Source organism: Burkholderia sp. WTPI3 (assembly GCF_021483755.1).
In the GTDB taxonomy this organism is placed as follows: domain Bacteria; phylum Pseudomonadota; class Gammaproteobacteria; order Burkholderiales; family Burkholderiaceae; genus Burkholderia.
Window position 1 is genome coordinate 115,343 of sequence record NZ_JAGIXF010000005.1, and the last position, 55,895, is coordinate 171,237.

Sequence of the window (55,895 nt, forward strand, 5' to 3'; positions counted from 1 at the left end):
CGCGACGCGCGCACCTGCCTGGGCGGCAAGCTGGATCGCGAACGTGCCGACCGCGCCCGCGCCGCCGTGAATGAGCACCGTCTGCCCGGCGCGCAGCCCGCCGTCATCGAACAGGCCAGCCCACGCGGCCAGCGCGGGCGTCGGCGTGGCGGCCGCTTCCGCGAAGCCGACTGCGTCGGGCAGGCACACGACCGAGTCGTGGCGCACCGCGACGTATTCCGCATAGGAACCCCAGCGCCCGGCGCCGACGTCGGTCTGCGCGAACACGCGCATCCCGGGCGTGAAGCCTTCGACACCCTCGCCGACCGCTTCGACCACGCCGGCGGCATCGAAGCCGATCACGAACGGGAACGCGATCTGCATGAACGCGCCGAGATAGCCTTCCCGGCATTTCCAGTCGGCGGGATTCACGCCCGCGTACGCAACGCGGATCAGCACGTCGCCGGGGCCCGGCTTCGGCACGGGAACGTCGGCCAGTCGCAGCGCGTCGGAATGGCCGACGCGGTCGATCAGCAAGGCTCGCATGGTGGTGTCTCCTGTATTGATACTTGATATGGCGTATGGATCGGGATCGGTCGCCGCGCGTCACGCCGCCGTATCGGCCAGCAGGCTCGACGCGAGCGGACAGAACGCGTGCGAGATCGCATCGACGGTCCACTCGGGGCTTTCGGCGTCGAACCGACGGTCGACCCAGCCCCAGTGGTATGGATGCAGCAGATATTCGCCGAGCAGATCGCCGACGTGCGCGAATTCCTGTTGCCAGACATGCGTCCACGCGCCCGGCGTCACGATCCGGCTCAACCGCCAGTTGCGGATGCCGGGCATGAACGCGGGCATGCGCAGCAGTTCGCGCTCGAGAGCGGCAACCTGCGTGTCGTCGGCCTGTGGCCGCACGCGCAGCATCAGCGTGCGCCAGACGCCGTCGCGCAGCGCCGGTTCGCGCAGGCCGCCGCCGATCGCGCGGCACCCGGCGCCGTCGATCCGCACGACGCCCGGCAGCCCGGCCAGCGCGGTGAAATCCGTCGCGTGACCGATTGCTCGTCCGTCGCGCAGCACGTCGAGCGTGTAGTCGCCCGCGCCCCAGCATCCGTCGAGATTGCGCTCGAGCGACACACGGGTGGCGCCGTGCAGCGCGTGCGCCGCATCGCGCAGCGCGCGCTCGGTTGCGCCGGTGTCGGCAGTGGCGGAAACGAATACCTGCGCCGTGTCATGCCGCATGGTCGACCTCCGTCAGGGCCGGCAGCGGCGCGTCGGCGTCCGTCATCACGTGGCGGCGGCGCGCGTCGCACAGCGCATCGACGGTGATCCAGAACGCAACCACGTCGGCATCGGTCAGGGCGCGCATCCGGTAGTACGCGGACGCATCGGCAACCTGCCATGTCAGCCACAGCGTGCTCGACTGCCCCGGCACCGCGACGGGCGGCGACACCCAGCGGCCGGCCGCCGTCAGTCCGCGCGCCGCGTGGCCCGGTAAATAGCGGTCGCGCAGCAGTGCAAGCACGTCGGGAATGCGCTCGGGCGCGAGCGTGATTTCGTCTACGATCTGGATCATTCGCGTGTCGTCTCGGGTGGTTCGTGGCGGAATGCGATGCCGGCCGCCTACGCCGTTCCGGCGAGGCCGGAAGCGGCCGGCGTGGATAGCATTCTTGCGTGGCGACGGTCGGCGAGCCCCTATCGGTCCGCTCACCGGCCCCTGTCGCAACGCTCAGATCGGGAGGCAAATGAAACAGCGCGCATTGCCGGCACGCGGCCGCGTGCTGCCGGGCCTCGGCGCACGCCTGCTCGACGAACTGATGCGCAGCGGCGCGCCGTCGGCGCAACCGCACACGTTGCCCGCCGTCGCGGTTGCCGCCGCGACGCCCGGCGGCTTTGTCGCGCTATACCGAGACGCGATCGAACGGCTCGAAGCGCAGGTCGCGCGCGGCAACGGTCATCCGCCGATGCGCAAGCAGGAAGTCGACCTGATGTGTCGTTGCCTGCTCAGCTGTGCAACGCTCGCCGATGCGATCCGCTGCGCGGCCGAGTTCTGCGAGATGCTGAGACCGCGTGCCGGCATGCTGTCGCTCGCGGTGCGCGACGGCCGCGCGACGTTCCGGATGGATTCGCTGCGTCGCACCCGCAGCCCGGCCGCGTGTCTCGTCGACCTGACCGGCCTGTTCTGCTATCTGCAACTGTTCGGCTGGCTCATCGGGCAGCCGCTGCGGCCTGACGAAGTGTGGCTCGGCCATCCGCGCCGCGACGACGCGATGCCGCTGCTCGGGCTGTTCAATGCACCGGTCGACGTCGGCCGCAAAACCTACGGCTTCGCGTTCGACGCAGCGCGGCTCGATGCGCGTGTGATCCGGCAGCCGGGCGACCTCGACGCATTTCTTGTCGACTTTCCGTTTCGTCTGATCGATGCGGCACCTGCCGTCGTGTCATGGGCGCAGCAGGTACGCGGCTTTCTCGACGCGGCGCTCGCGCGCGAGCAGACGGTGCCGGCGCTCGCGGAGCTGGCGACGTGGCTCGGCGTCAGCTCCGCCACGCTACGGCGGCGGCTGGCGGCCGAAGGCAGCGGCTATCACGTGTTGCGCGAGCAATGCCTAGCCGATGTCGCGCGGCGCTGCCTGCGCGAGTCGGACTGGCCGATCGCGCGGATTGCCGCGCATCTCGGCTTCGGTGGCGAGGAAGCGTTCCGGCGCGCGTTCGTGCGGTGGACGGGTGTGGCGCCGAGCCGGTTCCGGCGCATTTGCGTCGCCGCCGACATGCCGTTTCACCAGACGTGAAGCCCGATTCGCGCGCTCCGGGAGAAAGGATTTTGAAAGAACAAGGCAGAGAGTGACGTTTTTTCGCATCCTCCTTCGCACCGGCAATTGACGCGCCGGAGCGCGCGCCATTACGCTTGCGCGCTGATGGTTCCCGGAGACGGGATCAAAAGGGAACGCAGGAGAGGCCGCGCCTCGAATCTGCGGCTGCCCCCGCAACTGTAAGCGGCGAATCCGCGCCACCGCATGCCACTGGGTAAACCGGGAAGGCCGGCGCGAATGACGACCCGCGAGCCAGGAGACCTGCCATCGACCCGAGGTCCAAGCAGCCGCACCGGGCGGGGTGTCCCGATGCGCCACGCGCCGCCTTTGGCGGTCGCTCGTTGCATGGACGGCCCGACCTCAGGACCCATCCGATGTCCCATCTTCCCGAATCCGCTTCCATGCCGGAAGCGTCGCGCCGACATGCCACCGGCATGCGCGGCGTGTCCGCGCACGTCTGCCGCGTCGTCCTGCGCGACGACCGGCCACGCTGTCCGGTCTCGCGATAAACCCACAAGATCGAACGCGGTACTCGCCGCGCCCCGCTTACGCTCGCTGTACGCAACACCATCACGCTCGCTGCCTTATGAACCTTCGCCACCTCCTTGCCACGTCCGCCGCCACGGCGCTGCTCTCCCCGATCGCCCACGCCGCCGGCGACACGGCGACCCCGCAGCCGCCGCAGACCACGGACGGCGCCGACCTGCCGTCGATCAGCGTGACCGACACGCGCCATCTGCCCGAGTCGTTCGACCAGCGTTATGCATCGACGCAGGTGCTCACGCGCACCGACCTCGACCGGCTGTCGCCGAGCGATCCGAGCATCACGCAGGCGCTCGCGACACTGCCGGGCGTCACCGTCTCGCAGAACGGCGGCCCGGGCTCGTCCGCGTCGGTCAGCATCCGCGGCTCGTCGGCCAGCCAGGTCGCAGTGTTCATCGACGGCATCCGGATCGGCTCGCCGACCACCGGCATCGCGCCGTGGGCGGACCTGCCGACCGAGGCATTCGAGCGCGTCGAAGTGATTTCGGGGCCGGCCGCCGCGTCGTTCGGCGCGAACGCGATGGGTGGCGTCGTGCAACTGTTCACGCGCCGCGCGGCCAACCAGCCGAACCAGACCACCGTGTCGTTCGGCGGTGGCTCGAACAAGACGTTCGACACGCAGCTGCGCACGTCGGGCACCGTGCCGTCGACCGGCCCGCTCGCGGCACTGGGCGGCCTCACGTATTCGCTCGGGCTGCACGACTACAACACGGCCGGCATCGACGCGACGCGGCCCGTGTTGCCGTACCACGAGGACGGCCGCAATCCGTATCACGCGCAGGACCTCGATGCGCGCCTCGGCTACGCGCGCGACAACTGGTCGATCTCGACGTTTGCGCTGTATCACCGCTCCGACCTGTCCTATGACAACGCCGGCTATGCGAACCGCCAGCTCGATCATCAGCTGACGACCGGCATCGCATTCCATCTCGACATCACGCCCGATACGCAATTCGACCAGTCGTTCGCTTATGCGAACGACCGCCAGTTCCTGTACGCGAGCGCCCCGACCATCCCGACCGACCAGATCAACTCGCAGCGCATCACTTCGTCGACGTCGCTGACCCGTCAGGAGCACGGGTTCCAGCTGTTCGGCCTGCCGCTGTCGGGCGAGACGAAGCTCGCCTACGACTTCACGCGCGAACAGGCGTTCCTGCCGATCGATATTCCGGACGGCGTACCGACGCGCAACGACTCCGCGTTCTCGCTGCATCAGTCGGCAACGCTCGGCAACGTGACGATGTTCGTCGCGGGCCGTCATGAAATCATCGCCGGCCAGTCGGTAAACACCGGCAACGCGGCCCTGTCGTGGGCGATCACGCCGGTGTACACGGCGCGGGTGTCGTACGGCAACGCGTTCCGCCTGCCGGCCTTCAACGACCTGTACTACCCCGGCTACGGCAATCCGGACCTGAGCCCGGAGCGCAGCGATTCGATCGAGGCCGCGCTCGACGCGAATACGTCGTACGGCACGTTCACCGCCGCGATCTACGACACGCGGGTGCACAACCTGATCGCGTACAACCCCGCGACGTTCTCGCCGATGAACATCGGCCGCTCGCATATCCGCGGCATTGACCTGTCGTACAAGGGGACGATTGGCCGCTACACGCCGGTCAGCATCGCGATCGGCCTGCTGGACCCGCAGGACGAGACCAACGACAGCTGGCTCAACCGCCGGCCGCGCCAGACGGTCAGCGTGAGCGTCGACCACACGTGGGACGAACTGCACCTGCACGCGCTGAGCACGGGCGCGTCGCTGAACTACGGCGGCACGACGTTCGACGACCCGGTGAACACGACCTACCTGCCGTCGTACCTGACGGTGAACCTGCGCGCGTCGTACAGGATCAACGCGCACCTGACGGTATCGGCGACGCTGTCGAACCTGTTCGACCGCCAGTACATGACCGCGTACGGCTACAACACGCTCGGCCGCACCGCGTTCGGCAAGGTCAGCTACACGTTCTGACGCCCGGCTGCCCACGCATCGGCGCCCGCGATCACGGACGCCGATGCGGAGCCGTTCAGATGGATCGAATGCGTTCGCAGCGAACCGCAGTCGACCTTCACGACGCCACGACGCCGCGCACGCCCGCAATCAACTGGATCGCGCCGAACCCCGCGATCACGACGGCCGACACACGCGACAGCCCGTGCATGAACGCGCCGGACATCTTCGTGCGTAACGCGGCGGTCGCACCGCTCAGACACAGCCACCACGCCGCCGACCCAGCGAACACGCCGGCGACCATCGGCGCGACGGACATCCGCATCGCGCCTTCCCGAGCCGCCGACAGCGGCCCAAGCGCCGCGAAAATCCCGATGAACGACACGATCGTCATCGGGTTCGACAACGTCAGGCCGAACGTCGTCAGGAAGTCGCGCAGCACGGTCGTACGCGGCCCGTCGCGCTGCACGGCCGCCACGGCCGGTGGCTGACGCGCGATGGACCACGCCAGCCACACGAGGAACGCGCCGCCGCCGATTTTCAGCGCGACGGTCAGCATCGGGAACGCCGTGGCGATGCCCGCGACACCCAGCGCGCCGAGCAGCCCGTAGATCGCATCCGCGCAGGCGGCCCCGATGCCGGTGGCGAACCCTGCGCGAAAGCCGCGGGTCAGGCTGCGCTGGATGCACAGCATGCCGATCGGGCCGACCGGCACCGCGATCGACAAGCCGATCACGACGGACTTGATGAACAGCATGGCCGACTCCTCGTGTCAGGCAAGGGGGATACCGGCATCGTAGGGAAAGTCCGATCGCCGCTGAAGCCGGTTTTTAAGGAAAAATGGCTGTTTTACCTTAAAAACTCCACCGCCATGGACGATCTGGACTGGAAGATACTTGCGCTGCTGCAGGCCAACGGCCGCATCAGCTACACGGAGCTGGCACGTCAGGTTCATCTGTCGGTGCCGGCGGTGACCGAACGCGTGAAGCGCCTCGAATCGATCGGGGTGATCGACGGCTACACGGCGCGGGTCAATCCGGCCGCGGCCGGCTACGCGGTGAGCGCGCTGATCGGCATCACGGTGCCGCAGCCGGCCAAGGCGAAATTCCTGACGCTGCTGGAGACGATTCCCGAAGTGGTCGAGTGCCATCACGTGACCGGCGCGGATTCCTACGTGATGCGGTTCGTGGCCACGGGCATGGCGCACCTCGAACAGCTGATCGAGCGCATCAACCTGTACGGCGAAACCCGCACGTCGATCGTGATGTCGACGCCGCTGCCGGCCCGCGGGCTCGCGCGCCCGGCTGCGGCGATCAAAGGGATTCGGGGGTGACAGGACACCCCGCGCTACGCGATGCTGTGCAATGCCCCCTTGCACGAACCGGACAACCTGCCATGTCAGTCATCGGACTCGATCATTACAACCTGCGCGCCGATCGGGCGACGCTCGATACGCTGCGCGATTTCTACGTGAACGTCGTGGGCCTCGAACCCGGCTATCGGCCACCGTTCCAGAGCGACGGCTACTGGCTCTACGCGGGGGCGCAAGCGATTCTCCACCTGTCGGAAACGCGGCCCGGCGAGGTGCGGCCAGCGCACGTCGTCAATACGTTCGACCATATGGCGTTTTCCTGCGCGAACGCCGCCGACATGGAGCGGCGCCTCGACAACGCGCAGGTCCGGTACGCGCGCCGATACGTGCCGCTCACGCGCCAGCTCCAGATCTTTTTCAGCGATCCGGCCGGCAACGGTGTCGAATTGAATTTCTCCGAACCCGACTGCGATTCCGGCAACGGACCGGGTTAGCACGCGGTGTTCGGGCCGGCGATTCGTTCGCGCCGGCCGGGCGCGCTGACGATCAGTGCGGATCCGTCACTTGCCGGCCGCTGCGCCGAGCAAGCCGCCGACGAGCGACGTGACCGGCGCGAGCGGATTGCTCGTACCGCCCGACGTTGCCCCGCCACTCGTACCGGTGCCGGGACCGTTGTGCACGGTTGCCGGTATCCCGCCGACCACGCTCGTCACCAGGCCCGAAATCGGCACGGCGCCGTTTGCGCCGTTCGGATTCACGAGGCCGCCGGCGTTGGTAACAGTATTGCCGACCGCCCGAACCAGTTGCCCGAGATCGCCGACGACCGGCTGCGACGAGGCGGCCGACACCTTGGTTCCGGCCGACGTAATCGCCCCGCCGACCTGTCCAAGCAGGCCGGCGACCGGCTGACCGAGACCGGTCGCCGTGCCGACCTGTTGGGTCAGGCTGCCGGCCGTCGTCACGAGAGGCGTGATCGCCGACCCGGCCAACTGGGTCGCCTGCTGCACCGGCCCCGACGACACGGTCGAGCCGACCGTAGCGCCCGCGGACTGCAGCCCCTGGGCTACCGTGTCGAGCAGGCCGCCAACCGGCGTCGTGATGGGGGCGAGCGGCGACAGCGGGCCCGCGCCGAGCGCCTTCACGGTCTCGGCAAGGCCCAGGACGGGATTGCCCGTCGAGCTGACGACGGTGCCGAGCCCGGTGACCGTTTTGCCGACCGGGTCCGGCGTGATGCCGATCTGGCCGATCCCCGCGCTCACCGCGTTCGCCGAGTCGCGGATGATCGAGCCCACGCCGGTGATCGTGGCGCCCGGGCCCGCGGTCACGCTCTTGCCGACACCCGGCAGACTCACTCCGCCGAGCGAGGTGCCGGCGTCCATCACGACCTGGCCAACCGTGCTGACGATGCCGTTCGTGCCGGGCGCGCCGCTGGTACCCCAACCGCCGCTCGTCGTTCCGCTGGTCCCGCTGGTCCCGCTGGTCCCGCTGGTTCCGCTGGTTCCGCTGGTTCCGCTGGTTCCGCTGGTTCCGCTCGTACTCGTGCCGATGTTATTGCCGGCCACGGTCGGCGCGGTGATGTCGCCGCCGCCGCACGCGGCCAGCATACAAGCCGCGGCGATCGCGGCGAGCGCAACGCCGGTTCTGGTGAAATGGTGATACATGGATGCCCCCGTCGGTTTTTCAGATCAATGCATTCGACAAGCATCACCCGTGCCACCAAGGTCGCCATCGATGCAATCCCGCGATCGCCGCGCACCGGGCCCCGCCGGCGGCCGTCCCCACGCGGGACGTACGGCATGCGATCGGAAACCCGCCGGTTCGGCGGGCCCCACGCCGCTCCCGGCGTTCACGTAACACGGGGGCACGTTACGTAGCACCGGCACGGAACGGTGACGACACCCGCAATGGCGTCGCGTTGATCGTCACGGGCTCGACGGTCATTCACGTGACGAATCGGGGCGGCGCAACGTTCGCGCTCGCGAAAGTGTCGTCACGCCCGCGGTTTCCACTGAGCGCGTGACGGCAGCGTCATCGCCGCCACGCCCGCGACGGCACATCCGAGCCCCAGCCACGCCAATGCGGACAGCGATTCGCCGAGCAGCGCGATGCTGATCGCCACGCCGACCGGAACGCGCAGATACGCTTGCGCCGTCGTCCCGACCGAGCCGAGCGTCCGGACCAGCCGGAAGGAGACGACGAACGCGAACGCGGTCGACAGGACGGCGAGCGGCTGCCACGACGGCTCGAGCGTCCGTGGTCGGTCGACCGCGATGCTGGCGGGCACCAGCGGCGTCGCTGCCGACCACGAGCGAGCCGACGGCCGGCGCGGCCGGCGACAGTCCGTTGAACGACCGGCCGTAGATCGCAGCACCGGCATAGCACACCGTCGCGGCGACGATCGCCGCCGGAAACCGCTGCGGGATTCGAGCGTCACTGCCGCTTCACGAGCCGCACGATCGTCAGCGTGCCGTTCACGCGCTCGACCCGAACCCTAACCTTGTCGCCCACGCGAAGCGACTCGATCATGGCCGGATCGCCGGCCTTGAACGTCATCGTCATCGGCGCCATCCCGACGTTCCGGAGCGCGCCGTGCTTCAGCGTCACCATCCCGTGCGCGGCATCGATACGCTTCACTTCGGCATCGGTCAGTGCGGTATCCGGCGCCGACAGCTTCGTGTCGCCCATGTTCATGTCCGACATGCCGCCGGCCGCGCAAGCCGGCATCGCAACAGCCGTCAGTGCACCGACGGCGGCGGCAGCAACGCATCGGATCTTCATCGACAATCTCCAGGACGCACCGCGGATGCCTTCGTGTCTACCGGAGCCAGCACCTGCACCTGCGTCGCAGCATGAACGTCCCCGCTACACGAGCAGCGTCGCGACGGCCCACGCCATCAGCACGACACCCAGCGCGCGGCCGATACGCTCGCCGCCCGGCAGCACCTTTTCCGCAAGCACGAACAGCGACAACGCGATGATCCACACGACGTTCATCACGCCGCCGACGAACAACAGCGCCATCAACAGCCAGCAACACCCGACGCAATATGCGCCGTGGCGTACGCCGAGCAGGAAACTGCCGGACACGCCGGGGCGCCAGTACGTGGTAAGAAAGCGCACCGGCGACCGGCATTGCCGCAGGCATGCCTGTTTCAGCGGCGAGAACTGATAGATGCCAGCCAACGCGAGGACGAACGCGGACAGCGCGGCGCTCTTCGACCACAGCATCATCCCCGAGATCAGGCCGGCGGGCTGCAGCAGCATCTGAAGCACGGCCGCGCCGACCGAAAACGCGAGCCAGGCGACCAGGTAGCCGGCCAGCAGAAACGCCGACGTGAGCGCCGAACCCGCGCCCTGCGCGCCGTGATGCCGCAGCACGCGCCGGTACAGCAGCACGAGCGGCGCCGCACCGGGCGTCATCATCGCGATCATCATCACCCACCACATCAGGATCACGGTCGGCAGCGACGGATCCATGGCGCCCATGTCGTCGGCCAGCCGATGCGGGAACAGCGCGAGCGTCGTCATGTCCAGCGCCGACATGCCGGTCCCGGCGCCCGTCCACAGGTAGGCCCAGCACGCGCCGACGAGCGCGGCCATGCCGAGCAGCGTGACGACGCGCTCACGCGCGAGAAAATCGCCGACGGGGTTCATGCCGTCGCGCGATGCCGGACCACCCCGTGATTGTTCAGGTGCAGCCGTGCGAACTGCGCATAGGTCCGCTCGAAGTCCAGTTCGATGTGACCGTGCGAGTGGCCGGTGCCCGAGCCGATCTCGGCCAGCTCGTACTCGAAACCGTCGGGCAGGTCGATCCGCACGCGGTGTTCGGCGCCCGTCACCGGATTGACAATCGGTTCGCCGACGACATCGAGCACGCCGTCCACGTGAATCCGGCCGCGCCTCGCATCGACATCGACGTCGAAATCGATCTTCGCGAAGATCGGGTCGAATGCCTGCTCGAGCGTCGACGCGAACACCGAGAACATCGTCGCGAACGGATCGGTATCCTGACCGGTCATGATCTTCAGCACGGCGTCGCACTGCGCCGGATCGGCGCGCTCGTCGACGATCGGCTGACACTTGCCGTGGCCCTCGTGCACCGCGCCCGGCCACTTGAACACCACCGCGATCCTGACGCCGTCGAGCACCACGTCGCCATAGTGACCGCTGTCGATCGAAATCGCACCCATCGCCTGGCAATGGCCGTTCGTCGGCAGCGCATTGAACTGGCACGGGCAACCGTACGAGCAATTGCAGTTCATCAGCTCGGTTCCCTGAATCTCCCACGGCGTCATGGCGTCACCTCGCGCGGTCGGCGATACATATCACGCTTCGAATCTAGTGCACCGCGCGGGGAAAGCAAGGCGGCACGAGCCGCGAAACCAGGCCACCGGCATCGCGCCGCGACACGCGCAGCATGCGCTGGATGCGTTGCCTGAAGCAACCGTGATCCGACGAATGCCGACGGCCCCGCCGTGCCGCGTAAATGCGGGAATCCCGCACCGGTCCTGGTTCATACTGTCTGGCAATCGCCGATTCTCCGACCGTCACTGCTGCCCGGATGCCCGCCATGCGCGTTCACGGTGCGTTGCTGTTCCTCGTCGGCACCCTGCTTACCGCGGGCGGGTACGGTGCAACCTTCCTGTTGTCGACGCGATTTCGCGCGATCGGCGGCAGCGATCTCGATACCGGCGCCGCGCTGGCCGCCGCCACGGTCGGCACCTTTGCCGGCCTGGCGGTGGTCGGCTGGTTCTCGCGGCAGGTCGGCGCCGCGCGGATCGCCGCGCTGTCGTCGCTGTGCATCGGCGCCGGCATCGCCGGCTTCGCGCTCGTCGGTCACCCGCCGTTCGCCGATCTGCCATCCGGCTTCCTGGTGGGGTTCGGCTGGGGCGCGTTTCATCTGGCCGCGCCGATGTCACTGGCCGAACGGACCAGCGGCGCCGATCGCGGCATCTGGTTCTTTCGGGCGGCGACCTTCCAGATGACGGGGATCGGCGCGGCGCCGGCGTTCGCGGCATATGCAATGCGCCTGCTCCACTGGTCGATCGCCGACACGCTATACGCGCTCGGCGCGCTGTGCGCGCTCGCGTCGTTGATGCTGGAGATCTTCGGCCGCATGTGTCCGTGCCCGCCCGCATCCGCGGCCGGCGGCCGATGGGTGCGCGATATCGGCGCCATCTCGCGCACGCGCGCGGCCGCGCCGATCGCGATGATCGCGCTCGGCACCTGCGTGTTCTCCGGGCTGATGACGTTTCAGATGTCGTTCGTGCAAGGCACGCAAGCGCACCCCGGCACGTTCTTCAGCCTGTACACGACGACGGTGGTGATCGCGCGCTGGCTGCTCGGCCGCTGGGTCAGAATGGCGCGCCCGGAAACCGCCATCAAGAGCTTGCTCGCGATGATGCTGCTCGGCACGCTCGCGATGTTCGGCGCGTCCGCGCATGCGTCGTTCCAGTCGGCCGCGGCCATGCTGCTCGGCGCCGGCTACGGTCTCGCGTATCCGGTCATCCAGGCGCAGGCGGTCAACGATTGCGCGGACGCGCAACGGCACGGCGTGCTGACGTGGTTCGTCGCGGCGTATTTCATCGGCGCATTCGGCTTCCCGTCGCTCGGCGGATGGGTGATGGTGCACGCGGGCAAGGGGGTACTGCTGATGCTGATCGCGGCGTGCGGTCTCGTGGCGCTATCGCTCGCGATCGTGCATGACAGGCCGGTGCCGGTGCGTACGCAATAGGCGTGCCGTTATCCGGTTTTCTTCGGCGAACGCGCGACGGTGAGCCATCCCATCACCGCACCCGCGACCCACGCGCAGGTCAGCATCAAGTCGAAGTCCATCATCCCTTCGAAATTCGCGCTGTTCTCGAAGCTGCAACGCTGACGGCCGAGGAATACGATGCAGCCGCTGACGACCCACTGGACATGCATGAATATGTGATAGACGGCGAAAGCCGACGTGATGATGGCGATGCGCAGGCGTATATTCGTTTTCATTCGGCGCCGGAGGCGGTAGGCTGGTCTGAAGCCGATCTTATGACAACGATGCCGCATCAGGCAATCGATCGCACACGGATCCAGCGGCCTGCGTGGGCGACACCGAATCGCCATTGGCATAAACCCCGAGAGAACCGATGACTGAACCGCACACGATCGCGCTGATCGTCGATCCGGAATGCGGCGAGCGGATTCGCGAAGTCGCCGCCGGCGCCCGGCACACGTGGGTCGTGACGAGCGACGCGAACGATGTGGTCGTCGAGCGGATCTGGCGCGAATCGCGCATTGCATGCACGTCCGGCGCCGAAGGCGGTGTCACGAGGTTCGATCGCCACGGCGACGACCCGGAAAGCTGGTGCGATTCGATACTCGATGCGATCGAGGACCACCACGGCAACCTTGCTCTGCAGCACGGATACACGGCGCTCGATGTCCATGGCGTTGCACTTTCGGCCCGGCTTCGCTCGGCGCTCGTCGAATGCGGCTTTTCCGTCTTCACACCGACGAACGAAGGCTTTGTCGCCGGCAAGTGACGACATGCCTGCGCTTACGCTTCGTCGATCTGCCTGAGCGTCTTCAGGCAATCCACCGCCAACTGCTGATACACCCGCGTACCGTTCGCCTTCGCGGCGATCTCCGCGTCGCTCAGCCGTCGCACCACGCGCCCCGGCACACCCGCGAGCAGCACCCCTGCCGGCACGTCGTAGCCGGCCTTCACGAATGCGCATGCAGCGACGATCGTCGTGGCCCCAATCGTCGCGCCATCCATCACGACCGCGTTCATCCCGATCATCGTGTCCGGTTCGAGCGTCGCGCCATGCACGATCGCGCCGTGGCCGATGTGGCTGTTCACGCCGAGCCGGCACGTCTCGCCGATGCCGACGTGCAGCACGCAGCCGTCCTGCACGTTGCTGCCCGCCTCGACGACGATCGCGCCGAAATCGCCGCGCAGGCTCGCATGCGGGCCGATGTAGCAGCCCGCGCCGATCGTCACGTCGCCGATCACGACCGCGCTCGGATGAACGTACGCGGACGGATCGACGCGCGGACGCATCCCGTTGAAGTCGAACAGCGGCATCGTCACAGCACCGCGGCCGCTTCGGGCACGAGCGTGAACAGGTCGCCGACGACGCCGTAATCGGCCACGCTGAAGATCGGCGCGTCCGGATCCTTGTTGATCGCAACGATCACCTTCGAATCCTTCATCCCGGCCAGGTGCTGGATCGCGCCTGAAATACCGACCGCGATATAAAGCTGCGGCGCGACGATCTTGCCGGTCTGGCCCACTTGATAGTCGTTCGGCACGTAGCCGGCGTCGACCGCGGCGCGCGACGCGCCGAGTGCCGCCTGAAGCTTGTCCGCCAGCGGCGCCAGCACCTTCGTGTAGTTTTCACCGCTGCCCAAGCCGCGGCCGCCCGACACGATGATGCTCGCCGACGTCAGCTCCGGACGGTCCAGCTTCGTCACTTCCCGGCCGATGAACTGCGATACGCGCGCATCGGCGGCCGCTTCGATCTTCTCGACGGTGGCGCTGCCGCCGTCTGCCGCCACCGGATCGAAACCCGTTGCACGTACGGTGATGACCTTGATCGGGTCGCTCGACTGCACCGTCGCGATCGCGTTGCCCGCGTAGATCGGGCGCTCGAACGTGTCGGCCGACACGACCGCCGTGATCTCGGAGATCTGCGCGACATCCAGCTTCGCAGCGATACGCGGTGCGATGTTCTTGCCATAGGCCGTGGCCGGCACGACGATGTGCGAGTAGTTTGCCGCGATGGTCAGCACGGTCGCTTCGACGTTCTCGGCAAGACCGTCTGCGAGTTGCGGCGCATCGGCCAGCAGCACCTTGCCGACACCCAAGATCTTCGCTGCCGCATCGGCTGCCGCCTTCGCGTCGTGGCCGGCCACCAGCACGTGAATGTCCCCGCCGACGAATTTGCCGACGTCGGCCGCCGCCGCCACCGTGTTCAACGTCGCGGCCTTGATCGGCGAAGCGCCGCCCGCCGATGCTGCGTCGTGCTCGGCAATTACCAGAATCGTCATGTCCTTGCGCTCCCTCTTACAGCACCTTGGCTTCGGTCTTCAGCTTCTCGACCAGCGTCTTCACGTCCGGCACCTTCACGCCGGCCGCGCGCTTCGGCGGCTCGACCACCTTCAGCGTCTTCAGACGCGGCGCAACGTCCACGCCCAGCTCTTCCGGCTTCACCGTTTCCAGCGGCTTCTTCTTCGCCTTCATGATGTTCGGCAGCGTCACGTAGCGCGGCTCGTTCAGGCGCAGATCGGTGGTCACGACTGCGGGCAGTTGAAGCGACAGCGTTTCCGCACCGCCATCGACTTCACGTGCAACAGTCGCACGGCCGTCGGCGATCGTCACCTTCGACGCGAACGTCGCTTGCGGCAGGCCCGCGAGCGCGGCCAGCATCTGGCCCGTCTGGTTCGAATCGTCGTCGATCGCCTGCTTGCCGAGAATCACCAGCTGCGGCTGCTCCTTGTCCACCAGCGCCTTCAGCACCTTCGCGACGCCGAGCGGCTCGACGCTGTCGTTCGATTCGACGAGGATCGCGCGATCCGCGCCGATCGCCAGCGCTGTGCGCAGCGTTTCCTGTGCCTGCGCGACACCGACCGACACGGCCACCACCTCCGTCACGACACCGGCCTCCTTCAGCCGCACGGCCTCTTCCACCGCGATTTCATCGAACGGGTTCATCGACATCTTCACGTTCGCGATGTCGACGCCCGTGCGGTCGGATGTCACGCCGACCTTCACGTTCGCATCGACCACGCGCTTCACTGCCACGAGCACTTTCAACTGCCTGTCTCCTGTTTCGTTGCAACGGCCGCGGCGTGTCAGCGCGCGGTATACCCGCCGTCGATCACCAGCTCCGCACCCGTCACGTAGCGGCCTGCCGGCGACACGAGATACAGGATGCCTGCCGCGATGTCGCGCGGGCTGCCGATCTTCGCCATCGGCACGTGGGTCTGCATGTACTCGAATGCGCGGTCGGGATCCTGGCCCATCTGGCGGAACGCATCCTCGAGCATCGGCGTGCGGATGTAGCCGGGATGCACCGAGTTCGCGCGGATGTTCTTCGCCGCATACAGCATCGCGTCGACCTTCGCCATCATGCGCACTGCCGCTTTCGATGCGTGATATGCGGGCACGTCGGGGCCGCCGACGATTCCGTACATCGACGACAGGTTCACGATCGAGCCGCCACCGGCCGCTTCGATGTGCGGAATCGCCGCACGCGTGCACAGGAACACGCCGTTGACGTTCACGTCCTGCACGCGCTGCCATTGCGCGAGCGTGAGCTCGTGCGTCGGCACGTTGTGCCCTTCGATTCCCGCGTTGTTCACGAGCACGTCGAGGCGTCCGAAGCGCGCGACGATCTCGCCGAACACGCGCGACACGTCGGCCTCGTGCGTGACGTCGAGCGACCAGAACGCCGCGTGGCCGCCCTGTGCGCGAATCTCCTCGACGAGCGCTTCCGCCGGTTGCGACAGCACGTCGAGAATCGCGACGCTCGCGCCGGCCGCGACCAGCGTGCGGGCCGTTTCGGCGCCGATGCCGCGCGCGCCGCCGGTGATCGCGGCCACCTTGCCGCGCAGGTCGAACAGTTCTTCGATGAGTTTCATCATGTCTCCGTGGATTCAGGCGGGCCGGCCGCGTTCGCGGCCGGCCGTCCGGGGCATCTCGCGTTATCGGACGTTTTTCGTCGCGAGGAAATCGATGCATTCCCGATTGAAATAGGCCGCGTGCTCCACCATGACCCAGTGGCCGCAGCGGTTCATCAGCACGACGCGCGCGTCGCGGCAGCGTTCGACGAACTTCAGCGCACCGCCGACCGGATTGAAGCGGTCGTCCGTGCCCCAGAAACCGAGCACCGGGCAGCGCAGGTCGGCGAGCGCGCCGGTCAGGTTCGGCACGCTCATCGTCGACAGCACTTCGGTCGGCTGCTCGACGCACACCTTCATCCGTTCGGCGACGAGCGCATCGGTGACGATCGCCGGATCGTGCACGAGCAGCGTCAGCAGTTCGCGCATGGTGTCGTCATTCATCTGGCGATTGGTGAAGAGCTTCACCATCCGCTGGATCCCTTCCATCCGGAAGTACGTCTCGCGATCCTCGACACCGCCCGGCGCCATCATGATCAGCCCGTCGACTGCGTCGGGATGGTCGAGTGCATATTTCAGCGCGATCGCGCCGCCAAGCGAGTTGCCAAGCAGCACGGCCGGCCCGATGCCGAGCGCGGTGAGCTGCGCGTGCAGCGCGCCGACGAAGAAGTCGAGCGTATAAGCGACGTCGGCCGGCTTCGACGACTGCCCGTAGCCCGGCAGGTCGACGACGATCGCGCGATGGCCGGCGGCCGCGAACGCGGCGTAGTTGTGCTTGAAATTGCTGAAACCGCTGGCGCCCGGGCCGCTGCCGTGGATGAACACGACCGGGCGGCCCTCGCCCGCCTCGAAATGATGCAGGCGCAGGCCGCCCGGTACGTCGGTGAAGATGCCGGCCGGCGGCGTGGTGGGGGTCGTCATCGCGGGTTGTCTCCTTCGTCGGTCGATGGATGCTTGCCACGATGATTGCGCCGCCGGCGCCGGCCGGCATCATCCTTTCAGACTACGAAGCCGCGCGCGCTTCTTCCTATCATCGGCCCACCGAAACGGAGGCAGACGATGAACGGATTCGACTACAGCGGCAAGACGGTGCTCGTGACGGGCGGCACCAAGGGCATCGGGCGGCGCATCGCCGAGCGGTTTCTCATGGCGGGCGCACGCGTGTTCGTCTGCGGGCGCAGCGCGCCCGCCACACCGCCTGCGGCCGGCGGCCGCACGGCGATCTTCGTCGCCGCCGACCTGCGCGACATCGAACAGGTCGACGCGATGCTCGCGACAATCCGCGCGGCGGCCGGCGGCCTCGACGTGCTCGTCAACAACGCGGGCGGCTCGCCGTTCGCACTCGCGGCCGATGCGTCGCCGCGCTTCACCGAATCGATCGTGCGGCTGAACCTGATCGCGCCGCTGCAGCTCGCGCAACGCGCGAACGCGATGATGCAGCCGCAGCCGCACGGCGGCGTGCTGCTGTTCATCGCGAGCGTCAGCGCATCGCGGCCATCGCCCGGCACCGCGGCCTACGGCGCCGCGAAGGCCGGCCTCGTCAACGCGGTCACGTCGCTCGCCGTCGAGTGGGCGCCGCGCGTGCGCGTGTGCGCGATCAGCCCGAGTCTCGTGCAGACGGAATCCGCGACCGAAGGCCACTACGGTGACGACGCTGCGCTCGATGCGATCCGCGCGACGATTCCGGCCGGGCGGCTCGCCACGCCCGACGACGTCGCTTCGGCGTGCCTGTTCCTCGCATCGCCCGATGCGTCGTACGCATCCGGCGCGAACCTGCGGCTCGACGGCGGCGGCGAACGGCCGGCGTTTCTTTCGGCGGCGCAGACGGACGCGCGATGACACACGCGACGCGAGCGGCAACGCACGTTCGCAAACCCGTTATGGGCGGGAACAGGTCCTAGGGAAGTCATCTAGTTCATTTTGACGATTCCCTGCTACCGCGATCTCCCTACTCTGCCTCTCACGACAACCACAGTCGACCGTCGTCGATACCCCAGAGGAGACACCATGCATCAACGGATTTCGCGCCGTACCGACAAGCGGGCCACCGCCACGCTGTCGACGCTGGCCGCCGCATTGCTGACGTGCGCCGTTCCCAGCGCGCACGCCGGCAGCACGATCGACCTAGGCGCCGACACGACGCTGGACTACACGTTCACGCTCAGCTACGGGCTCGGCATGCGCACGCGCGCGCCGAGCGGCAATCTGCTGACACCCGCGAACATCAACGGCGACGACGGCGACCGCAACTTCGCGAAGAACAAGCTGATCGAGAACCAGGTCAGCCTGCTCGGCGAAGTGAACCTGAAGCACGACGACTGGGGCGTGTTCGTCCGCGCGGACACGTTCTACGACCAGGCCTATCGCCGCCCGAACTACAACGACGCGCCGGGCACCGTGAACCAGTCTGGCCAGTACAACAACTTCACGAGCGATGCGCGCTACTGGTCGGGCGGCCACACGACGCTGCTCGCCGCGTATGCGTACAACACCTTCCGCATCGGCGCGACGAGCCTGAACGTGAAAGTCGGCGACCAGGTGGTCGCATGGGGCGAGAGCCTGTTCTTCGCGAACATCGCGGGCGCACAGGGGCCGGCCGACGCAACCAAGTCGTACATGGCGGGCGCCGAGGTGAAGGACATCCTGCTGCCGGTGCCGCAGATCTCGACGCAATGGCAGATCACGCCGAACTTCAGCGTGCTCGGCTACTACCAGTTCGCGTTCCAGCAGAACAAGCTGACGGCGCCCGGCACGTACTGGAGCTATTCCGACGTCACGGGTCCCGGCGCGCAATTCATCATCGGTCCGGGCGGCATGCTGATTCCGCGCGGACCCGACGAGAAGCCGAGCGCGAGCAACCAGTGGGGTATCGGCGCACGCTTTCGCGTGCTCGGCGACACCGAGCTCGGCCTGTACTACCTGCACTACAACGACATGAACCCGAGCGTCGTCACGACTTACTTCCCGACGCTCCAGTACCAGCAAACCTATTTCAGCAACATCAAGCTGACCGGCGCGAGCTTCTCGACGCAGGTCGGTCCTGTGAACGTCGCGGGCGAAGTGTCGTACCGCCAGGGCGCGGCCGTGCTGGTCAATACGCCGACCGGCCCGCAGTCGACTCGCGCGAACGTGCTGCAGACCAACCTGTCCGGCATCTACTCGATCGGGCCGAGCTTCCTCGCGAACTCGCAGTCGCTGATCGGCGAACTGACGTACGTGCATGCGGGCAGCATCTCCGAGCTGGACGGCTCGACGACGCTCGCCAACTCGCGCAACGCGCTAGCGATGGAGATCGCGTGGACGCTCAGCTACAAGAACGTGTTCAACGGCTGGGATCTCGACGTGCCGCTGACCTATACGCACGACCTGACCGGCACATCGCCGCTCGCGGGCGCGCTCGGCTCGCTGACGGGCCAGGGCGATCACCGTGTGACGGCCGGCGTGACCTTCACGCGACTGAGCAACCTGCAGCTGTCGCTCGTCTACGCCAAGTTCCTCGGTTCGCCCAACCCGGTCACGCGTCCGCTGGCGGATCGCGACTACGTGCTCGCCACGGCGACCTACCACTTCTGAGCGGCCCGGCCGCTCGTCACTCAGCAAGAAGAGGATTTGTCATGAAACGAACTCGTCTCCCCCTCCTGCGCGCGACCGTGATGGCCACGTGTGCGCTCGTTGCGACGGCATCGTTCCCGAAGGTCACGCCGGACGACCTGAAGGCACTCGACGGCCCACTCACGCCGATGGGCGCGGTACGCGCCGCGAGCAAGGACAGCGGCGTGCCGGAGTGGTCGGGTAAGTGGCTCGGCACGCCGCCCGACGTGCAGTACAAGCGCGGCGGCCGCTACCCCGATCCGTTCGCGAACGAGAAGCCGGTCGCGACGATCACCGCCGAAAACATGGCGCAGTATGCCGAGCACCTGACCGACGGCCAGAAGGCGATGTTCAAGCGCTACCCGGCCACGTTCAAGATCAACGTCTATCCGAGCCATCGCGACTTCCGCTACGCTGATTCGGTCTACAAGGACATCCGCACGTACGCGCCCGACTCGACGATGACGCCCGACGCGAACGGGCTGACCAACGCGCCGCCGCAGGTGCCTTATCCGATTCCGAAGACGGCCGCCGAGCTGCTGTGGAACCAGCGCTTCTCGTCGGCGATCGGCACCGAGCAGGCGACCTACGACCAGGCGGTCGTGTATTCCGACGGCAACATCGCGTGGGGCAAGGTGCGCTACGACATCTACTCGCCGCGCAACGTCGGCAAGTACGACGTGAAGAGCGACCTGAACAACCGCACGTTCTACCGCAACGCGACGGAGCTGCCGCTGTCCGACCGCGGCTCGCTGATCGTCGGCTTCACGAACTGGGACAAGGCCGGCGCGGACAACTCGTCGCGCACGTGGATGTACAACCCCGGCACGCGGCGCGTGCGCCAGGCGCCGGAATACGGCTATGACCAGCCGCAGGGCCCGGGCGGCTTCCGCACCGTCGACGACGACCGCCTGTACAACGGCCCCGGCGACCGCTACGACTGGAAGATCCTCGGCAAGCGCGAGATCTACGTGCCGTACGACGACTACAAGGCAATGGACAGCTCGGTGAAGTATGCGGACCTGTTGACCAAGGGACACGAGAACCCGGCGTACATCCGCTACGAGCTGCATCGCGTGTGGGTGCTGCAGGCGACGCTGAAGAGCGGCTATCGCCACCAGTATGCGAAGCGCGTGCTGTACATCGACGAGGATTCGTGGATGACGCTGCTCGCCGACAACTACGACGCGCGCGGCCAGCTGTGGCGCACCAACGTCGCGACGACGCTGTACGCGTATGACGCGAAGACGTTCTACCCGGGCGTCGTGTTCTTCCACGACCTGATCTCCGGCGCATACATGGCCGACCGCCTGACCAACGAAGGGCCGATGCCGAAGCTCGACAGCAGCCCGCAGTTCACCGAGGCGTACTTCTCGCCGGACGCGATCCGCAGTTCGGGTAACTGAGCGAGCGGCGCGGCACGCCCGCGCCCCACGCGCCGGAGCCTCGCTCCGGCGCACGACGCCGCCCGGTGCGGCGGCCTTTTCCATTCGAGGGCCCTACCATGTCCAACCGCTTGCACGCGACGCTCGGCGACGAGCTGTACGCCGCGTGGCATTCCCGCTCGCCGGTCGCGCCGCTGTCGGCGCGGCCGCGCCGGCTGTCCCTCGACGATGCGTACCGGATCCAGCAACGCTTCATCGAACGCCGCGTCGAGCGTGGCGAATCGGTGGTCGGCAAGAAGATCGGCGTGACGAGCCAGGCCGTGCAGGACATGCTGAACGTGCGTCAGCCCGATTTCGGCATCCTGCTGTCCGGCATGCACTACGCGGCCGGCGAGGCGATCTCCACCGCGTCGCTGATCGCGCCGCGCGCCGAAGGCGAGATCGCATTCATCCTGGCGCGCGACCTGCGCGGCCCCGGCATCGACCGCACCGACGTGATCGCCGCGACCGCCGCCGTCGCGCCCTGCTTCGAGATCGTCGACTCGCGCATCCGCGACTGGGCGATCCGCATCGAGGACACCGTCGCCGACAACGCGTCGTGCGGCGTATACGTGCTCGGCGACGCGCGTGTCGATCCGCGCACGCTCGACCTCGCCGCGTGCGAGATGACGATCGACAAGAACGGCGAGCGCGTCGCGCAAGGCCGTGGCGATGCCGCGCTCGGCCATCCCGCCGACGCGGTCGCGTGGCTCGCGAACACGCTCGCCGAATACGACGTGCCGCTGCTCGCCGGCGAGATCGTGCTGTCCGGCTCGCTCGCGAAACTGATTCCGGTCACGGCCGGCGACGCGCTGTCGATGCACATCGCCGGCATCGGCGGTTGCGACGTCCGCTTTATCTAAAGGAACGAACCTGATGAAGAAAATCAAATGCGCACTGATCGGGCCGGGCAACATCGGCACCGACCTGCTGTACAAGCTGCGCCGCTCGCCGGTGCTCGAACCCGTGTGGATGGTCGGCGTCGACCCGGCGTCCGACGGCCTCGCGCGCGCCCGCGAATTCGGCCTGAAGACCACCGACCGCGGCGTCGACGGACTGCTGCCGCATGTCGCCGACGACGAAATCCGCATCGCGTTCGACGCAACGTCGGCCTACGTGCATCGCGACAACTCCGACAAGCTCACCGCGCTCGGCGTGAAGATGATCGACCTGACGCCCGCGGCGATCGGGCCGTATTGCGTGCCGCCGGTGAACCTCGACGCGCACCTCGGCAGCGCGCAGATGAACGTGAACATGGTGACCTGCGGCGGCCAGGCGACGATCCCGATGGTGTACGCGGTGTCGCGCGTGCAGCCGGTCGCGTACGGCGAGATCGTCGCGACCGTGTCGTCGCGCTCGGTCGGCCCGGGCACGCGCAAGAACATCGACGAATTCACGCGCACGACGTCCGGCGCGATCGAACAGGTCGGCGGTGCACGCAAGGGCAAGGCGATCATCGTGATCAACCCGGCCGAGCCGCCGCTGATCATGCGCGACACGATCCACTGCCTGACCGACGGCCCCCCGGACGTCGATGCGATCACCGCGTCGGTGCATGCGATGGTCAAGGAAGTGCAGCGCTACGTGCCGGGCTACACGCTGAAGAACGGCCCGGTGTTCGACGGCAATCGCGTGTCGGTCTTCATGGAAGTCGAGGGGCTCGGCGACTACCTGCCGAAATACGCGGGCAACCTCGACATCATGACCGCCGCCGCGGCCGCCACGGCCGAGCGTTTCGCCGAACAGATGCTGGCCGCGACGGCCGCCACCGCTTGAGTCGAGGAGTCACACGATGTCACTTGCAGGCAAGAAGATCACCGTCCACGACATGTCGTTGCGCGACGGCATGCACCCGAAGCGTCACCAGATCACGCTCGACCAGATGCGCGACATCGCGCGCGGGCTCGATGCGGCCGGCGTGCCGTTGATCGAGGTCACGCACGGCGACGGGCTTGGCGGCGCTTCGGTCAACTACGGTTTTCCGGCGCATACCGACGAGGCGTACCTGAGCGCCGTGATTCCGGAGCTGAAGCAGGCGAAGGTGTCGGCGCTGCTGCTGCCCGGCATCGGCACCGTCGAGCATCTGCGCATGGCGCATGCGCTCGGCGTCGGCACGATCCGCGTCGCGACGCACTGCACCGAGGCCGACGTGTCGGAACAGCACATCGGTCTCGCGCGCACGCTCGGGCTCGATACGGTCGGCTTCCTGATGATGGCGCACATGTCGTCGCCCGAGCAGCTCGTCGTGCAGGCGAAGCTGATGGAATCGTACGGCGCGAACTGCATCTACATCACCGACTCGGCCGGCCACATGCTGCCCGACGACGTGACCGCGCGAATCGGCCAGGTGCGTGCCGCGCTGAAGCCGGAGACGGAACTCGGATTCCACGGCCACCACAACCTCGCGATGGGCGTCGCCAACTCGGTCGCGGCGGTCGCCGCCGGCGCGAACCGGATCGATGCGGCCGCGGCCGGCCTCGGCGCGGGCGCGGGCAATACGCCGATGGAAGTGTTCGTCGCGGTGTGCGACCGGATGGGGATCGAGACGGGTGTCGACGTGTTCGCGACTTCCGACGTCGCCGAGGATCTCGTCGTGCCGATCATGGATGCGCCGATCCGCCTCGACCGCGATGCGCTGACGCTCGGCTATGCGGGCGTCTACTCGTCGTTCCTGCTGTTTGCGAAGCGGGCGGAAGCGAAGTACGGGATTCCGGCGCGCGACATCCTCGTCGAACTGGGCCGGCAGCGGCTCGTCGGCGGGCAGGAGGACATGATCGAGGATGCGGCGCTGACGATGTCGCGGGCGCGAGCGGTGGCGGCTTGAGTTGAGTGCAGGAGTACGACGGTCTTTCCGGCCGTCGCAATGAAAAACGCGGAGCCTCGTGCTCCGCGTTTTCCTTTCCGACGCGCCTGGGAGTGCCTTGACGCGACGCTTCGCTCAGAACCGCTGCGACGGAATGTTGCCGCCGTCCACGACCAGCTCGGCGCCCGTCACGTAGCTCGCCTCCTCGGACATCAGGAACCGCGCCACGCGGCCGATCTCCGCCGGATCGCCGAGCCGGCCCAGCATGATCCGGCGCTCGAACGTGCCGGCCGGCAACGCATCGACGGTCGGCTGGATCATCGGCGTCAGGATCTGGCCCGGCGAGATCGCGTTCACCCGGATGCCGTCGTTGCCGAGGCTGTCAGCGAGCGAGCGAACCAGCGCGAGCACCCCGCCCTTCGACGCCGTGTAGGCCGGAATCAGTCCGTTGCCGAGCGTCGCGTTGATCGACGCGATCGCGACGACCGCCGAGCCTGACTGCGCACGCAGGTCCGGCAGCATCGCCTGCACGAGCAACGCCAGCGCACGCAGGTTCACGTCGAGCACGGCGTCCCAGCGTGCTTCGGTCAGCGCGTCGATGCCGGTCTGGTCGACCACGCCAGCCGCATGCACGAGGCCGCCGAGCGTCGGCAACGCACCGCGCGTCGCGGCGAGCGCGTCGTTCATCCGGCTGCCGTCGCGCAGGTCGACGCCGACGCCGAATGTCGGCACACCGTAGCGCTCGGCCAGCCGGCCGGCCACGTCGCGCGCCTTGTCGGCCTGGATGTCCCAGATCGCGACCGGGCGGCCGACCGCCGCGAGCGCTTCCGCACATGCGTGACCGATGCCCGATGCGCCGCCCGTCACGATGACGCCGGTGGAAGGTGCATCGAATGCGATGCGCGATACGTCGCCATGCGCGGAAGAGGTTTGATTCGTCATGCGTTGTCTCCTTATATCTTCGATTTGCTTCAAACTTCAGGGGTGGCGCGCCGTTTGACGCGCTGTGTTGTATGTCGTATGTCGACGATTCAGTCGTCGATGGTCGCACGTCACGTCGAATTGCGTACGGGCAATTCGCGCAACGTGTGCTTCAGTACCTTGCCCGATGCGTTCAGCGGCAGCGCATCGACGAACGCGATGCCGCGCGGCACCTTGTAGTTCGCCATCCGCGTGCGGCACCACGCGGCAAGCGTCGCTTCGTCCAGCGACGTGCCTGCGCACGGCACGACGAACGCGTGCCCCGCTTCGCCGAGCCGCGCGTCCGGCACGCCGATCACGGCGACCTGTGCGACGTCCGGATGCGCGGCGATCATGTTCTCGATTTCCGCCGGATAGCAATTGAAGCCGCCGACGATGTACATGTCCTTCAGGCGATCGGTGATGCGCAGGTAGCCATGCTCGTCGAGCACACCGACGTCGCCCGTATGCAGCCAGCCGTTCGCGTCGATCGTGTCGCGCGTCGCGGCGGCATCGTCGAGGTAGCCCTGCATCACGTTGAAGCCGCGGATCAGGATCTCGCCGGGCATGCCGGCCGGCACGTCGGCTCCCGCTGCGTCGATGCAACGCAGTTCGATCCCGGGCAGCGGACGGCCGCAGGTCGTCGCGGCAATGCGCTCGTCGTCGCCGGTGCGGCAGACCGTTGCGAGCCCGCAGCATTCGGTCAGTCCGTATGCGGTCAGCACCGACGCGAAGCCGAGCCGGTCGCGCATGCGCGAGATCAGGTCGGGCGCGACGTTCGCCGCGCCGGTAACCGCCACGCGCAACGACGACCGATCGAAGCGCTCGAGATCCGGACGCGCGAGCAGGCTCAGATAGAGCGTCGGCGATCCGGGCAGGAAGGTCACGCGTTCGTCCGCGATGCGGCGCAGCACCACATCGGCATCGAAGGTTGCCTGCGGCAGGATCGTCGCGCCGCGAATGAGCGCGGCCAGCCAGCCGGCCTTGTAGCCGAACGCGTGAAAGAACGGGTTGACGATCAGGTAGCGGTCGCCGGCCTGCAACCCGACCAGCGTCGACCACTCGTCGAACGCGGCCAGATTCTGCCCGTGCGCTGTCACGACGCCCTTCGGCCGGCCGGTCGTGCCGGACGTGAACAGCACGTCCGACGGCGTGTGCGGCGCGATCGCGGCGATCCGCTCGTCGAGCACAGCGTCTGGCGTCGCATCGGCCAGCGCGACGAATGCGTCCCAGCCCGCCGCGCCGGCCTGCGGATCGCGCAGCACGACCGTGTGCCGCAGCGACGGCAGCGCATGCCCGGCGAGCATGTCCGGATAGCGGGCGCCGAGAAACGAGCCGATCGAGAACAGCACGCGCGCGCGGCTGCGGCTCAGGATGTCCGCGGCTTCGTCGCCCTTGAGCCGGGTGTTCAGCGGCACCAGCGCGGCGCCCGCGAGATGGACGCCCAGCGCGGCGATGATCCACTCGTGCAGGTTCGGCGCCCAGATCGCGACGCGCTCGCCCGGCTGCACGTCGAGCGCGATCAGCGCACGCGCGGCACGCCGGGCCGCGTCGTACAGCGCCGCGTAGCCGATGGAACGGCCGTCGTCGACGATCGCCGTCTGCGTCGCGTAACGGCGCGCTGATTCGGCCAGCATCGCGGGGATCGTCGATGGTACGGGAAGCGTTGAGGTCACGGGGCACTCCGTTGGATGGAGGGACCGCCCGCGTCGGCCACGCGGAGCGGCGGATAGTCGGTGAAGCCGCGCTCACCGGGCGTGTACAGCGTCGCGCGGTCGAACGCGGCAAGCGGCGCGCCATCCCGCAAGCGGACGACGAGGTCCGGATTCGCGATGAAGTGCCGTGCGAACGACACGGCGTCTGCATGGCCGGCGGCAAGCACGCTCGTCGCGCTGTGCGCGTCGAATCCATCGTTCGCGATCAACGGACCGTGGAAATGACGGTGAGCCAGCGCGAATGCATCGAGTTGCCGGTCGGGCGAGCGGCTCACGTGCAGATATGCGAGTTCGAGCGGCGATACCGCGTCGAGCAGCGCACCGTACGTCGATGCGGGATCGTCGTCGTGCATGTCGTTGTACGGATTGCCGGGGCAGATGCGCAACCCGACCCGCTGTGCGCCGATCGCCCCGGCCATTGCTTCGAGCGCTTCGATCGTGAAACGCGCGCGCCGCTCGGGGGTTCCGCCGTAGTCGTCGGTGCGGTGGTTCGAACAGGCCAGCAGGAACTGCATCGGCAGATAGCCGCTGCTCGCGTGCAGTTCGACGCCGTCGAAGCCGGCCGTGCGCGCGTTGACGGCCGCCTGCCGGAAGCCGTCGATCACGTCGGGAATCTCCGCGCGCGTGAGCGCACGCGGCATATCCAGCGACACCTGGCCGTGCCCGTCCGCGTGGATCGTGCCGTTCGCACGCAGCGCGGACGGCGCGACGGTATCGGCGCCCGGCGCCTTGTTCAAGCGCGACGCGACGCGCCCGACGTGCATCAACTGCAGCACGATGCGCCCGTTCTCGCGATGCACGGCGTCGGTCACGCGCCGCCACGCGTCGATCTGGCGTTGCGTCGCGATGCCGGGCGTGCGGCAATAGCCTTTGCCGTCGGCGTGCGGATACGTGCCTTCCGCGACGATCAATCCGGCGCCCGCACGCTGCGCGTAGTACGCGATGTGCAGGTCGCCGGGCGCGTCGTGTTCGTCCGCGCGGCTGCGCGTCATCGGTGCCATCACGATGCGGTTCGGCATCGCGAACGCGCCGATGCGCGCCGGTTCAAGGAGCGGCAGGGTCATGAAAAGGGGCCTCCGTGGGCACGTCAGCGCGTGCGAATTTTCGGGAATGCCGAACCGCGCCGCATCGTCGCGAGGAACGCATCGAGCGGCGCCGGTGCCGCGACGTCAGGCAGCCCTTCGGGCCTGTCGGACCAGAACGCCTGCCACGACGGCCACAGCGCATGCCACGAACCGTCGTACGGCTCGCGGCCCGGCCAGCGCATCTTGCGTTCGCCGATCGGCGGCCGGTTCAGGTCCGACGCGTACAGGTAGCATGGATAGCGTCGGCGGAAATACCAGCGCCCGTCGATCCGCTCGTAGTCGTCCCAGTAAAGCATCTGCATGACGACCCACTCGGGGCCCGTCTCGTGCTCGTTCTTCGAATAGACGACGCCGCTCGCATGGTCGGCATCCGAGAATTCGACGATGTGACCGCCGACGTGATGCGACGTGACGGTGAACTGGTGACGCAAAGTGTCGTCGATCCAGCGTTTCAGGTGTGCGCGCCCGATCTGGTCCTTGCTGACCACCACATCCTCGGGAAACAGGTTCGTCCACGCGTCGAGATCGCGCATGTCGAGCGCGAGCGCGTATTGTGCAGGCAGCATGCGGATCGCCTCGATCGATTCGAGTCGGTCGATCCGTGCGAGCAAGGTCGTGTCGTTCATCGCGTGACGGCTCCGGCGGGATCGGTTGGCACGCCGAATTGCGCGCGCCGTTCGGTCGACGTGTCCGACACGTAGTCGGTTGCGCCGACATCGAGGCGGCAAGTCTTGCCGCCGTCGACGACAAGGCTTTGCCCGGTGATGTACGAGGCTTCGTCGGACGCAAGGAACAGGATCGCATCGGCAACTTCGCGCGGCTCGCCGATGCGCCGCAGCGGCACCGCGCGTGCCGTGCCTTCACGCATCGCATCGTCCTGCAGCGCTTCGCGCGTCCCTTCGCTCCACACCACGCCGGGGATGACGACGTTCACGCGGATTCCGTCGGCCGCGCCCTCGAGCGCGACTGCGCGGCTGAAATTGAGCACGCCGGCCTTCGCCGCGCCGTACGCGGACAACCCGGGACTGCCAAGCAGCCCGACGACCGAGCCGAGGTTGACGATCGCGCCACCGCCCTGCCGCTTCATCGCGCGCAGCGCCGCGCGCGTGCCGAAGAACGCGACATCGAGCGTACCGCGCAGGCAACGGTGCCAGTCTTCCGTGCTGACCTGGTCGATGAGCCCCCACGTGTAATTCACCGCGTTGTTGACCATCACGTCGAGCCGGCCGAAGCGCTCGAGCGTCGCGTCCACCGCGCGTTCGATCGACGCCTCGTCCGTCGCGTCGGCCTGGATCCAATGCGCGTCGCCGCCCGCCGCGACGATCTCGCGCGCGACCAGTTCCAGAGGCTCCCGGCGCCGGCCGCACAGCATCACGCGCCCGCCCTCCGCAGCGAAGCGCTGCGCGGTTGCCGCGCCGATGCCAGTGCCCGCGCCGCTGATCAGCGCGGTCTTGTACTGCAAACGTCCTGTCATGGTGGTCTCCTAGATCATGTACATGCCGCCGCTGACCGACAGCGTTTGCCCGGTCATCTGCCGGGCGTCGTCGGACGCGAGGTAAAGGATCGAGCGCGCGATGTCGTCCGGTTCGGCCATGCTGCCGAGCGGAATCGCGCGTTCGAGTTCGCGCGCCCACTCGTCGGGAATCGACTGCATCATCGGCGTGCGGGTCGGGCCGGGGCAGATCGCGTTCACGCGAATGCCGCGCGGGCCGAGGTCGCGCGCGAGACAGCGCGTCAGCCCGAGGATCGCGGCCTTCGACGCGCAATAGGCCGGCGGCCCTTCGCCGGACAGCGCCGACACGCTCGCGATGTTGACGATCGCGCCACGCACGCCTGTGGCGATCATCAGCCGCACGGCCGCACGCGAGCAGAAGAACGTGCCGTTCAGGTTGATGTCGACGATCCGGCGCCAGCCCGCGTCGGTGAGATCGACGATCGCGTCGGAGAACACCGTCGGCGTGTCGCCGTTCGCCAGTTGCCGCGCGCGCTGCGCGATGCGCTGCTGCGCGAGTTCGAAGCCGTCGCCCGGCACCTGCCCCGCGCCCGCGTTGTTGACCAGCACGTCGAGCCGCCCGTAGCGCTGGCCAATTGCGTCGAACAGCGCGGCAACCGCGTCGCTGTCGGCCACGTCGCATGCCTGGGCGAGGCCCGTGCCGGCAGCCTGCGCGAGATGCAGCGTCTCGTCGGCGCGTGCGCCGTCGAGATCGGCGGCCACCACCATCGCGCCGTGCGCGGCGAACCGCAGCGCGGTCGCGCGCCCCATGCCCGATCCCGCGCCCGTGACGAGCACCACCTTGTCGTTGAATGACATCGCAATGCTCCTTCAGATGGTGTGAAGCCCGCTGGCCGCGAGCGGCGGCACGTCGTGCAGCGTGCGCCACGCGCCGTCATGCCATTCGAAGACCTTCCTGCAGTCGAGGTCGGCGGGCAGCTTCGCGACGTCGGTATAGAACTGCCGGTACCAGTCGCGCAGCTGATAGATCGGACCGTCGCCTTCGCACAGCACCGGGAAATCGATGCGCGTCTTGTTGTGCCAGATCTCGACGTCCTGGAAGAACGACCGGTGCGCCTGTTCGACATACGCGTCCGCAATCGCGCGGTTCGCGTCGTCGGACAGCGCCGGATCCTTGCGGATCATCACGCCGTAGCGCAGATCGAAGCTGTGCTGGTTGATCGGCACATGGCAGTTCAGCAGGATACTGTCGACCGCGCGACCGCCGACGTCGGCCGTCATCCGCGTGATGTGGTACGCGGGACCGAAATACGCACTGTCCGCGACGAGCCCGTTGCCGAGCAGCTCGCTCTGCCCGCCGCGAAACATCTGGTAGCCGGTGTGGCCGATGAAGGTGTTGCAGAAGTAGTTCGCCGGCGAGCCGTGGACCGGGCCGAAATGGGCGACATCCGCGAGGTTGTCGACGAGTTCGCGGCAGTTGGTTTGAATCGTCATCTTGCGGACCGCCCACGGCGTCCATTCGCCGGAACGGCATGCGTCAATGCGCGGAATCGCGACGTGCGCGGGCGGCTCGTCGCCCTCATGGTCATGCCACACGAACAGCAGCGCGTTCTGTTCGCATACGTGCCACGACCGGATCCGCGCCTTGTGCGGCACGCGCGGCGCATACGGCACGTGCTCGCAAGTGCCGTCGCCACCCCAACGCCAGTGATGGAACGGACAGACGAGCGCATTGCCGCGCACCTCGCCCTTCGACAGGTCGGCGCCCACGTGCGGGCACCATGCGTCCAGAATGCGGATCGCGCCGTCGCCGCCGGCGAACGCGACGAGCTGCGTGCCGAAGATGTCGAGCCGGTGCGGCTTGCCGTCCCGATAGTCGGCTGCGAGCCCGAGGCAATGCCAGCCGCGCGCATAGCGGTCGCCCAACACCTGGGCGGCGTGTTGCAGTTCCATGTGTCCCCTCCGTGTTCGAGTCATGTGCAGGCCCATTGTCTGAACCGGGTCGGGGCCGGACATACTCCGGATGGACGAGATCGCCGGCTGCGCGCGGAACCGGCACGAGTTCGTGTTCGGAACGGGCGTAAACAACCCCGGTTTGGATTAGAAATGGCGTCCCGCCATGCCGATCGCACGACGGCTTCAGCACAGCCCGCGATACGCGAGCCACACCGGATGCGCCGGTGGTTCGACGGTGGTTCGACAAAGCCGGCTAATGGCACGCCCGCATTCCCGTTCCCGCCGGTGTACGGCACTCTCGCGATATCGCCCGCCGCCCGCGAAGGCTCGGCGACACAACGAAAGGACAGGAGACACCGCAGTGCCCACGACCGTCCATCCGCCCGCGCACGCCGGCGCCGACCTTGCCGCGGCGACGCCCGACGAACTGAGTGACCTGATCGGCCTCGCCTACGAGGGCGTGACGTCCGCCGTCCCGTGGCACGGGCTGCTCGACGCGTTGCGGGTCCGGCTCGCGGCCAATTACGCGACGCTCGTGCTGCGGCCGCCCGCCGATGCGATGAAGGGATTGATCGTCACGTCGAGCCTCGTCGATACGTCGGTCGGCACCGGCGCGTATCTGCAGCGCTTCTATACGCTCGACGCGTTCGTCAATTTGCCGCGCGACACGGTCACGACCGTCCACGAAATGCTCGGCGAGCGCGGCTGGCTCGACAGCGAGAAATACCGGAACTTCGACCGGATGTACGACGTGCTGCATGTGATGGGCGCGGACATCCACGTGGACGCCGACAACGAGTGCCGGTTGCGCATCTGCCGGCCGCACGGCGCGCCGCCGTTCGACGCGAGCGACAAGCGGCTGTGCCGCTTCCTGCTGCCGCACCTGAAGCGCGCGGCAAACCTGCGCGCGAGCCTCGAGGTGGCGACGAACGAGCGCCATCTGTATGCGGAAACGGTCAGCCAGTTGCGGATCGGCGCGATCCTGCTCGACGAGCAGGCCCGCGTGATGAAGACCAACGACGACGCGGCGCAGGTGCTGGCCGAACGGGACGGACTGTTCGTCGTCGACGGCAAGCTCGCGTGCGATAGCGCCGCGAACCAGCGGATGCTGCACACGCTGGTTCGCGACGCGCTGGCACGCAAAACCGGCGCGGCGCACGGGATGACGCTCGCGCGCCGCGCCGGACGCGCACGGCTGGGCCTGCTCGTACGGCCGCTGCCGATCGACGAGCAATCGGGCCGCAAGCGCCGCGCGGCCGCCGTCGTCCTGGTGCGCGATCCCGATTGCCGGCCGCAAATCTCGGGCGAGACGCTGCAGGCCATGTTCAACCTGACCCGCAGCGAGGCATCGCTGGTGCTGCATCTGACGCAAGGATTGTCGCTGCAGGATGCCGCCGAAACGATGGCGATCCGCCATAACACCGCGCGTTCGCATCTGCGTGCGGTGTTCTCGAAAATGGGCGTGACGCGGCAGACCGAGCTGATTCAAGCGATCGAGCATTGCGTGATTCCGTTGCAGTAAGGCCGTCACTACGCTGCGATGCCGACCGCGATCCGTGTGACCCCGCCCATTCCTTACGGTAAGCCGTCAGCAGCTTCTGCGCAGCCGATCCAAAAGCGTCCCGGCGAATACAGCCATGCGGCTTGCGCGTCTGCTGCCCCCGCCCTGCTGACACCACGCTGGCAGCAGGCGGCGCTTAAGCTCGCAGGATCCCCCGTTCAGGAATGCCGTCAATGGCTCATACCGGAGCACTTTCCGCACTCGCCGGCCGCGTCGTCAAACGACGCAGCGTCACGCTGCTGACGCTGTGCATGGCCGTGCTCGTCGCGCAGGTCGACACGGCCGTCGTCAATCTCGCGACGCGCGCGATCGGCGCGTACTTCCATGCGGGCGTCGGTGCGCTGCAATGGGTCGTCGACAGCTACAACCTCACGTACGCGGTGCTGCTGCTGACCGGCGGCCTGCTCGCCGATCTGCTGGGCCGGCGCCGCATCTTCATGGCCGGCACGGCCGTGTTCACTATCGCGTCGCTGCTGTGCGCGCTCGCGCCGTCGGTGTCGGTGCTGATCGGCGCCCGCGCACTGGCCGGCGTCGGAGCGGCGCTGCTGCTGCCGGCGTCGCTCGCGATCGTGCGGGTCGTGTGGCGTGATCCGGTCGAGCGCGGCCGCGCGCTCGGCATCTGGGCCGCGTGCAACGGCGTCGCGATGGCGATCGGGCCGACCCTCGGCGGCGTGCTGATCCGGCACTTCGGCTGGCGCAGCATCTTCTTCGTGGTCGTGCCGCTGAGCATCACGGCGATGCTGCTCGCGGTGTCTGCCGTGCCTGAGTCGTCCGGATCCGCGCGGCCGGCACTTCGACGGCGGCGCGCAGGGCACGGGCGCACTCGCGCTCGGCACGCCCGCGTATGCGGCGATCAGGTTCCGCGATTCGCCGATTGCCAGTGCAATCGCCACCTGCATCGCGATCGCGTCGTTCGTCGCCTTCATCGCGATCGAACGGCGCCATGGCGACGCCGCGCTCGTGCCGCTCGACATCTTCCGGCTCAGCGCGTTTCGCGGCGCGATCGCGGCGACCACCGGGATGACGTTCGGGATGTACGGTGTGCTGTTCCTGGTGCCGCTGACGTGGCAGAGCAGCGGCCGACTCGATTCGACCGGCGCGGGCCTCGCGCTGCTGCCGATGGCGCTCGTGTTCGTCGTCGTATCGCCGTGGTCCGGGCGATTGTCCGAACGGGTCGGCACGCGCGTGACGACGGCCGGCGGTGTCGCCGTGATCGCGAGCGGGCTCGCGGTGATCGGCGCGTGGGCCGCGTCGCCGGACCTGCTCGCCATGGAGATCGGGCTTGCGTTGACGGGGCTCGGAATGGGCGTCGCGACGGGGCCGCTGATGACGGTGGCCGTCGGTGCGGTCGATGTCGCGCGCTCGGGCACCGCGAGTGCGCTGGTCAACGTCGCGCGGATGACCGGCGCGACGCTCGGGATCGCGGTGCTCGGCACGCTGTTCGCGGCCTTGCATGGCGGTATGGCGGGTTTGCGTGCGGCGATGTTCGCCGGTGCGGTGGTGCAGCTGGCGGGGGCGGTCGGAGCGGCGGTCAGCGCGCAGCACGTGCGGCAGTCGGCGTAACGATGCGTTGCTCGCCACGCGCGTGTCGGCGCGAACCGCATGGCATGCGCTGGTGGCAGCCGGTGGTTTGCCGTTTGCCGTAGCCGGTCGTCACCGGCCATCTGGCGTCACACGCCAGCCGCCATCCACCCGCCGCGTCAGCGATGCTTCCAGTGATGTCTGCGCCGCCGATGCGCTTCACGCGCCTGCAACAGCGCCGGCATCAATTCCTCGATGTACTGCCGCGCCTGCCCACGCGTAACGACCTCGCTGAAACGCTGGTGTGCCTTGTCGTGGCCGACCAGCGCCGCATGTGCCTTCTTCAGGATATGCAGGTACGCGATCAGGCTCGTGCCGTCGCGCACAGGCAGCGCATCGCGCGGATCCATCGCCGGAGTCGTGTTCATGATCCGATCCTCGCCGGGCAGTCGGTCCGGCAGGTGGCGGTGACGAGCGGCAGCAGATCGTTCGCGAGGCGATCGCGATCGGTCAGCGTCGACAGGCCGAACAGCCTTCCGAGCGTCGCGACCACCGAGCTGTGATCGTACAGCGTGTGATCGACCTGCCCGGCCGCAACCCACGGCGACACGATGATCGCCGGCACGCGTACGCCGTACACGTCGAACCCGAAGCCGCTCGCGTTCAGCGTTGCGGCCGCGCCGTCGTTCGGCGGCGGCGCCGCGCCGGGCCTGACCGAATCGTAGAAGCCGCCGTGCTCGTCGTAGACGATCACGAGCAGGCTGCTGTCCCAGATCGGCGAATTGCGGATCGCGTCGTATACGCGCGCGGCGAGCTGGTCCCCGCCGGCCAAGCCGTCCATAGGATGATGCGAACTGCCGTTCTCATAGGTGCCGTGCACGATGTCGCCGTAGCCCGGTTCGATGAGCGTGTAGCGCGCGGTATAGCCGGCCGCGAGATCGGCTTCGAAGTGCGCGAGATCGTCGACGTCGAAGAAGCTCACGCCCTTCAGCGATGCGACCTGCGGCACGTGGCCGAGCGGGTCGCCCGACTGGTCCTGGTAGATGCGCCAGTTGTCGTCGCCGAGCGCATCGAAGATCGAGCCCTTCGGATAGTGGAAGCCGTCGAACGTATCCCATCCGGCCATTTCTTCCTCGGTCGGCGAATGGTCGAGCCCGGCCGACGACGCGCCATGCAGGAAGAAGCGATTCGGCCAGGTCGGCCCCGGCATCGACGCGTGCCAGCGGTCGCACAGCACGAACGCATTCGCGAGCGCATACAGCGACGGCGCGTGCGTGCGGATATCGGCGCCCTGCATGATCAGGCCCGCGTTGCCGGCTTGCGGCGGCGTGCCTTCGGAATGCGACGTCGCATAGTTCGACACGAAGCCCGAATTGTCGACGTTCGGATACGGCTGCCCTTTCACGAACGGCACGCCTGCGCCGCAGAGCTGTTCGAGCACATCGGTGAATTCATGGCACGGATCGGTCGGCATCTGGTCCGGCGCGCCGCCGCCGAACGGATAGACGGTGCCGCCGTACGCGTTGCTGTCGGCCGGCGACGCGGTCGCGATGCCGTCGATGCCCGACAGCGCGAACAGATGGTCGAACGAGCGGTTCTCGAGCATCAGCACGAACACGTGCTGAATGCGATCCTGAACCGCCGGGGCTGCGGGAGCGGAAGAAGATGCGGGGGCTGCGTCTGCACTCATGGCGCCTCCTGGCGTCGCGCGACGAATGTCCGGCTGGCACGATCGTCGGCCCGCTGAAAGCAACTGAACCGCTCGAAAGCCTGGCGCGCGGGCCGCGAATTGCCGACGAGTGTACGACCGCGCCGGCTCGCGCGTAAAGACGCATGCGATGCGTCAGGAGCGCAGCACGCCAACCGTTGACTTTCGCCGGACGGCCCGATACGATCAATCCACTTTCAAGACGCCCTCCCGGTCCGCCGGGAGGGCGTTTCGTTTTGGTTCCGCCAACCAAAAGGAAAGCCCTTGAAATGAACCTGATCACTCCCGTCGTCTCCCGCCCCGGCCTCGGCTACCTGCAACACGGCACCGGCCCCGAATACGTGATGGTCCTGCACGACTGGCTCGGCGACCATACGAACTACGCGGCGCTGCTGCCATATCTGGACGACACGGCCTTCACGTACGTGTTCGCCGACCTGCGCGGCTACGGACGATCGCTCCATCTGAGCGGCACGTACACCGTCGACGAGATCACGGCCGACTGCCTTGCGCTCGCCGACCAGCTCGGCTGGCCACGCTTCCACATCGTCGGCCATTCGATGACAGGCATGGCGACGCAACGCATCGCCGCCGACGCGCCATCACGCATCAAGAGCGCGATCGCCGTGTGCCCGGTGTCGGCGGCCGGCAATCGCTTGGGCGACGACGCGCGCGCGTTCTTCGCGAGCACGACCGTCGACGACGACGCATTGCGCCGGCTCGTGCGGTTCGTCACGGGTGGCTTGTCAGCGCGCTGGGCCGAGCTGAAGCTGCGGCAGAACCGCGAACGCGTGGCGCCCGGCTGCCGGCTCGCGTATCTCGACATGCTGACCGGGACGAATTTCGTCGACGACATCCGCGGCCTCGACACACGCTATCTGGTGATTGTCGGCGACAAGGATCCCGGGCTCGACGAAGCGGCGATGCACGCGACGTTTCTCGCCTGGCACCCGAACGCAGAGCTGAAGAAAATTCCGAATTGCGGGCACTACCCGATGCAGGAATGTCCGCCGTATTTCGCGACGATCGTGGAAGATTTCCTGCGGGACGCGGCCGCTTGAGCGTTGCACACGCATCGCGACCGGAGAAGATGACCTTGGCCGCAGCGGCGTAACGACGCCGCCGGCGACCGACGAACGGTGCGAATCGCGCCGTCCATCCGGTGTGTCCGGCCGCATGACGGGGCCGGACGAGTGGCGATCGGAGTCGCGTTGCGCGCCCGATCGTTACTGCTTAGCGACGCGGTTGCCCGCTACGCGGCGGGCGCGGCGAGTTCGCGTCCTTGTGACGGAAGTTGATGCGGCCCTTCGTCAGGTCGTACATCGACAGTTCCAGCGTCACACGGTCGCCCGCGAGAATGCGGATGTGGTTCTTGCGCATACGGCCCGACGCATAGGCGCCGACTACGACGCCGTTTTCCAGCGTGACACGGTATTTGCTGTCCGGCAGCACTTCGTCGACGATTCCGTCCAATTCCAGCAGTTCTTCTTTTGCCAAACCAATTCCTCCAGACAAGGTGAATGACCGCGGCCGCGGCGAACTCACCGGCGCCGTGTCCCGCAACGGGGCCGGCGGCCGGCAGGATGCCGGGTATCAATTCGTTCAGACGGGCGACAGGCCTGTCTTGCAATCGGAGCCCGGCGCGTTGCGGCGTTCGGGCGGTCAGTGGCGGCGGCGCGATGAGCACCGCGCATAGTCGGGACCGCGCCGCGTAAGGCATGGCGACGGTCTACTCGGGTTGCAGCGTGAGCCGCTGGCGATGCGGCGAGCGCGTCGCGAGGGCGTTGAATCGCACGTCGTACGGACCTGCGATGGATGAGGGAAGCACACGACCGATGCATCGTGAATACCGCGATGCATCGGTCGTGTGCGTCGAAACGCGCAGGACACGGGCCAGGGCCGGTGCCCGCGCGACATCCGTCCGGCAGCGGCCGCCGATTGGCGACCGATGCCGATGCGGCTTACTGCGGCGTGATGTTCGACGCTTGCAGACCCTTCGGGCCACGCTTCACTTCGTAGCTGACCTTCTGGCCTTCGGCAAGGGTCTTGAAACCCGTGCCACGGATTTCGGAGAAATGGGCGAACAGATCGTCGCCGCCGTTGTCCGGGGAGATGAAACCAAAGCCCTTGGTTTCGTTGAACCACTTGACGGTACCGGTATCCACAAATACTTCCTTAATACGAATGAATGAACTTGCGCCCATGACGGGCACAGAAAGAATCAAAGAGGGAGAGACCAACGACTGCCGCACATCGTGCGGCCAATGATGAGCAATCGAGCTTCTTGAAGACTTCGATCTAGGACACTACGCCGCACCGGCCGATTCGTCAAGCCCTTTCGGAGCGGCGTTCGCGCACGGTATCGCGCGACGCCTTGCCTGGCGGGCGTTAGCGGCAATCGGGGCGCGTAACGTTGCGCCCCCCTTTTTTGCCCTGCCGCCGTTATTGCTGCTCGAACACGTGATGCAGCGGCGGCGGCGGCGCCTCGCTGTCGCGAATCTTCATCTCGAACGCCTTGCGCGCGACGCTCGACGGCCGCACGTCGGCCGCGTCGAGGTAGAACTGCGAATACCAGTCGCGCATCTGGTACAGCGGCCCGTCGCCTTCGCACAGCAGCGGGTTGTCGATCCGCGTCTTGCTGTGCCAGATGTCGACGTCCTCGTAGAATGCGCGCTGCGCTTCCTTCACGTACGCGTTCGCGATCTCCATGTTCTGCGCGTCGCTGAGCCCGGCGACCTTCTTCACGATCACGCCGTAGCGCAACTCGAAGCTGTTCATGTCGATCGGCACGTGGCAGTTCAGCAGCACCGAATGGATCGGCTGCCCGTTGCTCTGCCCGGTCATCTGCGTGATGTGCACGGCCGGCCCGAAGTACGTCGACAGCGCGGTCAGGCTGTCGCCGCCGAGCTTCTCGCTGCGGCCGACCATCAGCTGCGTCGCCTTGTGATCCTCGAACAGGTTCGCGAAATAGTCGATCGGCGCGTGGTGCACGGTCGCGAAGTGCGCGACATCCGAGATGTTGTCGACCAGTTCGCGGCAGTTGGCCTGGATCACCATCTTGTCGACGACCCAGTCCGACCATTCGTCGGAGAAGCACACGTCCAGACGCGGAATCGCGACTTCCGGCGGCGGCACATTGCCTTCGGGGTCGTTCCATACGAACAGCAGGTTGTTCTCCTCGCAGGTCGGCCACGCGCCGATGCGCGCCTTCGGCGGAATCCGCTTGCAGTACGGGATCGACGCGCACTGCCCTTCGCCGCTCCAGGCCCAGCCGTGGAACGGGCACACGAGGTTGTCGCCTTCGACCGTGCCTAGGCTCAGGTCGGCGCCCATGTGCGGGCAATACGCATCGACGACGTTGACCTTGCCGGTCGAATCGGCGAACGCGGCGAGCTTGCGGCCGAAGACGTTCAGCGTATGCGGCTTGCCGTCCTTGTAGTCGCGGGCGAGGCCGAGGCAGTGCCAGCCGCGCGCATAGCGCTGCGCGAGCGGCTGGGCTTCGATCTTGTATGGGCGTGCGGACATTTCGGTTGACTCCTTTTTGGGGGGACGCGCGGCGGCCCGCCGCGCACCGGGGTAACGGGGATGGCGTCGCTCAGCGCACCGGATTGCCGGATTCGAGCGCGCGCGTCGGCTTGAGCGCGGACGCCGGCGCGGCCTGCTGCGGCGTCGACTGAGGCTGCGGCTGCGACACGCGGCGCTCGGCACGCTCGACGCCGAGCCATGCGGCGAGCGCCGGCAGCAGGAACACCGCGCCGAACAGGTTCACGAGGAACATGAACGCGAGCAGCACGCCCATGTCGACCTGGAACTTCAGCGCGGAGAACGCCCACGTGCCGACGCCGATGAACATCGTGACGGCCGTGAACAGCGCCGCGGTGCCGCGCTGGCGCATCGCATCGGCGAACGCGTCGGGCAGCGTCGCGCCGTGGCGGATGTCGTGCTGCAGCCGCTCGTACAGGTAGATTCCGTAGTCGACGCCGACCCCGACGCCGAGCGTGATCACCGGCAGCGTCGCGACCTTCAACCCGATGCCGAGCCGCGCCATCACCGCGTTGCACAGGATCGACACCAGCGTGAGCGGCACGATGATGCACAGCACCGCGCGCCACGAGCGGAACGTGAGTGCGCAAAGCAGCGCGATCGCGCCGAAGATCGACAGCAGCATCGCGATCTCCGCGTCGCCGACCGCCTCGTTGGTCGCGGCCATCACGCCGACATTGCCGCCGGCGAGCCGGAACGCGACGTTCGGCGTCGGGTTCTCCGCCGCGTAGCGCTTGATCTCGTCGACGATGTGCGCGATGGTCGTGCCTTCGTGGTTCTTCGTGTAGATCAGCACCTGGATCGCCTTGCAGTTCGCGGTGTTCATCCCGTTGTCGGGATCGAACGCGTTGGCGCCCTGCGTGAGCCCGTCGCTGGAGCGCGGCAGCGCGGCCCAGCGCGGATTGCCTTCGTTGAACGCGGCGATGAACACCTTGCCCTGCGACGCGACACTCGTCACCGACTGCACGCCCGCCACGCCGCGCATGTTCATCTCGAACTTCTCGATCGCGCTCATCACCGGGTAATGCAGGCACGCATCGTCGAAGCCGGTCGTCTCGACGATCACCGACAGCACGTCGACGCCGATGTTGTACTGGTGCGTGATCGCCGCGTTGTCGACGTTGTAGCGCGAGTTCGCGCGCAGCTCCGGCGCGCCGGTACCGATGTCGCCGATCTCCAGCTTGCGCGACTCGAGCGCGCCGCAGGCGAGCAGCGCGAGCGCCACCGCGAACACGCCGAGCGCCGGTGCAGGCCGCGCGAACAGCGCGAAGCGCGACCACATCGGGCTGCCGCCGGCCGCCGCGGTGCGCTGCGCACGCGCCAGCGTGCCGCGTTCGAGGCGCGTGTACGACAGCAGGATCGGCAGGAACACCTTGTTGGTGACGATCATCAGCAGCACGCCGAGGCACGCGGTGATGCCAAGCTCGCGCACGATGTCGATCCTGATCCGCATGATCACCATGAAACCGAGCGCGTTGGTCAACAGCGCGACCGTGCCCGGCACGAACAGCTTGCGGAACGCGTCGCGCGCGGCCTCGACCGACGTTGCCCCGCGCACCAGCGCCTGCTTCCACGCATTGGTCATCTGCACCGCGTGCGACACGCCGATCGAGAAGATCAGGAACGGCACCAGGATCGACATCGGGTCGATGCCGAGCCCGAGCAGCGGCAGCGCGCCGAGCAGCCAGGCGACCGGCAGCAGCGCGACGACGAGCGCCAGCACGGTGGTCTTGATCGAGCGCGTATAGGCGAACAGCAGCGCGGCCGTCACGAGGAACGCGAGCGCGAAGAACGCCATCACGCCGGCGATGCCCGCCTCGACGTCGCCGACCAGCTTCGCGAAGCCGATGATGTTCACGTCGATGCCCTGCTTCGCGTACTTCACGCGGATGTCCTCGAGCTGGCGCGCGACCGCGCTGTAATCGAGCCGCTTGCCGGTGGCGGGATCGGTCTCGCGCAGCTCCGCGCGAATCAGCGCCGACTTCAGGTCGTTGCCGACGAGGCGGCCGATCTGCCCGGAACGCGCGACGTTGCGGCGCACCTTCGCGAGATCGTCCGGGTTCGCGCTCGAGAACTGGCCGGGCACGACCACGTCGCCGCGAAAGCCGGCCTCGGTCACCTCGGTGTAGTGGACGTTCGGCGTGAACAGCGAGAACACGCGCGAGCGGTTCACGCCGGGGATGAAGAACACGTCGTCGGTCGCATGGCGCAGCGCGTCCATGAACGTCTGGTTGTAGATGTCGCCGTCGCCCTTCCAGCGCAGGCTGACGAGGATCGTGTTGGCGCCCGGGAACGCGCCCGCGTAGCGCTCGAACACCTGCATGTACGGGTGCTGCATCGGGATCATCTTGTTGAAGCCCGGATCGAGCTTCAGGCGCGTCGCGGACAGGCCGAGCGCGAGCGTCACCGCGACGCACAGCAGCATCAGCAGCCGGCGCTGCCGGATGATCGTGCCGGCACAGCGCTCGACGAACGCGGCAAGGCGCGAGGCAGGCGCGGCTTCAGTGGGACGTGACAGGTCGTTCATGGATTTCTCGAGTCTGGGCTGACGATGCGGTCGATGCGGACCGGCGAAGCAATGCGAACGGAAACGGGCGGCCGCAAGCGCCGCCGCGTCCGGGCATCAGGACGGCGACGCGGCGAGCGGCGCGACGCCGGCCTCGCCGCCGAGCAGCAGCGCGCCGTGGCCCATGTCGAGCACGGCCGCAAGGCTCTGCACGTCGCCGAGCTTGCGCACGTCGAAGGTCAGGCCGCCGTCGCGCGACGCGACGATCGCGCCGCCCTGCCCGACCAGCACGAGTTCGCCGTCGGAGAGCTGGGTCGCGCCAAAGTAGGACACCGGGACGTGGCTGTCGACGTGCGTCCAGGTCACGCCGCGATCGGTGCTGCGCAGCACGTTGCCGCGCATCCCGTACGCGACCCAGTCGCCGTTCGCGAGCATCAGCGCGCCGAACAGCGAGCCGGCGTACGGCGACGGCAGCTTGTCCCAGGTCGCGCCGTTGTCGGTCGAGCGCAGCAGCGTGCCGCTTTCGCCGGCGATCAGCAGGTTGCCGTGGCCGTCGCCGACGATCGCGTTCAGATGGCGATCGCCCGCAGGCGTCTTCACCGTCTGCCACGTGAGCCCGGCATCGTCCGAGCGCAGCAACTGGCCGAAGCTGCCGGCCGCGAACAGCGGGCCGTCGGCGGTTCCCCACACGGACAGCAGCGGATCGGAATGCGCGGGGTCCATGTGGACTTCGCGCCAGTGCAGGCCCGCGTCGGCGCTGCGCAGGATCCGGCCGTCGTGACCGACCGCGATCCCGAGCGTCGGCGTGATGAAGCTCACCTGCGTGAGCGTCGAGCCCTGGTCGGGCGTGACGGACGCCGGCCGCCACTGCCGGCCCGCATCGTCGCTGAGCAGGATCACGCCGCGCTCGCCGACCGCGACGATGCGCGTGCCGGCGCGGGCGAGCCCGTTGATCTGCAGGCGGTCCGCGTGGATCGCGGTGACCGGGAACGCCGGCAGCGGCCGCGGCGAAAACGCGAACACCGCGGCGCCGAGCACGAGCGCCGACATCGCGAGTCCTGGCAAAGTACGTTTCATCGGTTGTCTCCTGTCTTTGCGCCGGCCCGGGCCGCGCCGACGCGCCCGCCCTGCCCGCTGCAAGTCTCCGGGCCGTCGGTCGTTGCCGCGGCCTCGAATGATCCCGAATGGATGGCGGCCGAACCGGGTATTCGGGCCGGCCGCCGTCACAACTATCGTTACGCGCCGACTTCGAACAGCGCGGCCGCGCCCATGCCGCCGCCGATGCACATCGTCACGACCGCATGCCGCACGCCGCGGCGCGCGCCTTCGAGCAGCGCATGCATCGTCATCCGCGTGCCGGACATGCCGAACGGATGGCCGAGCGCGATCGCACCGCCGTCGACGTTCAGCCGCTCGTCGGGAATGCCGAGCGTGTCGCGGCAATAGAGCGCCTGGCACGCGAATGCCTCGTTCAGTTCCCACAGCCCGACGTCGCGCACGGTCATCCCGAAACGCTCCAGCAGCTTCGGAATCGCGAACACCGGGCCGATGCCCATCTCGTCCGGCTCGCAGCCGGCCACTGCCAGGCCGCGGAACGTGCCGAGCGGCGCGAGCCCGCGGCGCATCGCCTCGGCGCGCGACATCACGACCACGGCCGCCGCGCCGTCCGACAGTTGGGACGCGTTGCCGGCCGTCACGAACTCGCCCTGCTCGACGACCTTGCCGCCGCTCCACGACGGCTTGAGCCCCGCGAGCCGTTCGGCCGTCGTATCGGCTCGCACGCCTTCGTCGCGGGCGGCGTGTACGTCTTCGTGGCCGGCCGGATTGCCTTCCTTGTCGAACAGCGCGCGGCGCACGTCGAGCGGCGCGATTTCCGCGTCGAAGCGGCCGGCCGCCTGCGCGTCGGCCGTGCGCTGGTGGCTCTGCAGCGCGAATTCGTCCTGTGCCGCGCGCGCGATGCCGTAGCGGCGCGACACGATCTCGGCCGTTTCCATCATCGCCATGTAGGCAGCCGGCTGGTGATCGAGCACCGCCTGCGAACGCGCGCGATAGCCGTTCTTGTGCTTGTTCTGCGTGAGCGAGATCGATTCGACGCCGCCCGCGACGACGATCCGCGCGTCGCCCGCGCCGATGCTGCGCGCGGCGCTCGCGATCGACATCAGGCCCGACGAGCACATCCGGTCGATCGCCATGCCGGGCACCGATGCCGGCAGCCCCGCCGCGGCAGCCGACAGGCGGCCGATGTTGTAGCCCTGCGTGCCCTGCTGCGCGGCACAGCCGATCAGCACGTCGTCGACGTCGGCCGGTGCGACGCCCGCGCGTTCGAGCGCGGTGCGCACGACGTGGCCGCCGAGCGCGGGCGCCTCGGTGTCGTTGAAGATGCCGCGAAACGCCTTGCCGATCGGCGTGCGTGCGACGGAAACGATGACTGCGTCTTCCATGAGCTGACTCTCTGAATCGGAAACTAGAAGGTGTAACGGCTGATCGTGTCGGCGACGCAGCCGGGTTTGGCCTCGCCTTCGATCTCGACGGTCACGCGGACCCACGCCTGCACGCCGCCGTCGAACGGCTCGACGCGCAGCAGCTCGCCGACGCCGCGCACGCGTGCGCCGACCTTCACCGGCGCCGGGAAACGGATCCTGTCGCAGCCGTAGTTCACGCCGAGCCGCGCGCCGTCGATGCGCACGATCTGCGGCAGGAAATAGTTGACGAGCGACAGCGTCAGGTAGCCGTGCGCGATGCACGCGCCGAACGGGCCGTCCTTCGCGCGCACCGGGTCGACATGGACCCACTGGTGATCGCCCGTCGCGTCGGCAAAGCCGTCGATGCGGATCTGGTCGATCGCGAGCCATGCGCTCGCGCCGAGCGTGTCGCCGACGGCCGCCGCGAGTTCGTCGGGATGCGCGAACACGCGGGGCGTCGCGCGCACGGGGTCGAGGATCGTCGCCATCATGCGTGCTGGCTGCTGACCGACAGCACTTCGCCCGTCATGTACGACGCGTAATCGCTTGCAAGAAACACCATCACGTTCGCGACCTCCCAGACTTCGGCGGCGCGCCCGAAGGCTTCGCGCGACGCCAGTTGATTCAGCAAGTCGGCCGGAGCCGACTTCTTCAGAAAATCGTGCATCGCGATGCTCGGCGCGACTGCGTTGATGCGCACGCCGTACGGCGAAGCTTCGAGCGCCGCGCAACGCGTGAGCGCCATCACGCCCGCCTTCGCCGCCGCGTAGTGCGCCTGTTCCGCCTGCGCACGCCAGCCGAGCACCGATGCGTTGTTGACGATCGCGCCGCGGCCACGAGCCTGCATGTGCGGCAGCATCGCGCGCGTCATCCGGAACGTCCCGGTAAGGCTAATGTCGATCACCCGCGACCATTCGGCATCGTCCATTTCGACGATGCGTTTCGCCCCGCCGAGCCCCGCGTTGTTGATCAATACGTCGACGCCGTCGAGCTTGTCCTGCGCATCGGCGACGAGCGCCTGCACGTCGTCTTCCACCGCGACGTTGCACAGGCGACCGTAGATCCGCTGCAGCCCGGTTTCGGTGCGCAGCGTTTCTACCGCCTGTTCGAGACGCTTCTCGTGGATGTCGGAGATGAACAGCGCGCGGCAGCCTTCCTCCGCGCAACGGCGTGCGGCCGCGAAGCCGATGCCGGCGCCGGCGGCGGCCGTGATCAGCACCGATTTGCCGGCGAGCAACTGGTGGCCCGGGACGTATGCCGGTGCTTTCTGGATCTGGGGTTCGGTCATGCTTGTTGTCCTCGCGGTTCTCTCGGCATGCCGAGCCCGCGCTCGGCCATGATGTTGAGCTGGATTTCGTTTGTGCCGGCGTAGATCGTGTCCGCACGGGAGAACAGGAATACGCGCTGCAGATGGGTGAGCTTCTCGTCGGCCGGATCGATCACGTTCGCGCGAGGCCCGAGCGCGTCCATCGCGAGCTGGCCGAGGTCGCGGTGCCAGTTCGACCAGAAGTACTTGTAGATCAGTGCCTCGCGGCGCAGCGGAGCGGTGGCGCCGTTCGCGTCGTCCGCGCCCGACAGCATCCGCAGCGCGTTGTAGCGCATCACGCGCAGCCCGGCCCACGCGCGGCCGATCCGCTGGCGCAGCACCGGGTCGCGATCGGCGCCCGATTCGCGCGCGGCGTCGATCACCCATTCGAGTTCGCGCACGAACTGCATCTGCTGGCCGAGCGTCGACATGCCGCGCTCGAAACCGAGCAGCGTCATCGCGATCCGCCAGCCGTCGCCGGGTATGCCGACGAGGTCACGCGCTTGCGCGCGCGCGCCGTCGAAGAACACTTCGTTGAATTCTGCGCCGCCGTTGAGCTGCTTGATCGGGCGGATCTCGATGCCCGGCTGGTCGAGCGGCATCAGCAGGAACGACAGCCCCTTGTTGCCCTTCGACGCCGGATCGGTGCGGGCCAGCACGAAGATCCAGTCGGAGTCGTGCGCGAGCGATGTCCATACCTTCTGGCCATACACGCGCCAGCTGCCGTCGGCATCCTGCCCGGCGCGCGTGCGCACGTTCGCGAGATCCGAACCCGCGCCCGGTTCCGAGTAGCCCTGGCACCAGAACTGCGTGCCCGCGAGAATCCCCGGCAGGAAGCGCGCGCGCTGGTCGCCGGTACCGCACGCCACGAGCGTCGGCCCGAGCAGCCCTTCGCCGATATGGCCCATCCGGCCGGGGCCGCCGGCGCGCGCGTATTCCTCGTGGAAGATCACCTGTTCGGCGACGGTGAAGCCGCGGCCGCCCGCGTCGGTCGGCCAGCCGAGGCCGGTCCAGCCGCCCTCTGCCAGCTCCCGCTCCCATGCCTTGCGCAGCTCGGGAAAGGCTTCCTCGTCACCGGGGCCGCCGCGGTATTTCAGGCACGCGAATTCGCCGGTCAGATGCGATTGCACCCAGTCGGCGACTTCGTGCCGCAATTGCTGTTCGCGCGTTTCGCTGTTCATTGGAGTGCTCCCGTGCGCGCGGCGGACGGACGCGTGGCGATCGATGCCGACGGCGACGCGAGCACCGCGCCGTGCTGCGACGTGCCACCGTCGATCGCATGATGTGCAATCCATTCGAGCAGTTGCGGCGTGCTGCCGAACTGCGCACCCGACGCCTGCGCGCGCTTGAAATAGAGATGCGGGTCGTATTCCCATGTGAAGCCGACGCCGCCGTGCAACTGGATCGCCTCCTGCGCGCAGAACGCATACGCGTCGTTGGCGGCGGTCTTCGCGGCCGCGACGTCGGCGCGCAGTGCGGCGCCGGGCGCGCTGCTGCCGGCTTCCGCGTCCCATGCATGCGCCGCGCCGAGCACGGCCGAACGTGCGGATTCGATCAGCACCATCATCTGTGCGCAGCGATGCTTGACCGCCTGGAACGACGCGATCGCGCGACCGAACTGCACGCGCTGGCCGGTGTAGTCGAGCGTCAGGTCGAGGCATTGCTGCGCGCCGCCGAGTTGCTCGGCGGCCAGCACGAGCGCCGCGAACCAGGCAGCGCGATCGAGCAGCTGTGCGGCAACGGCGCCGCTCGCGAACAACGCGTCGCGGCTCACGCGGGTTTCGTCGAACGCGACCCGCGCGATCGGCCGCGTCGCGTCGAGCGTGTCGAGGGGCGTGACGTTCAGGCCGGCCGCCGTCGCGACGTCGATCGCGAACAGCCCGATCGCCTGCCCTTCGTTCGCGATCCGGGCCGGAATCAGCAGCAGGTCGGCGCGCGCGCCGTCGATCACCTGTTCGATCGTGCCGGACAGCGCGTAGCCGCCCGCCGCTTCCTCCGCAACGACCGGCAACTGCCATGAACCGGCCGGCAACTCGAATGGCAATGCCAGCGTCGCGCTGCACGCGCCTTCGGCAATCTTCGCGAGCCAGCCGGCGGCGGTCGTATCTGAGCAGCCGGCCAGCGCGGTCGCGGCCAGACACGCGGTCGAAAAGTACGGCACGCACGCGACGCGCCGGCCGAGCTGCTCCATCAGCAGCGTCTGTTCGAGTGCGCCGAGCCCCATCCCGCCCGCCGCGTCGGGCAGCGACAGCGCATTCCAGCCGAGCTCGCCGGCCAGTGCTCCCCAGAGCGCATCGTCGCGGCCGGCGGATTGCCCGATTGCGCGGCGCACGTCGGCGGACGCACTGCGTTCGGCGAGCACGTCGGCCGCCGCGTCGCGGATCATCGCCTGTTCGTCGGTGAGCGCCAGATCCATGACTCAGCTCCCGTACACGCGCTGCGCGGGCCGCGCGTCGGCGAGCAACCGCGCGACCGCCGGGCCGACTTCGGCCGGCGCCCAGCGCGCGCCGCGATCGACGCTCGGGCCGGTGCGCCAGCCTTCGGCCACCGCGATCATGCCGCCCGCGACCTCGAACACCTGGCCCGTCACGTCGGCCGACGCTGCGCTGCCGAGCCACACGACGAGCGGCGCGACGTTGGCCGGATCGAAATAGTCGAAGCCGCCGTCCTCGGGCTTCTTCATCATGTCGGCGAACACGCCTTCGGTCATCGACGTGCGCGCGGCCGGCGCGAGCGCGTTCACGCGCACGCCGTAGCGCTGCAGCTCGACCGCCTGCATCAGCGTGAGCGCTGCGATGCCGGCCTTCGCCGCGCCGTAGTTCGACTGGCCGATCGAGCCTTGCAGCCCGGCGCCGGAACTCGTGTTGACGATGCGCGCGTCGACCGGCTCGCCGGCCTTCGCCGCATCGCGCCACACGCGCGCCAGCACGTTCGACAGGCAGAAGTGACCGCGCAGGTGCACGCGCATCACGTCGTCCCAGTCGGTCTCGCTCATGCTGGTGAACATCTTGTCGCGGCAGATGCCCGCGTTGTTCACGAGCACGTGGATGTCGCCGAATGCTGCGCGCGCCGCGTCGACGATCCGCTGCGCCGTTTCGACTCGCGTGATGTCGTCCGCATTGGCAAGCGCGCGGCCGCCGCGCCGTGCGATCTCGTCGCACACGGCCTGCGCGGCTTCGTGCCGGATGTCGTTGACGACGACCGACGCGCCTTCGGCCGCGAACGCGAGCGCGTATTCGCGCCCGAGCCCGCCGCCCGCGCCGGTGATGATGACGGTGCGTCCGTTACAGATTCCCATGCTTGCCTCTTGGATCGTGAGATCGTGAAAGTGACGCGCTCACAGGCGCTCGATGATCGTGACGTTCGCGAGACCGCCGCCTTCGCACATCGTCTGCAGCCCGTAACGGCCACCGGTGCGCTCGAGTTCGTGCAGCAGCGTCGTCATCAGCCGCGCGCCGGTCGCGCCGAGCGGATGGCCGAGCGCGATGCCGCCGCCGTTCGGGTTGGTCTTCTCGTGCGGAAAACCCGTGTCGGCGAGCCACGCCTGTGCGACCGACGCGAATGCCTCGTTCATCTCGACGACGTCGATCCGCGACCAGTCGAGTCCGCTCTTCTTCAGCGCGGCCTTGGTCGCCGGGATCGGCGCGGTGAGCATCCACAGCGGGTCGTCGCCGAGTACGCTCAGGTGATGGATTCGTGCCCGAGGCGTGAGCCCGTAGCGCTTGAGCGCCTCTTCCGAAACGATCAGGAGCGCGGCGGCCGCATCACAGGTCTGGCTCGCGACGGCGGCCGTCAGCGAGCCGCCCGGCGCGAGCGGCTCCAGCGTCGCCATCTTTTCCAGCGACGTGTCGGGGCGCGGCGTCTCGTCGTGGAACACGCCTTCGAGCGGCACGATTTCCCGCTTGAAATGGCCGGCCTCGATCGCCGCGAGCGCGCGGCGGTGGCTCTCCAGCGCATAGCGCTCCATCGCGTCGCGCGACAGGTTCCAGTGATCGGCGATCCGCTGCGCGGCGACGAACTGCGACACCGGCGCGTCGCCGAAGCGCGCGCGCCAGCCGGCGCTGCCCGAGAACGGATCGGTGAAGCCGAGCGGCGCCGCGCAGGTCATCGCCGACGAGATCGGGATCTGCGTCATCGTCTGCACGCCGCCCGCGACGACGACGTCCTGCACGCCGCTCATCACCGCCTGCGCGGCGAAGTGCACCGCCTGCTGCGACGAACCGCACTGGCGGTCGACCGTCACGCCCGGCACCTGCAGCGGCAGCCCCGCGGCGAGCCAGCAGGTGCGCGCGATGTTGCCCGCGAGCGGGCCGATCGTGTCGACGCAGCCGAATACCACGTCGTCGTAGTCGTCGGCCGGAATCGCGTTGCGCTCGACGAGCGTCTTCAGCACGAAGCCGCCGAGGTCCGCCGCGTGCACGTGCGCGAGCCCGCCCTTGCGGCGGCCGGTCGGCGTGCGCAGCGCGTCGACGATATAGGCTTGTTTCATCAGTTGGTTTCCTCGAAATCGAAGGTCTGCGCGGGGCCGATCGGCAACGCGTCGCCGAGAATCGCGTCGGCCACGCGGGCCTTGTGGAATGCGGTGTCGCCCCAGCTTCCGGACAGCGCCCAGATCCGCTTCATGAAGATCTGGAGGTCGAGCTCCCACGTGTAGCCGATCGCGCCGTGCACCTGCATCGTGTGGCGCGCGGCCAGCTGTGCGGCCGAGGCCGCCGCGAGCTTCGCGTGCGATACGAGCACGGCACGCTGCGGGTGATCGTCGGCGATCGCCTGCGCGGCGCGCGCCACCACCGGCCGCGCGAACTCGTAGCGGATCGCGACGTCGGCGAGCAGGTGCTTGAGCGCCTGGTACGAGCCGATCGCCTTGCCGAACTGCTTGCGCTGCGCGCTATAGTCGATCGCGACGTCGAGCACGCGTTGCGTGAGACCGAGCAGCTGCGCGGCAACCGCGAACGCGCCGTGGTCGAGCGCACGATCGAGCAGCGGCGCGGCTTCATCGGCGCTCGTGATGCGGGTAGCCGCCGACGCTTCCCAGTCGAGCGTGAACAGGCGCCGTGACGGGTCGACGCTGTCGACCGCACGCCACGCGCACTGCGCGGGATCGACGCGGTGCAGCTCGCCACGGTGCTCGCACAGCAGCGCTTGCGCGACGTGCACGTCCGCCGCATACGGGTTCACCGGATGCACGAGCGCGACGCGCGCGCGCCCTTCGGCGATGTCGCGCAGCAACGCGTCGCGCCAGTCGCTCGCAGGCAGCCGCGCAAGCACGCCGGCCGACACGAGCGCCGTATCGAGCAGCGGCTCGGGGCTGCCGAAGTAGCCGTAGGTCTGCGCGAGCAGCGCCCATTCGACTTCGGTCAGGCCGAGGCCGCCGTGCGCTTCGGGCACCGACACGGCGGTCAGCCCCTGCGACGCGAACAGCGACCACAGCGCGTCGGAGCGGCCCGTCGGCGTGGCCCACAGCTCGCGGATCAGCTCCGGGGTCATCTCGGTCATCAGCAGGCGCTTCACGCTGTCCGCGAGCGCTTCCTGGTCTTCATCGAATACGAAATCCATACGATGTCCGTTCAGTGAGGGAGTCGCCGGCGCGCTTACGCGCGCGGCATGCCGAGCATCCGTTCGGCGACGATGTTGCGCTGGATCTCGTTGGTGCCCGCGTAGATCGGGCCGGCCTGCGCAAACAGGAAGCCGTCGAGCCAGTGGCCGAGCGTCGCGTGCTGCGCGGCCGTCTGCGGGACGACCTCGCCGTGCGCACCGAGGATGTCGAGCGCGGTCTGGTGCATCCGCAAATCGAGCTCCGACCAGAACACCTTGTTGGTGCTCGACTCCGCGCCGATATGGCCGCCCTTGAGCAGCCGGCTCGCGGTCGCGTAGGTCGACAGCGCGTATGCCTGTGCGTCCATCCACGCGGACACCACGCGCTCGCGCAGCGTCGGGTCGCGATCCGCGCTGTCGCGGTGCGCGAGATACAGGTCGCGCAGCGCCTGCGCGGTGCGCTGGAAGCGCGCGGGCGAACGCAGCATCAGCCCGCGCTCGAAGCCGGCCGTCGCCATCGCGACCTGCCAGCCCGCGCCTTCGGCCGCGAGGCGGTTCTCGACCGGCACGCGCACGTCGTCGAAGAAGATTTCCGCGAAGCCCGTCTGCCCGTTCAACTGGCGGATCGGCCGCACCGTGATGCCCGGCGTCGACAGCGGCACCATCAGGAACGTGAGCCCGTGGTGACGCAACGATTCCGGATCGCTGCGGAACAGCCCGAACAGCCAGTCGGCCCACACTGCGCGGGTCGACCAGATCTTCTGGCCGTTGAGCACGTATTCGTCGCCGATACGGATCGCGGTGGTGCGGATCGCGGCCATGTCCGAGCCCGCGTTCGGCTCCGACCAGCCCTGCGCCCACACGTGCTCGCCCGCCGCCATCGCGGGCAGGAAGCGCGCCTTCTGCGCATCGGTGCCGAAGTCCATCAGCGTCGGGCCGAGCAGGAAGATGCCGTTCTGGTTCACGCGCATCGGTGCGTCCGCACGCCAGTATTCCTCCTCGAAGATCAGCCACTCGATCAGGTCGCAGCCGCGACCGCCCAGCTCGCGCGGCCAGGTGACCATGCTCCAGCGGCCCGAGTGCAGCGTGCGCTCCCATTCGCGGTGCGCGGCGAAGCCTTCCTCGGTGTCGAAGCTCGGCAGCCGCTCGCGCGGCACGTGTGCGGCAAGCCATGCGCGGATTTCCGCGCGGAACGCCTGCTGTTGCGGCGTATAGGTGAGTTTCATGCGCGTGCCTCCTCGGCCTGCGAGTCGAACTGCGCGTCGCGCTTCTCGACGAACGCGGCACGCGCTTCCGTCGAGTCGTTCGTCATGTACGCCTGCAGCGTGAAGCCCTGCTCCCAGCGATACTTGTCCTCGAGATCGCCGTCCTCGACGCCGTTGAGCGCCTCCTTCGCGAGCCGCACCATCGCAGGGCTTTTCGCCGCGATCTTGCGGGCGATCGCGAGCGACGCGTCGCGCAACGCGTCGCGTGTCACGACCTGCTCGACCGCGCCCAGCCGGTACGCTTCGGCCGCATCGATCATCTCGCCGGTGAAGTACATCGCGCGCACCTTCTGCACGCCGAACAGCCGCTGCAGATGCGCGCCGCCGCCCATCGCGCCGCGGTCGATCTCGGGCACGCCGAAGCGCGCGCAATCGGCCGCGACGACGATGTCCGCCGCGCCGCAGATGCCGATCCCGCCGCCGAGCACGAAACCGTGCACGGCCGCGATCACCGGCTTCGGGTTGCGGTGCACCGCGCGGAACGTCTCGTAGTTGCCGGCATTGACCGACACGATCCGCTCCGGATGCGCGGCCAGTTCCTTGATGTCGACGCCCGCGCAGAAACCGCGGCCCTCTCCGCGCACGACAATCACGCGCACGTCGTCGTCGTCGCCGAGTGCGTCGAGCGCCCGCGCGAGCGCATGCCAGCCCTGCGCGTCGAGCGCGTTCACGGGCGGATGGGCGATCACCAGTTCGGCGATGCCGTCGGCGCGCTCGATCCGGAACGGCATCGCGCCGCCCGGTTGATTGGATGCAGTCATCTCCAAAGCCTCCCTGTGATGTTTTTTACGCAGCCTGCGCCGCTGCCGCGCCGCGCAATGCGGCCAGCGCATCGAGCCGCTCGCCGGCTTCCGCGACGATCCGCGCGATCAGCGCGTCGCACGATTCGATTGCGCCGATCATCGCGGCAGCCTGGCCGCTCGGCAGCACGCCCTCGTCCGGACGCCCCTCGACGATCGCGCGCTGGATCAGGAACGGTGCGTTCGCGGCCATCAGCGTCTGGCTCGCCGTGTAGTCGTGCGAGCGCAGCGCCTTGATCGCGAGGCCCAGCATGTCCGTCGTGCCCAGCCCGTTCTGGCGGCGCCACGCTTCGGCCGTCTTCAGCGCGAACCACGTGCGGCGCAGCGGGCCGAAGCGTTCGAGCTTCAGCAGATACGGGTTGTCGATCATCCGTTGCGGCAGCCCGTCGAGCGCGTCCGACACGCGGATCCGCGCCGGGTCGCCGACCGCGACGTAGCGTTCGAGCGTCTCGCGCGGCACCGGCGATTCGGCGCTCATCAGGAAACGCGTGCCCATCGCGATGCCGGCTGCGCCGTAGGCCAGCGCGGCAGCCAGCCCGCGCCCGTCGAAGAAGCCACCGGCCGCGACCACCGGCACCGGTACCGCGTCGAGTACCTTCGGCAGCAGCAGCGTGGTCGGCACCGAGCCCGTATGGCCGCCGCCTTCCGCGCCCTGCACCGTCACGATGTCCGCGCCGAGCTCGACCGCCTTCGCCGCATGCTTCGGCGCGCCGACGGTCGGCATGCAGACGATGCCGGCGTCCTTGAAGCGGCGGATCGTCTTCGCGTCCGGCCCGCGGCCGTAGCTGACCGCGCGCAGCCGGTGCTTGATCGCGAGATCGACCACCTGCGCGGCGTTCTTCTGGAACATGTGGAAATTGATGCCGAACGGCTGGTCCGTCAGCGACTTCACCTTCAGGATCTCGGCCTCGACCTGCTCGGGTTCGAGCGTCGCTCCGGCGAGGAAGCCGAAGCCGCCCGCGTTCGCGGTCGCCGCGACGAGCCGCGCGTCTGCCACCCAGCCCATCGCGGTCTGCACGATCGGGTAGCGGCAGCCGAGCAGGTCGCACAGCGGCGTATGCAGCGGGCTGTGAAGCGTCGTGCTCATGCTGCGGCTCCGTTGACGGCGGCCGGTGCGGCTTCGCCCTGATCTTCGTCGCCGGCCTTGCGCTGCGAGCTGGCCATCTTGCGTGCGTCGTACCCGCCGAGGCGGTCGCCGCTCACGAGTTCGTTGTGTGCATGCGCGAAGTGATGCCAGGCGAATGCCGCGTCCATCGCCGCGCGCTTGCCCTGCAGCTCCTCGACGTGGTTCAACGCCTGCTTGGTCAGCGTGAGGCCGAGGCGCGGCATCGTCGCGATCTTCGCGGCGATCGCGTAGGTCGCGTCGCGCAGCCGCTCGCTCGGCACCACGCGGTTGACCATCCCCATCTGGTACGCGCGCTCGGCCGGCATCCGCTCGCCGAGGAACAGGAATTCCTTCGCGATGCGCGGGTTCAGCTCGTACGCATGCGCGAAATACTCGACGCCCGGAATCCCCATTCGCACGACCGGATCCGCGAAGAACGCATCCTCCGACGCGACGATCAGGTCACACACCCACGCGAGCATCAACCCGCCCGCGATGCATGCGCCTTGCACCATCGCGATCGTCGGTTTCGGCAGGTCGCGCCAGCGCCGGCACATCCCGAGGTACACCTCCTGCTCGCGCGCATAGAGGAATTCTCCGCCTTCCTTGTCGACGTGGTCGTACCACAGCGACGCGCGATCGAACGACTCGTGGATGTCGCGGCCCGGCGTGCCGATGTCGTGGCCCGCCGAGAAATGCTTGCCGGCCCCCGCGAGCACGATCGCCTTCACCCCGTCGTCGTGCGCCGCGCGCCGGAACGCAGCGTCGAGCGCATACGTCATCTTCGAGTTCTGCGCGTTGTGATACTCGGGGCGGTTCATCGTGATCGTCGCGATGCCGCCCTCGACCGCGTAGTCGACGACACCGTCGCCGAACGTCATCTGGGTCGCTTCCATGTCGGACCTCATCCGCGGCGCGGCGCCGGGTTGTTGCGCACGATCGTCGCGCGCAGGTTGTGAGGGTCGAGCGCACGCACGATGCGCAGGTCTTGCGCGCCCGGAGCGGCCGTCGTGTCGAGTTCCGGATGCGCGAGCAGCGGAAAGCCGGTCGCGTCCTGCACCTCGTCGAAGCTCACGCCCGGATGCAGCGAGCGCACGCGGATCGCGTGGTCAGGCCCGCCGAAATCCATCACGCACAGATCGGTGACGATGCTGCGCAGGTCGACGAAGGTCTTCATGCCAGGCAGCCGGCGCGCCGGGTTGTAGCCGACGGTGCACACCATGTCGACTTCGCCTTCGACGAACGTGCGCTTGCCGTGGCCGCTGACGAAGAACGAGTTCGCGTGGTTCGTCGAATTGCCGGGAAAGCCGCGCGCGCCGAGCAACTGGGTTTTCGGGCGGGCGTAGTCGTCGCCGAGCCACGAGATGTTCGCCTGGCCGAAGCGGTCGATCTGCGTCG

Annotated in this window: 56 protein-coding genes, 1 pseudogene and 1 riboswitch (2 of these 58 running past the window's edge); of the genes and pseudogenes, 15 read left to right on the forward strand and 42 right to left on the reverse strand. The window is 68.2% G+C overall.

Annotated features, from left to right (window positions below):
* The 3 genes in view from J7024_RS04700 to J7024_RS04710 are tightly spaced (at most 60 nt apart) and all read right to left on the reverse strand, a layout consistent with a single transcriptional unit that may run on beyond the window.
* Positions 1 to 525, reverse strand: the 5' portion of a protein-coding gene (locus J7024_RS04700) for an NADP-dependent oxidoreductase (RefSeq protein ID WP_124829828.1). 468 nt of this gene lie to the left of the window's left edge; only the first 525 of its 993 coding nucleotides appear in the window; its start codon is at positions 523 to 525; its stop codon lies off the left edge, out of view.
* A gap of 60 nt (positions 526 to 585) precedes the next feature.
* A complete protein-coding gene (locus J7024_RS04705; protein WP_124829829.1) occupies positions 586 to 1,218 on the reverse strand; it encodes a Dabb family protein in 633 nt (210 codons plus the stop codon).
* Positions 1,208 to 1,552: a hypothetical protein gene (locus J7024_RS04710; protein ID WP_234744822.1), complete on the reverse strand. Its 345-nt coding sequence runs from the start codon at positions 1,550 to 1,552 to the stop codon at positions 1,208 to 1,210. Before J7024_RS04710 ends, J7024_RS04705 begins: the two co-directional genes overlap by 11 nt.
* 169 nt (positions 1,553 to 1,721) lie before the next feature.
* Between J7024_RS04710 and J7024_RS04715 the strand changes: the two genes are divergently transcribed.
* Positions 1,722 to 2,765 carry a helix-turn-helix domain-containing protein gene (locus J7024_RS04715; RefSeq protein WP_175750487.1) on the forward strand — a complete coding sequence of 348 codons (1,044 nt, stop codon included), beginning with the start codon at positions 1,722 to 1,724 and terminating at the stop codon, positions 2,763 to 2,765.
* Positions 2,766 to 2,875: 110 nt separating this feature from the next.
* Positions 2,876 to 3,069, forward strand: a riboswitch (cobalamin riboswitch).
* A gap of 303 nt (positions 3,070 to 3,372) precedes the next feature.
* Positions 3,373 to 5,301: a TonB-dependent receptor domain-containing protein gene (locus J7024_RS04720; protein WP_124829832.1), complete on the forward strand. Its 1,929-nt coding sequence runs from the start codon at positions 3,373 to 3,375 to the stop codon at positions 5,299 to 5,301.
* 97 nt (positions 5,302 to 5,398) lie between these two features.
* Here J7024_RS04720 and J7024_RS04725 read toward each other — a convergent pair whose 3' ends face one another.
* Positions 5,399 to 6,037: a LysE family translocator gene (locus J7024_RS04725; protein WP_234744823.1), complete on the reverse strand. Its 639-nt coding sequence runs from the start codon at positions 6,035 to 6,037 to the stop codon at positions 5,399 to 5,401.
* Positions 6,038 to 6,151: 114 nt separating this feature from the next.
* On the opposite strand from J7024_RS04725, the gene J7024_RS04730 reads away from it, so the two are divergent.
* Positions 6,152 to 6,613 carry an Lrp/AsnC family transcriptional regulator gene (locus tag J7024_RS04730; protein ID WP_124829848.1) on the forward strand — a complete coding sequence of 154 codons (462 nt, stop codon included), beginning with the start codon at positions 6,152 to 6,154 and terminating at the stop codon, positions 6,611 to 6,613.
* A 62-nt stretch (positions 6,614 to 6,675) separates the two neighbouring features.
* Positions 6,676 to 7,086, forward strand: a complete 411-nt coding sequence (locus J7024_RS04735; protein WP_175786619.1) for a VOC family protein — start codon at positions 6,676 to 6,678, stop codon at positions 7,084 to 7,086.
* Between the two features lie 66 nt (positions 7,087 to 7,152).
* On the opposite strand, the gene J7024_RS04740 is transcribed toward J7024_RS04735, so the two are convergent.
* The 5 genes from J7024_RS04740 to J7024_RS04760 form a co-directional block, all read right to left on the reverse strand.
* Positions 7,153 to 8,253 carry a collagen-like triple helix repeat-containing protein gene (locus J7024_RS04740; protein WP_234744824.1) on the reverse strand — a complete coding sequence of 367 codons (1,101 nt, stop codon included), beginning with the start codon at positions 8,251 to 8,253 and terminating at the stop codon, positions 7,153 to 7,155.
* A gap of 329 nt (positions 8,254 to 8,582) precedes the next feature.
* A complete protein-coding gene (locus tag J7024_RS04745; protein ID WP_208450225.1) occupies positions 8,583 to 8,876 on the reverse strand; it encodes an EamA family transporter in 294 nt (97 codons plus the stop codon).
* Positions 8,877 to 9,022: 146 nt separating this feature from the next.
* Positions 9,023 to 9,370: a copper-binding protein gene (locus tag J7024_RS04750; protein ID WP_124829836.1), complete on the reverse strand. Its 348-nt coding sequence runs from the start codon at positions 9,368 to 9,370 to the stop codon at positions 9,023 to 9,025.
* 84 nt (positions 9,371 to 9,454) lie between these two features.
* Positions 9,455 to 10,246, reverse strand: coding sequence for a DUF2182 domain-containing protein (locus J7024_RS04755; RefSeq protein WP_175750484.1), 792 nt, complete (start codon positions 10,244 to 10,246; stop codon positions 9,455 to 9,457).
* On the reverse strand, positions 10,243 to 10,887 hold the full coding sequence (locus J7024_RS04760) for a DUF1326 domain-containing protein (RefSeq protein ID WP_175750483.1): 645 nt from the start codon (positions 10,885 to 10,887) through the stop codon (positions 10,243 to 10,245). The genes J7024_RS04755 and J7024_RS04760 overlap by 4 nt, the downstream gene beginning before the upstream one ends.
* 275 nt (positions 10,888 to 11,162) lie before the next feature.
* Between J7024_RS04760 and J7024_RS04765 the strand changes: the two genes are divergently transcribed.
* Complete coding sequence (locus J7024_RS04765) at positions 11,163 to 12,326, forward strand: MFS transporter (protein ID WP_234744825.1); 1,164 nt, start codon at positions 11,163 to 11,165, stop codon at positions 12,324 to 12,326.
* An 8-nt stretch (positions 12,327 to 12,334) separates the two neighbouring features.
* Here the strand turns inward: J7024_RS04765 and J7024_RS04770 are convergent, their stop codons facing one another.
* Positions 12,335 to 12,583 (reverse strand): hypothetical protein, encoded by a 249-nt coding sequence (locus J7024_RS04770; RefSeq protein WP_124829840.1) that lies wholly within the window; start codon positions 12,581 to 12,583, stop codon positions 12,335 to 12,337.
* Between the two features lie 137 nt (positions 12,584 to 12,720).
* Here J7024_RS04770 and J7024_RS04775 point away from each other — a divergent pair, with 137 nt between their 5' ends.
* Positions 12,721 to 13,116: a hypothetical protein gene (locus tag J7024_RS04775; protein ID WP_124829841.1), complete on the forward strand. Its 396-nt coding sequence runs from the start codon at positions 12,721 to 12,723 to the stop codon at positions 13,114 to 13,116.
* Between the two features lie 14 nt (positions 13,117 to 13,130).
* On the opposite strand, the gene J7024_RS04780 is transcribed toward J7024_RS04775, so the two are convergent.
* The 5 genes from J7024_RS04780 to J7024_RS04800 form a co-directional block, all read right to left on the reverse strand.
* Positions 13,131 to 13,661, reverse strand: a complete 531-nt coding sequence (locus J7024_RS04780; protein ID WP_175750481.1) for an acyltransferase — start codon at positions 13,659 to 13,661, stop codon at positions 13,131 to 13,133.
* Between the two features lie 2 nt (positions 13,662 to 13,663).
* Entirely contained in the window at positions 13,664 to 14,626 is a 963-nt protein-coding gene (locus tag J7024_RS04785) for an electron transfer flavoprotein subunit alpha/FixB family protein (protein WP_124829843.1), read from the reverse strand.
* 16 nt (positions 14,627 to 14,642) lie between these two features.
* Positions 14,643 to 15,392, reverse strand: coding sequence for an electron transfer flavoprotein subunit beta/FixA family protein (locus tag J7024_RS04790; RefSeq protein ID WP_234744826.1), 750 nt, complete (start codon positions 15,390 to 15,392; stop codon positions 14,643 to 14,645).
* Positions 15,393 to 15,430: 38 nt separating this feature from the next.
* Complete coding sequence (locus tag J7024_RS04795) at positions 15,431 to 16,219, reverse strand: SDR family NAD(P)-dependent oxidoreductase (RefSeq protein WP_124829845.1); 789 nt, start codon at positions 16,217 to 16,219, stop codon at positions 15,431 to 15,433.
* A 63-nt stretch (positions 16,220 to 16,282) separates the two neighbouring features.
* A complete protein-coding gene (locus tag J7024_RS04800) occupies positions 16,283 to 17,119 on the reverse strand; it encodes an alpha/beta fold hydrolase (protein WP_124825227.1) in 837 nt (278 codons plus the stop codon).
* 138 nt (positions 17,120 to 17,257) lie between these two features.
* Between J7024_RS04800 and J7024_RS04805 the strand changes: the two genes are divergently transcribed.
* The 6 genes from J7024_RS04805 to dmpG all read left to right on the forward strand — a co-directional run bounded on the left by J7024_RS04805 (position 17,258) and on the right by dmpG (position 24,037).
* On the forward strand, positions 17,258 to 18,037 hold the full coding sequence (locus tag J7024_RS04805) for an SDR family oxidoreductase (RefSeq protein WP_175750478.1): 780 nt from the start codon (positions 17,258 to 17,260) through the stop codon (positions 18,035 to 18,037).
* Between the two features lie 168 nt (positions 18,038 to 18,205).
* Positions 18,206 to 19,771 (forward strand): DUF1302 domain-containing protein, encoded by a 1,566-nt coding sequence (locus J7024_RS04810; RefSeq protein WP_124825229.1) that lies wholly within the window; start codon positions 18,206 to 18,208, stop codon positions 19,769 to 19,771.
* A 41-nt stretch (positions 19,772 to 19,812) separates the two neighbouring features.
* Complete coding sequence (locus J7024_RS04815; protein ID WP_124825230.1) at positions 19,813 to 21,195, forward strand: DUF1329 domain-containing protein; 1,383 nt, start codon at positions 19,813 to 19,815, stop codon at positions 21,193 to 21,195.
* A gap of 98 nt (positions 21,196 to 21,293) precedes the next feature.
* A complete protein-coding gene (gene dmpE / locus J7024_RS04820; protein ID WP_124825231.1) occupies positions 21,294 to 22,076 on the forward strand; it encodes a 2-oxopent-4-enoate hydratase in 783 nt (260 codons plus the stop codon).
* 13 nt (positions 22,077 to 22,089) lie between these two features.
* Positions 22,090 to 22,989 carry an acetaldehyde dehydrogenase (acetylating) gene (locus tag J7024_RS04825; RefSeq protein ID WP_124825232.1) on the forward strand — a complete coding sequence of 300 codons (900 nt, stop codon included), beginning with the start codon at positions 22,090 to 22,092 and terminating at the stop codon, positions 22,987 to 22,989.
* 16 nt (positions 22,990 to 23,005) lie between these two features.
* On the forward strand, positions 23,006 to 24,037 hold the full coding sequence (dmpG, locus tag J7024_RS04830; protein WP_234744827.1) for a 4-hydroxy-2-oxovalerate aldolase: 1,032 nt from the start codon (positions 23,006 to 23,008) through the stop codon (positions 24,035 to 24,037).
* 114 nt (positions 24,038 to 24,151) lie between these two features.
* On the opposite strand, the gene J7024_RS04835 is transcribed toward dmpG, so the two are convergent.
* The 7 genes from J7024_RS04835 to J7024_RS04865 all read right to left on the reverse strand — a co-directional run bounded on the left by J7024_RS04835 (position 24,152) and on the right by J7024_RS04865 (position 31,182).
* On the reverse strand, positions 24,152 to 24,958 hold the full coding sequence (locus J7024_RS04835) for an SDR family NAD(P)-dependent oxidoreductase (protein WP_124825234.1): 807 nt from the start codon (positions 24,956 to 24,958) through the stop codon (positions 24,152 to 24,154).
* A 110-nt stretch (positions 24,959 to 25,068) separates the two neighbouring features.
* Entirely contained in the window at positions 25,069 to 26,613 is a 1,545-nt protein-coding gene (locus tag J7024_RS04840; protein ID WP_199568790.1) for a FadD3 family acyl-CoA ligase, read from the reverse strand.
* A 35-nt stretch (positions 26,614 to 26,648) separates the two neighbouring features.
* Entirely contained in the window at positions 26,649 to 27,755 is a 1,107-nt protein-coding gene (locus tag J7024_RS04845; protein WP_124825236.1) for an alkene reductase, read from the reverse strand.
* A 23-nt stretch (positions 27,756 to 27,778) separates the two neighbouring features.
* Positions 27,779 to 28,402 (reverse strand): nuclear transport factor 2 family protein, encoded by a 624-nt coding sequence (locus J7024_RS04850; RefSeq protein ID WP_124825237.1) that lies wholly within the window; start codon positions 28,400 to 28,402, stop codon positions 27,779 to 27,781.
* Complete coding sequence (locus tag J7024_RS04855) at positions 28,399 to 29,250, reverse strand: SDR family NAD(P)-dependent oxidoreductase (protein WP_124825238.1); 852 nt, start codon at positions 29,248 to 29,250, stop codon at positions 28,399 to 28,401. Before J7024_RS04855 ends, J7024_RS04850 begins: the two co-directional genes overlap by 4 nt.
* A gap of 9 nt (positions 29,251 to 29,259) precedes the next feature.
* On the reverse strand, positions 29,260 to 30,087 hold the full coding sequence (locus tag J7024_RS04860) for an SDR family NAD(P)-dependent oxidoreductase (protein WP_124825239.1): 828 nt from the start codon (positions 30,085 to 30,087) through the stop codon (positions 29,260 to 29,262).
* A 12-nt stretch (positions 30,088 to 30,099) separates the two neighbouring features.
* Entirely contained in the window at positions 30,100 to 31,182 is a 1,083-nt protein-coding gene (locus J7024_RS04865; protein WP_234744828.1) for a Rieske 2Fe-2S domain-containing protein, read from the reverse strand.
* Between the two features lie 364 nt (positions 31,183 to 31,546).
* On the opposite strand from J7024_RS04865, the gene J7024_RS37255 reads away from it, so the two are divergent.
* Both J7024_RS37255 and J7024_RS04875 read left to right on the forward strand, forming a co-directional pair.
* A complete protein-coding gene (locus J7024_RS37255; protein WP_234744829.1) occupies positions 31,547 to 32,707 on the forward strand; it encodes a helix-turn-helix transcriptional regulator in 1,161 nt (386 codons plus the stop codon).
* Positions 32,708 to 32,919: 212 nt separating this feature from the next.
* Positions 32,920 to 34,309, forward strand: a pseudogene (locus tag J7024_RS04875) (MFS transporter).
* A 137-nt stretch (positions 34,310 to 34,446) separates the two neighbouring features.
* On the opposite strand, the gene J7024_RS04880 reads toward J7024_RS04875, so the two are convergent.
* Together J7024_RS04880 and J7024_RS04885 are read right to left on the reverse strand one after the other, a co-directional pair.
* A complete protein-coding gene (locus tag J7024_RS04880) occupies positions 34,447 to 34,695 on the reverse strand; it encodes a hypothetical protein (RefSeq protein ID WP_175750474.1) in 249 nt (82 codons plus the stop codon).
* Positions 34,692 to 35,957, reverse strand: coding sequence for an alkaline phosphatase family protein (locus tag J7024_RS04885; RefSeq protein WP_234744830.1), 1,266 nt, complete (start codon positions 35,955 to 35,957; stop codon positions 34,692 to 34,694). The genes J7024_RS04880 and J7024_RS04885 overlap by 4 nt, the downstream gene beginning before the upstream one ends.
* Positions 35,958 to 36,244: 287 nt before the next feature.
* Between J7024_RS04885 and J7024_RS04890 the strand changes: the two genes are divergently transcribed.
* Positions 36,245 to 37,036, forward strand: coding sequence for an alpha/beta fold hydrolase (locus tag J7024_RS04890; RefSeq protein WP_124825245.1), 792 nt, complete (start codon positions 36,245 to 36,247; stop codon positions 37,034 to 37,036).
* A 172-nt stretch (positions 37,037 to 37,208) separates the two neighbouring features.
* Here J7024_RS04890 and infA read toward each other — a convergent pair whose 3' ends face one another.
* From infA to J7024_RS04980, 18 genes are all read right to left on the reverse strand, one after another.
* Positions 37,209 to 37,472, reverse strand: coding sequence for a translation initiation factor IF-1 (infA, locus tag J7024_RS04895; protein ID WP_027780754.1), 264 nt, complete (start codon positions 37,470 to 37,472; stop codon positions 37,209 to 37,211).
* Positions 37,473 to 37,936: 464 nt separating this feature from the next.
* A complete protein-coding gene (locus tag J7024_RS04900; RefSeq protein WP_006751843.1) occupies positions 37,937 to 38,140 on the reverse strand; it encodes a cold-shock protein in 204 nt (67 codons plus the stop codon).
* Between the two features lie 277 nt (positions 38,141 to 38,417).
* Entirely contained in the window at positions 38,418 to 39,500 is a 1,083-nt protein-coding gene (locus tag J7024_RS04905) for a Rieske 2Fe-2S domain-containing protein (RefSeq protein ID WP_124825247.1), read from the reverse strand.
* Positions 39,501 to 39,570: 70 nt separating this feature from the next.
* Entirely contained in the window at positions 39,571 to 42,045 is a 2,475-nt protein-coding gene (locus J7024_RS04910; protein ID WP_175786610.1) for an efflux RND transporter permease subunit, read from the reverse strand.
* A gap of 96 nt (positions 42,046 to 42,141) precedes the next feature.
* The gene (locus tag J7024_RS04915) at positions 42,142 to 43,101 is read right to left on the reverse strand and encodes a WD40/YVTN/BNR-like repeat-containing protein (protein WP_234744831.1); all 960 of its coding nucleotides are present in this window, start codon (positions 43,099 to 43,101) and stop codon (positions 42,142 to 42,144) included.
* 158 nt (positions 43,102 to 43,259) lie between these two features.
* Complete coding sequence (locus J7024_RS04920) at positions 43,260 to 44,465, reverse strand: acetyl-CoA C-acyltransferase (RefSeq protein ID WP_124825250.1); 1,206 nt, start codon at positions 44,463 to 44,465, stop codon at positions 43,260 to 43,262.
* Between the two features lie 23 nt (positions 44,466 to 44,488).
* Complete coding sequence (locus J7024_RS04925; RefSeq protein ID WP_124825632.1) at positions 44,489 to 44,974, reverse strand: MaoC family dehydratase; 486 nt, start codon at positions 44,972 to 44,974, stop codon at positions 44,489 to 44,491.
* On the reverse strand, positions 44,974 to 45,774 hold the full coding sequence (locus tag J7024_RS04930; RefSeq protein WP_124825251.1) for an SDR family oxidoreductase: 801 nt from the start codon (positions 45,772 to 45,774) through the stop codon (positions 44,974 to 44,976). Before J7024_RS04930 ends, J7024_RS04925 begins: the two co-directional genes overlap by 1 nt.
* The gene (locus J7024_RS04935; protein WP_124825252.1) at positions 45,771 to 46,973 is read right to left on the reverse strand and encodes an acyl-CoA dehydrogenase family protein; all 1,203 of its coding nucleotides are present in this window, start codon (positions 46,971 to 46,973) and stop codon (positions 45,771 to 45,773) included. The genes J7024_RS04930 and J7024_RS04935 overlap by 4 nt, the downstream gene beginning before the upstream one ends.
* The gene (locus J7024_RS04940) at positions 46,970 to 48,208 is read right to left on the reverse strand and encodes an acyl-CoA dehydrogenase family protein (RefSeq protein WP_124825253.1); all 1,239 of its coding nucleotides are present in this window, start codon (positions 48,206 to 48,208) and stop codon (positions 46,970 to 46,972) included. Before J7024_RS04940 ends, J7024_RS04935 begins: the two co-directional genes overlap by 4 nt.
* Before the next feature lie 3 nt (positions 48,209 to 48,211).
* Positions 48,212 to 49,090: an SDR family oxidoreductase gene (locus J7024_RS04945; protein WP_124825254.1), complete on the reverse strand. Its 879-nt coding sequence runs from the start codon at positions 49,088 to 49,090 to the stop codon at positions 48,212 to 48,214.
* 39 nt (positions 49,091 to 49,129) lie between these two features.
* Positions 49,130 to 50,281 carry an acetyl-CoA C-acetyltransferase gene (locus J7024_RS04950; RefSeq protein ID WP_124825255.1) on the reverse strand — a complete coding sequence of 384 codons (1,152 nt, stop codon included), beginning with the start codon at positions 50,279 to 50,281 and terminating at the stop codon, positions 49,130 to 49,132.
* Entirely contained in the window at positions 50,281 to 51,348 is a 1,068-nt protein-coding gene (locus J7024_RS04955; RefSeq protein ID WP_124825256.1) for an acyl-CoA dehydrogenase family protein, read from the reverse strand. The genes J7024_RS04950 and J7024_RS04955 overlap by 1 nt, the downstream gene beginning before the upstream one ends.
* A 35-nt stretch (positions 51,349 to 51,383) precedes the next feature.
* Positions 51,384 to 52,553, reverse strand: coding sequence for an acyl-CoA dehydrogenase family protein (locus J7024_RS04960; RefSeq protein WP_175750470.1), 1,170 nt, complete (start codon positions 52,551 to 52,553; stop codon positions 51,384 to 51,386).
* Positions 52,550 to 53,353, reverse strand: a complete 804-nt coding sequence (locus J7024_RS04965) for an enoyl-CoA hydratase family protein (protein WP_175750469.1) — start codon at positions 53,351 to 53,353, stop codon at positions 52,550 to 52,552. Before J7024_RS04965 ends, J7024_RS04960 begins: the two co-directional genes overlap by 4 nt.
* 25 nt (positions 53,354 to 53,378) lie before the next feature.
* Entirely contained in the window at positions 53,379 to 54,479 is a 1,101-nt protein-coding gene (locus tag J7024_RS04970) for an NAD(P)H-dependent flavin oxidoreductase (RefSeq protein ID WP_124825259.1), read from the reverse strand.
* Positions 54,476 to 55,393 carry an enoyl-CoA hydratase gene (locus J7024_RS04975; RefSeq protein WP_124825260.1) on the reverse strand — a complete coding sequence of 306 codons (918 nt, stop codon included), beginning with the start codon at positions 55,391 to 55,393 and terminating at the stop codon, positions 54,476 to 54,478. The genes J7024_RS04970 and J7024_RS04975 overlap by 4 nt, the downstream gene beginning before the upstream one ends.
* An 8-nt stretch (positions 55,394 to 55,401) precedes the next feature.
* A protein-coding gene (locus J7024_RS04980) for a CoA-transferase subunit beta (protein ID WP_124825261.1) crosses the window boundary here: on the reverse strand, positions 55,402 to 55,895 show its 3' portion. Its footprint extends 304 nt past the window's final position; the window shows 494 of its 798 coding nt (coding positions 305-798); the start codon falls outside the window, past its right edge; the stop codon is at positions 55,402 to 55,404.

Bases quoted from the DNA above. Each gene is read 5' to 3' on its own strand.
- J7024_RS04705 (WP_124829829.1), bottom strand. From the start codon at position 1,218: ATGCGGCATGACACGGCGCAGGTATTCGTTTCCGCCACTGCCGACACC.
- J7024_RS04710 (WP_234744822.1), bottom strand. From the start codon at position 1,552: ATGATCCAGATCGTAGACGAAATCACGCTCGCGCCCGAGCGCATTCCC.
- J7024_RS04715 (WP_175750487.1), top strand. From the start codon at position 1,722: ATGAAACAGCGCGCATTGCCGGCACGCGGCCGCGTGCTGCCGGGCCTC.
- J7024_RS04720 (WP_124829832.1), top strand. From the start codon at position 3,373: ATGAACCTTCGCCACCTCCTTGCCACGTCCGCCGCCACGGCGCTGCTC.
- J7024_RS04725 (WP_234744823.1), bottom strand. From the start codon at position 6,037: ATGCTGTTCATCAAGTCCGTCGTGATCGGCTTGTCGATCGCGGTGCCG.
- J7024_RS04730 (WP_124829848.1), top strand. From the start codon at position 6,152: ATGGACGATCTGGACTGGAAGATACTTGCGCTGCTGCAGGCCAACGGC.
- J7024_RS04735 (WP_175786619.1), top strand. From the start codon at position 6,676: ATGTCAGTCATCGGACTCGATCATTACAACCTGCGCGCCGATCGGGCG.
- J7024_RS04740 (WP_234744824.1), bottom strand. From the start codon at position 8,253: ATGTATCACCATTTCACCAGAACCGGCGTTGCGCTCGCCGCGATCGCC.
- J7024_RS04750 (WP_124829836.1), bottom strand. From the start codon at position 9,370: ATGAAGATCCGATGCGTTGCTGCCGCCGCCGTCGGTGCACTGACGGCT.
- J7024_RS04755 (WP_175750484.1), bottom strand. From the start codon at position 10,246: ATGAACCCCGTCGGCGATTTTCTCGCGCGTGAGCGCGTCGTCACGCTG.
- J7024_RS04760 (WP_175750483.1), bottom strand. From the start codon at position 10,887: ATGACGCCGTGGGAGATTCAGGGAACCGAGCTGATGAACTGCAATTGC.
- J7024_RS04765 (WP_234744825.1), top strand. From the start codon at position 11,163: ATGCGCGTTCACGGTGCGTTGCTGTTCCTCGTCGGCACCCTGCTTACC.
- J7024_RS04770 (WP_124829840.1), bottom strand. From the start codon at position 12,583: ATGAAAACGAATATACGCCTGCGCATCGCCATCATCACGTCGGCTTTC.
- J7024_RS04775 (WP_124829841.1), top strand. From the start codon at position 12,721: ATGACTGAACCGCACACGATCGCGCTGATCGTCGATCCGGAATGCGGC.
- J7024_RS04780 (WP_175750481.1), bottom strand. From the start codon at position 13,661: ATGCCGCTGTTCGACTTCAACGGGATGCGTCCGCGCGTCGATCCGTCC.
- J7024_RS04785 (WP_124829843.1), bottom strand. From the start codon at position 14,626: ATGACGATTCTGGTAATTGCCGAGCACGACGCAGCATCGGCGGGCGGC.
- J7024_RS04795 (WP_124829845.1), bottom strand. From the start codon at position 16,219: ATGAAACTCATCGAAGAACTGTTCGACCTGCGCGGCAAGGTGGCCGCG.
- J7024_RS04800 (WP_124825227.1), bottom strand. From the start codon at position 17,119: ATGACGACCCCCACCACGCCGCCGGCCGGCATCTTCACCGACGTACCG.
- J7024_RS04805 (WP_175750478.1), top strand. From the start codon at position 17,258: ATGAACGGATTCGACTACAGCGGCAAGACGGTGCTCGTGACGGGCGGC.
- J7024_RS04810 (WP_124825229.1), top strand. From the start codon at position 18,206: ATGCATCAACGGATTTCGCGCCGTACCGACAAGCGGGCCACCGCCACG.
- J7024_RS04815 (WP_124825230.1), top strand. From the start codon at position 19,813: ATGAAACGAACTCGTCTCCCCCTCCTGCGCGCGACCGTGATGGCCACG.
- dmpE (WP_124825231.1), top strand. From the start codon at position 21,294: ATGTCCAACCGCTTGCACGCGACGCTCGGCGACGAGCTGTACGCCGCG.
- J7024_RS04825 (WP_124825232.1), top strand. From the start codon at position 22,090: ATGAAGAAAATCAAATGCGCACTGATCGGGCCGGGCAACATCGGCACC.
- dmpG (WP_234744827.1), top strand. From the start codon at position 23,006: ATGTCACTTGCAGGCAAGAAGATCACCGTCCACGACATGTCGTTGCGC.
- J7024_RS04835 (WP_124825234.1), bottom strand. From the start codon at position 24,958: ATGACGAATCAAACCTCTTCCGCGCATGGCGACGTATCGCGCATCGCA.
- J7024_RS04840 (WP_199568790.1), bottom strand. From the start codon at position 26,613: ATGCTGGCCGAATCAGCGCGCCGTTACGCGACGCAGACGGCGATCGTC.
- J7024_RS04845 (WP_124825236.1), bottom strand. From the start codon at position 27,755: ATGACCCTGCCGCTCCTTGAACCGGCGCGCATCGGCGCGTTCGCGATG.
- J7024_RS04850 (WP_124825237.1), bottom strand. From the start codon at position 28,402: ATGAACGACACGACCTTGCTCGCACGGATCGACCGACTCGAATCGATC.
- J7024_RS04855 (WP_124825238.1), bottom strand. From the start codon at position 29,250: ATGACAGGACGTTTGCAGTACAAGACCGCGCTGATCAGCGGCGCGGGC.
- J7024_RS04860 (WP_124825239.1), bottom strand. From the start codon at position 30,087: ATGTCATTCAACGACAAGGTGGTGCTCGTCACGGGCGCGGGATCGGGC.
- J7024_RS04865 (WP_234744828.1), bottom strand. From the start codon at position 31,182: ATGGAACTGCAACACGCCGCCCAGGTGTTGGGCGACCGCTATGCGCGC.
- J7024_RS04880 (WP_175750474.1), bottom strand. From the start codon at position 34,695: ATGAACACGACTCCGGCGATGGATCCGCGCGATGCGCTGCCTGTGCGC.
- J7024_RS04885 (WP_234744830.1), bottom strand. From the start codon at position 35,957: ATGAGTGCAGACGCAGCCCCCGCATCTTCTTCCGCTCCCGCAGCCCCG.
- J7024_RS04890 (WP_124825245.1), top strand. From the start codon at position 36,245: ATGAACCTGATCACTCCCGTCGTCTCCCGCCCCGGCCTCGGCTACCTG.
- J7024_RS04905 (WP_124825247.1), bottom strand. From the start codon at position 39,500: ATGTCCGCACGCCCATACAAGATCGAAGCCCAGCCGCTCGCGCAGCGC.
- J7024_RS04910 (WP_175786610.1), bottom strand. From the start codon at position 42,045: ATGAACGACCTGTCACGTCCCACTGAAGCCGCGCCTGCCTCGCGCCTT.
- J7024_RS04915 (WP_234744831.1), bottom strand. From the start codon at position 43,101: ATGAAACGTACTTTGCCAGGACTCGCGATGTCGGCGCTCGTGCTCGGC.
- J7024_RS04920 (WP_124825250.1), bottom strand. From the start codon at position 44,465: ATGGAAGACGCAGTCATCGTTTCCGTCGCACGCACGCCGATCGGCAAG.
- J7024_RS04925 (WP_124825632.1), bottom strand. From the start codon at position 44,974: ATGGCGACGATCCTCGACCCCGTGCGCGCGACGCCCCGCGTGTTCGCG.
- J7024_RS04930 (WP_124825251.1), bottom strand. From the start codon at position 45,774: ATGACCGAACCCCAGATCCAGAAAGCACCGGCATACGTCCCGGGCCAC.
- J7024_RS04935 (WP_124825252.1), bottom strand. From the start codon at position 46,973: ATGAACAGCGAAACGCGCGAACAGCAATTGCGGCACGAAGTCGCCGAC.
- J7024_RS04940 (WP_124825253.1), bottom strand. From the start codon at position 48,208: ATGGATCTGGCGCTCACCGACGAACAGGCGATGATCCGCGACGCGGCG.
- J7024_RS04945 (WP_124825254.1), bottom strand. From the start codon at position 49,090: ATGGGAATCTGTAACGGACGCACCGTCATCATCACCGGCGCGGGCGGC.
- J7024_RS04950 (WP_124825255.1), bottom strand. From the start codon at position 50,281: ATGAAACAAGCCTATATCGTCGACGCGCTGCGCACGCCGACCGGCCGC.
- J7024_RS04955 (WP_124825256.1), bottom strand. From the start codon at position 51,348: ATGGATTTCGTATTCGATGAAGACCAGGAAGCGCTCGCGGACAGCGTG.
- J7024_RS04960 (WP_175750470.1), bottom strand. From the start codon at position 52,553: ATGAAACTCACCTATACGCCGCAACAGCAGGCGTTCCGCGCGGAAATC.
- J7024_RS04965 (WP_175750469.1), bottom strand. From the start codon at position 53,353: ATGACTGCATCCAATCAACCGGGCGGCGCGATGCCGTTCCGGATCGAG.
- J7024_RS04970 (WP_124825259.1), bottom strand. From the start codon at position 54,479: ATGAGCACGACGCTTCACAGCCCGCTGCATACGCCGCTGTGCGACCTG.
- J7024_RS04975 (WP_124825260.1), bottom strand. From the start codon at position 55,393: ATGGAAGCGACCCAGATGACGTTCGGCGACGGTGTCGTCGACTACGCG.